This is a genomic window from Roseateles sp. (genome assembly GCF_052436255.1).
Lineage (GTDB): Bacteria > Pseudomonadota > Gammaproteobacteria > Burkholderiales > Burkholderiaceae_C > Pelomonas.
This window is the reverse complement of sequence record NZ_JBQVNP010000003.1, coordinates 1-55,470: the sequence shown is the minus strand read 5'-3', so window position 1 is coordinate 55,470 and position 55,470 is coordinate 1. Positions and strand designations below refer to the sequence as shown.

Sequence of the window (55,470 nt, the reverse complement as noted above, 5' to 3'; positions counted from 1 at the left end):
TGCAGCGCCTGCCCGGCCAGCACGCCCTGGCCGCCGACGCACTGAACGCCAACTTCCTGCGCCTGCGCTGCGGCGAGTTCTCGTTGAAGTGGGAGCGGCATGCGGAGTTCACCCGCTATGCGGTGGTGCAGCCACTGCCCGCCGACGCCGAGCCGAGCGCGCAGACCCTGGACGCACTGGCGCTGCGGGTGGCCAGCGAATGGCTGGGCCGCATCCCGGGGCGCACCTTTGCGGCCATCAAGCTCGTCATGATCGAGCGGCCGCTGACCTTTGCGCCGAGCGCCCTGGCTGAAGCGCGGGCCTGGTTCGGCGCGCATGCCGTGGTCGCGTCGACCATGGGCGGACATTCATTGGTGGTGACGGACTTCTGTCTGCGCGCCACCGGCTTCGAGCACATCGTCGTGCTGGCCGAGCCGGGGACGCCCGAGACGCGCGCAGGCCGCATCTGCCAGCGCCTGCTGGAGCTGGAAACCTATCGGCTGATGGCGCTGCGCGGCCTGCCGGCGGCCAAGTCGCTGGGCGCGACGCTCGCCGAGGTGGAGGCCACGCTGGCCAACATCACCGCGCGGCTGGAGCAGCGCGGTGCGTCGGAAGCGGAACTGCTGGACGACCTGATCTCGACGGCCGCGCGCATCGAACATGCGACCGCATCGCACCAATACCGCTTTGCCGCGACGCAGGCCTACCAGGCCATCGTCGAGCAGCGCATCGCCGAGCTGCACGAGGGCAAGGTGGCGGGCACGCAGACGCTGGGCGAGTTCATGCAGCGCCGGCTCTGGCCGGCCATCGCCACCGTCAATGCGACCGCGCAGCGCCTGGCAGGCCTGTCGCAGCGCATCTCACGCGCCAGCGCGCTGCTGCGCACGCGGGTGGATATCGCCACCGAGGCGCAGAACCAGCAGCTGTTGACGCAGCTCGGCGAAGGCCAGCGCACCCAGTTGCGCATGCAGGCGACCGTCGAGGGCCTGTCGCTGGCGGCCATCACCTACTACGTCGTCAGCCTGCTGCTCTACTTCTTCAAGGCGCTGAAGACCGAGGGCTGGCTGCCGGTGCAGCCGGAGCTGGCGGCCGGCGTGGCCATTCCCATCGTGCTGCTGGCCGTCTGGCAGACAACGCGGCGCATCCATCGCAAGATCTTCAACCACTCCTAGCGACAAGGCCTCGCGTCCAGGTCACGGGGCCTGCGTAGAATCAATCACCGGGCCCAAATTTTGTCTTCGGCCCGGCGCGTCCGCGCCTTGACTTCGCAAGCGAAGTTGGCCTGCGACGCGACGGCCTCCCTGGCCGTCGAGGGCGCCAGCCCTCGTGCCGAAGCAAGTCAAGCGCTCGCAGCCCAGGCGCGCACTGCATGAACGCGCACCGCAACTTGCGAACTTGAACCATGGAAATCTTCGACTACGACAACATCCTGCTGCTGCCGCGCCGTTGCCGCGTGGAAAGCCGCTCCGACTGCGACACCTCGGTCCAGTTCGGCCCGCACCGCTTCAAGCTGCCAGTCGTGCCGGCCAACATGAAGACCGTGGTGGACGAGCCGATCACCGAGCTGCTGGCCCGCGAGGGCTACTTCTACGTGATGCACCGCTTCGACCTCGACAGCCTGGCCTATGCCAAGGACATGCGTGACAAGGGCCTGCTCGTCTCCTTGAGCGTGGGCGTGAAGCCGGCGGACTTCGAGCTGGTCGACCGCCTCGCGGCCGAGGGTGTGGGCGCGGACTACCTGACCATCGACATCGCCCACGGCCATGCCGAGAGCGTGCAGCGCATGATCGCCCACATCAAGCAGAAACTGCCAGAGACCTTCGTCATCGCCGGCAATGTCGGCACGCCCGAGGGCGTCATCGACCTGGAGAACTGGGGCGCCGACGCCACCAAGGTCGGCGTCGGCCCGGGCAAGGTCTGCATCACGCGGCTCAAGACCGGCTTCGGCACCGGCGGTTGGCAGTTGTCGGCGCTGAAATGGTGCTCGCGCGTGGCCACCAAGCCCATCGTGGCCGACGGCGGCATCCGCCACCACGGCGACATCGCCAAGAGCGTGCGCTTCGGCGCCTCGATGGTGATGATCGGCTCGCTGTTCGCAGGGCATGAGGAGTCGCCCGGCCAGACGGTCGAGGTCGACGGCAAGCTCTACAAGGAGTACTACGGCTCGGCCTCGGACTTCAACAAGGGCGAGTACCGGCATGTCGAAGGCAAGCGCATCCTGGAGCCGGTCAAGGGTAGGTTCGGCGACACGCTGCGCGAGATGCAGGAGGACTTGCAGAGCTCGATCTCCTATGCGGGCGGCACGCAGCTGGCGGACCTGCGCAAGGTGAACTATGTGGTGCTGGGTGGCGAGAACGCGGGTGAACATTTGTTCATGTGACCCGCATGTGACCCGCTTTCGGCGCCGCGAAACGCCGGCGAGCACCTGCTCATCCCCGCCCGCGCCAGGCCTCGCTCAACGCAGGCTCAGCGAGGCCTCGAAGCCCGGCCCGGCATTGCGCAATGCCAGCCGGCTGCCGTGGGCCTCGGCCACCAGGCGGCACAGGCAAAGGCCCAGGCCGACACCGCCCTCGTGCCGGGACCGGGCCGCGTCCGGCCGGTAGAAGGGCTGGCCCAGTTGCGCCAGCGCTTCGGACGGCACGCCGGCGCCAAAGTCGCGCACGCTCAGGCGGATGCCGCTGCCGTCGCGGCAGAGCCTGAGCTGCACCGCACCCAGCGCCGCGTCGTTGTGGCGCAGCGCGTTGTGCACGAGGTTGCGCAGCAGCAGCTGCAGGCGCAGCCGGTCCAGCTTGAGCGTCGGCAGGTCGGGGTCGATGAGCAGTTCGACGCCCGACTGCGCCTGCTCGCGCACCAGCGCCACCAGATCGCAGTCGACCACTTGCAAGGCGCTATGCCCGCTCCCCAGGCGCTCGCTCTCCAGCAGCGCCGTGATGAGGTCACGCATCTGGGCCAGCTCGTCCAGCAGCGCATCGCGCGATTCGCCCTCGCCGACCAGCTCGGCATGCAGGCGCGCCCGTGTCAGCGGGCTGCGCAGCTCGTGGCTGATGGCCAGCAGCAGCGCGCGCTTGCCGTCCAGCATGGCCTGGATGTCGGCGGCCATCTGGTTGAAGCGCAGCGCCAGGTCGCCGATCTCGTCGTTGTGGATGACCGGCACGCGGTGCGAGAACTGGCCGCGGCCAAAGGCCTCGGCGCCGAGGGCCAGCGCATGCAGGGGCCCCACCATGTGGCGGATCATGCCGAAGGCCAGCCCCGTGACGGCCAGCAGCGCCGGCACGGCCCACAGCAGCCCGTAGGCGCTGCCCTCCGAACCCCACAGGATGGCGCTGCTGGTCAGGGCCAGCAGCAAGAAGACAGCGATCAGCCGCGCGCCCAGTGAGTGCTTGAACTGCGCGTGGTGGCGGTGCCAGCGCTGATGCCAGCGGTGGCGGGCGCGCCAGCGCCACTCCACGTCGCGCCGCAACCGGTGGGCACGCTTTCTCTGCTGGCGCTCGCAGCGCTCGCGCCAGCGGTGCTCGTTGGGGTGCGGCTTCACGCCCGCAGCTCCGGTAGCGCAAAGCAGTAGCCGGCGTTGCGCAGGGTCTTCAACGCCGCCAGCGGCTCCAGCTTGCGGCGCAGGCGGCTGACCAGGATGTCGACCGCACGCGTGAACAGCTCGGCCTCCTGACCGCGCAACCGGTTCAGGATGTCGTCGCGCGAGAAAACGCGGCCCGGCTCGCGGGCCAGCATCAGCAGCAGCTCGTACTCGGTGCCCGTCAGCTCGACGGCCCCGTTTGCGCCCAGCACCTGGCGGCGGGCTGTATCGATCTCGAGGCCCTCAAAGCGCAGCTTGCAGGCAGCCTGGGGCGAGGCAGCGGCCAGCCGCGTACGGCGCAGGATGGTCTGCAGCCGGGCAGCCAGCTCGCGCGGCTCGAAGGGCTTGGCGAGGTAGTCGTCGGCGCCCAGCTCCAGGCCGACGACGCGGTCAGTCAGGTCGCCGCGCGCCGTCAGCATCAACACCGGAATCTCGCGCCAGGCCTCGGCGCCACCGCGCAGCCGCTTGCAGAACTCGAAGCCGTCCATCTCGGGCAGCATGCCGTCGAGGATGAGGGCGTCAAAACGCTCGGCAGCCAGGCGCGCCAGCGCAGCACTGGGCCGTGTGACGGCTTCGAGCCGAAAGTCAAAGCGCGCCAGGTACTGCGTCAGCGGCCCCGCCAGCGCCTCGTCATCGTCAATCAGCAGCAGTTGGTGCATGTCGCGGTCCATTCTGCCCGGCGCATGACGAGGTGCGACCGGACGCACCGCGCTGCGTCATGAAGCGCATCGCCTGGCGCTGCTCGTCGTCCAGCGAGTCGAAGAACTCGGCGAAGGCCGCGATCACCTCGGACCCGGCGGCGCGCATCGCATCCAGCTTGGCGGTCAACAGCTGCTGGGCCTGTTCGCGCGCGAAACGCTCGTCGGCAACGAGGGCTGCCAACTGGGATCCGCGAGCCAGCGTCGTCAACGCGTCGCGCTGACGCTGGACCAGCTCGACCCAGGCGGCAAAGCGGCGGCGCTGCTCGTCGGCGAGATCCAGCCTGGCGCCGACTCGGGACAGGAGGAGGTGGGCAAAGCCGTCGGCATGGCGGCTGAAATGTTGGCCGTGCTCGAAGTGATGGCGAAACTCATGGTGGGCGTGCCAGCGGCGAAAGAAGTTCATGGGGCGGCTCCGTGGGCTTGTCCAGCCCGCTATTTGAGGTCGCAGTCATCATTCCCGGCGCCTGCGTGGAGAGCATCTCGACGCCGTATCGCCGGGTTTCGTTTTGTATCGACCACGAGGGCCCGCCCGTAAAATCGCCGGCCCAGACCACCGCCCGCCCAGCCGAGACACGCCCCGTGACCGAACTTGCCAAGTCCTTCGAACCCGCCGCCCTGGAAGCCCACTGGGGCCCGAAGTGGGAAGCCGCCGGCTTGTACGAGCCGACGCTGGACCCGGCCAAGCCGTCCTTCAGCATCCAGCTGCCGCCGCCCAATGTGACGGGCACGCTGCACATGGGCCATGCCTTCAACCAGACGGTGATGGATTCGCTGACGCGCTACCACCGCATGCTGGGCCACAACACCCTGTGGGTGCCGGGCACCGACCACGCGGGCATTGCCACGCAGATCGTCGTGGAGCGGCAATTGCAGGCCGCAGGCACAAGCCGCCACGACCTGGGTCGCAAGAACTTCGTCGCGCGCGTCTGGGACTGGAAGCAGGAGTCGGGCAACACCATCACCGGCCAGATGCGCCGCCTGGGCGACTCGGTGAGCTGGGGCCATGAGTACTTCACGATGGACGAGAAGCTCTCGAAGGTCGTTGTCGAGACCTTTGTGCGGCTGTACGAGGAAGGCCTGATCTACCGCGGCAAGCGCCTGGTGAGCTGGGACCCGGTGCTGCAGTCGGCGGTGTCGGACCTGGAGGTGACGAGCGAGGAGGAAGACGGCTCGCTCTGGCATATCCGCTACCCGCTTGCGGACGGCAGCGGCTCGGTGGTGGTGGCTACCACGCGGCCCGAGACCATGCTGGGCGACGTGGCCGTCATGGTCCACCCCGAGGACGAGCGCTATGCCGCGCTGATCGGCAAGCTGGTCAAGCTGCCGCTGACGGACCGCGAGATTCCCGTCATTGCCGACGACTATGTGGATCGTGAGTTCGGCACCGGCGTCGTCAAGGTCACACCCGCGCATGACACCAACGACTACGCGGTGGGCCAGCGCCACAAGCTGCCGATGATCGCGGTGCTGGACCTGCAGGCCCGCATCAACGACAACGCGCCCGAAACCTACCGCGGCCTGGACCGCTTCGTCGCCCGCAAACGCATCGTCTCGGACCTGGAGGCGCAAGGCCTACTGGTCGAGGTCAAGAAACACAAGCTGCAGGTGCCGCGCTGCGAGCGCACCGGCCAGGTCATCGAGCCGATGCTGACCGACCAGTGGTTCGTCGCCGTCACCAAGCCCAGCGCCGATGGCAAGAGCATTGCCGACAAGGCGATTGCCGCCGTCGAGACCGGCGCGGTCAAGTTCCACCCCGAGCAGTGGGTCAACACCTACAACCACTGGATGGGCAATCTGCAGGACTGGTGCATCTCGCGCCAGCTGTGGTGGGGCCACCAGATCCCGGCCTGGTATGGCACGGGCGGCGAGTTGTTCGTCGCGCGCAGCGAGGAGGAGGCCCAGGCCCGCGCCAAGGCCGCCGGCTATCTCGGCGAGCTGACCCGCGACCCCGATGTGCTGGACACCTGGTATTCATCGGCCCTGGTGCCCTTCTCTACGCTGGGCTGGCCCGAGCAGACTCTGGAGCAGGAACTCTTCCTGCCTTCGTCGGTGCTGGTGACCGGCTACGACATCATCTTCTTCTGGGTCGCCCGGATGATCATGATGACGACCCACTTCACCGGCCAGGTGCCGTTCAAGGACGTCTACATCCACGGCCTGGTGCGCGACTCTTCAGGCCAGAAGATGAGCAAGAGCGAGGGCAATGTGCTGGACCCGGTGGACCTGATCCAGGGTGTGGACCTCGACACGCTGATCCAGAAATCCACGCAGGGCCTGCGCAAGCCCGAGACAGCGCCCAAGGTGGCAGCCCGCGTGAAGAAGGAGTTCCCCGAAGGCATGCCGGCCTACGGTGCCGACGCACTGCGCTTCACGATGGCCAGCTACGCGTCCTTGGGCCGCAACATCAATTTCGACACCAAGCGCTGCGAGGGCTATCGCAACTTCTGCAACAAGCTCTGGAACGCCACGCGCTTCGTGCTGATGAACACCGAAGGCCAGGACTGCGGCCTCGCGCACGACCAGGGCGCCTGCCCGCCGGGCTACAACCAGTTCAGCCAGGCCGATCGCTGGATCACGAGCGAGCTGCAACGCGTGGAAGCCGCCGCAGCCCAGGGCTTTGCCGAGTACCGCCTCGACAACGTCGCCAACGCCGTCTACAGCTTTGTCTGGGATGAGTACTGCGACTGGTATCTGGAGATCGCCAAGGTGCAGATCCAGACCGGCGACGAGGGCCAGCAGCGCGCCACCCGCCGCACGCTGATCCGGGTGCTGGAAACGACGCTGCGCCTGCTGCACCCCATCGCGCCCTTCATCACCGAGGAGCTGTGGCAGACCGTCGCCCCGGTGGCTGGCCGCAAGGCGACCGACTACATCGGTCAGGCGCCCTACCCGGTCGCCCAGCCCGAGCGCATCGACCCGAAGGCCGACGCCTGGATGGCCCAGCTCAAGGAGGTGGTCGGCGTCACGCGCAGCCTGCGCGGCGAGATGGCCCTGAGCCCGAGCGACCGCGTGCCGCTGCTGGTCGGCGGTGACCTCTCCTTCCTGAGCGAAGCCGCGGCCGTGCTGAAGGTGCTGGCCAAGCTGAGCGCGGTCGAGCTGATTGCCGACGATGCCGAGTTCGCCAAGCAGAGCGCCACGTCACCCGTGCTGGTGCATGGCGCGGCCAAGCTGGCGCTGAAGGTCGAGATCGATGTCGAGGCCGAGCGCGCACGCCTGACCAAGGAGGCCACGCGCCTGGAAGGCGAGATCGTCAAGGCCGAAGCCAAGCTCGGCAACGAGAGCTTCGTCGCCCGCGCCCCAGCCGCCGTGGTCGAGCAGGAGCGCGCCCGCGTGGCGGGCTTCAAGGAAACGGTGGCGCGGCTGCGCGAGCAACTCGCCCGCCTGCCCGCCGCTCAGTAGACGTCGGCGGCCTTGGCAGGCGCCTTGTTGCCGGGTGGCGGCGGTGCCAACAGTTCATCCAGGCAGCGCGCCACGGCCCAGGCCGCCCGCACGCGGGACTCGCGTGTCGTACCCGCCAGGCGTGGCGTGACCTGCAGGGTTGCGATGCCGTGCAGCGCCCGGCCGGACTCCAGCCATCCGGGCTCCAGGCTGTCGAACCAGGCCGCGCGCAGCTTGCCACTGCGCAGCGCCCGTGCCAGCGCCGCCTCGTCCATCAGGGCGGAATGGCTCAAGCCCACGACGACCTGGCCCGCACGGACGCTTTCCAGCTGCCGCTCGCCGATCAGGCCGCGAAAGCGCTCGAAATAGGGCAGCAGCAGCACCAGGCCGTCGCTCTGCGCCACCAACTCGCTCAGGGAGACCGCCTCGATACCCCAGCGCGCCCAGGTCGCGTCGCTGGGATGCAGGGCGGGGTCATAGCCGATGACGCGTGAGCCGAAGGCATGCAGCAACTGCGTCATGACCTGGGCCGCCGGCGTCAGGCCCAGCAGGCCGACGGTCGAACAACCGAGTTCGCGGCCGACCTTGAGACCGTCGCTGCCCTCGATGGGCACGCGGCGCAGCAGGCTCAGCAACGCACCGATGCCGAACTCCGCCTCGGCGCTGGCCGTGGAGGCCTGCGACCGCACGACCTCCACGCGGGCCTTGCGGCAGGCGTCGAGGTCGATGTTCTCGGCGCCACCGCTCGCCCGGCCGATGGCCAGCAGGGTCGGCGCGCTGCGCAACAGCTTGACGTCGATGCGGACCTCGGGCGGCGCAATCAGCGCACGCGAGTCGCGCAGCGCATCCAGCAGGCCATCCATGTCGCCGATGAGTTCGGGCGCAAAACGGGCGTCGTGGCGCTCGGCAAGCCACTGCACCACATCGGCTTCCAGCGGTTCGAGGATCAGGACAGTCATGAGTGTGGCGTCGAGCCGACTGACGGGTGGGCGCCGGGTGTTCGTTTCAGGGATAGGGCCGGCGTCCTACGAAGACCGTCACACCCTGCGTGACAGAATTCGCGCGCCTCCCGTCAAACGAGTTTACGTTCATGGCCTCTTCGCTCAAATCGCCGATCACCAAAGCCATTTTCCCCGTCGCCGGCCTCGGCACCCGCTTCCTGCCGGCCACCAAGGCCCAGCCGAAGGAAATGCTGCCGGTCGTCGACAAGCCGCTGATCCAGTACGCGGTGGAGGAGGCCTATGCCGCCGGCGTGCGCGAGATGATTTTCGTCACCGGCCGACACAAGCGCCCCATCGAAGACCACTTCGACATGACCTTCGAACTCGAAGTGGCCCTGGAGAAATCCGGCAAGCAGGACTTGCTGGACGTCGTCCGCAGCGTCAAGCCCGACGACATGGAATGCATCTATGTGCGCCAGGCCCAGGCCCTCGGCCTCGGCCATGCGGTGCTTTGCGGCCAGCGCCTGGTCGGCAACGAACCCTTTGCCGTACTGCTGGCCGATGACCTGATGGTGGGTGAGACGCCGATCCTCAAGCAGATGGTCGACCAGTTCGCCGACTGGCGTGCCTCCATCCTCGCCGTGCAGGAAGTGCCGGCCGAGCACACGCGCCGTTACGGCATCGTCGCCGGCACCCAGGTCAACGACCAGCTGATGGACGTCAACCGCATCGTCGAAAAGCCCGCGCCCGAGGACGCTCCGTCGCGCCTGGGCGTGGCCGGCCGCTACATCCTGACGCCGGGTGTCTTTCACGAGATCGCCAACCAGCCGCGCGGCGTGGGCGGCGAGATCCAGCTGACCGACGGCATCGCCGGCCTGCTGCGCCGCGAGAAGGTGTTTGCCTATCGCTACGAAGGCAAGCGCTACGACTGCGGCAGCAAGGAGGGCTTCCTGCAGGCCAACGTCGAGCTGGCGCTGGCCCATCCGCAGCTCGGCCCCGGCTTCAAGGAGTTCCTGCAGGGCCTGGGCTTGTGATCAGCGCCGCCTGAGCACGTGGACGAATTCGTCGGCCGACGAGTTCTGTTCTACGAGTTCATTGCCCGTCTGGCGCGCAAAGGCCTGGAAGTCGCGCATCGAGCCCGGGTCTGTCGACACGACCCGCAGCAGCTCGCCGCTGAGCATCTCGGCGAGGGCCTTCTTGGCCTTGAGGATGGGCAAGGGGCAGTTCAAGCCCCGGGTGTCGATCTCGCGTTGGACGTCCATAGGTTCATTCTTTCTTGAGGTCCAGCCACTGCGGCTGGATGCCTTTTGAGCGCAGCCAAGTCGCGAGCGCCTGACCCGTGCCCTGCGGCCAGCAGCGCACGGCCTCGGGCGCGATCAGCTTGTATTCGGCCAGTTCGGGCGACAGCCGGATCTCGCCGCGCGCGGCTGCGTGATAGGCAATGATGATCTGGTTCATGCGCTGGAAGTCCCAGACGCCGAGCAGGTTCAAGGCATCGACCTCCAGCGAAGTCTCCTCGGCGATCTCGCGCCGTATGCCTTCCTCGGGCGTCTCGCCGGCCTCCATGAACCCCGTGACCAGACCGAAGAACCTGCCGGGCCACGCCGCATTGCGCGCCAGCAAGACCTGGCCCCCGCGGTCGGTGCATTCGATGACGGCGGCCAGCACCGGCGTCGGGTTGTTCCAGTGCGTGAAGCCGCAGGCGGGGCAGCGCAGGCGAGCCTTGTCGCCGCCGTCTTCGGCCAGCGTGATCAGCGCCAGCTCGCCGGCACACGCAGGGCAGAACTTGAACACTGTCATTGGTGCCCCCTGAGGCCTGCGGCCTTTCCCGCCGAGAGAGAGCGAGCTAGCTTGAGGCGGCCCGGCGCTGCGCTCATGCCGGGAAGACGCCCGTCGACAGATAGCGGTCACCGCGGTCGCAGACGATGAAGGCAATGGTCGCGTTCTCGACGCGGCGTGCGATCTGCAGCGCCACCCAGCACGCGCCCGCGGCCGAAATACCGGCAAACAGGCCCTCCTCACGTGCCAGGCGGCGCGCCATGTCCTCGGCATCACTCTGGCTCACCGGCACCAATTCGTCCACGCCGCTGGGGTCGTAGATCCTGGGCAGGTAGGCCTCGGGCCACTTGCGGATGCCCGGGATGCGCGAGCCCTCGGCGGGCTGTGCGCCGACGATGCGCACAGCCGAGTTCTTTTCCTTCAGATAGCGCGACACGCCGGTAATGGTGCCGGTCGTACCCATAGCGCTGACGAAATGGGTGATGCGCCCGCCGGTGTCCGTCCACAGCTCGGGGCCGGTGGTCTCGTAATGCACGCGCGGGTTGTCGGCATTGGCGAACTGGTCCAGCACGCGTCCCTTGCCCTCGCCGGCCATCTGCTCCGCCAGGTCCCGGGCGTATTCCATGCCGCCGGTCTTGGGCGTCAGGATGAGCTCGGCACCGAAGGCCTTCATCGTCTGCGCACGCTCGATGGACAGGTCCTCCGGCATGATCAGCACCATGCGATAGCCGCGGATCGCGGCGGCCATCGCCAGCGCGATGCCGGTGTTGCCCGAAGTCGCCTCGATCAACGTGTCGCCCGGTTTGATTTCGCCGCGCTCCTCGGCGCGCTTGATCATGCTGATGGCGGGGCGGTCCTTGACCGAGCCGGCGGGGTTGTTGCCTTCGAGCTTGGCCAGGATCACATTGCCGCGCGCATCGTCACCGGGCAGCCGCTGCAAGCGCACGAGCGGCGTCGCGCCGATGACGTCTTCGAGGGTCGGATAGTTCATGGCGCTGATTGTGGCAGCGCAAGCGAAACCCGAGCCTTGGCGAGTGCATAATCCACCCCCTCGCTGCCTCAAGCGAGAAGCTGTTTCCGACGGGCCCGGGTGGCGAAATCGGTAGACGCAGGGGACTCAAAATCCCCCGCCGCAAGGTGTGCCGGTTCGAGTCCGGCCCCGGGCACCAGGCGAGACAGCAGGCCGGCATGTGCTGGCATACTCAAAACGGTAAGCACCGGCTCCTCCGGTGCATGCGCCCCCTGCGGGCGCGCCGTCCCACCCTCATGCCTCCGCTGCCCACGGTCACCAAAGCCTTCCTGCTGGCTTGCGTCGGTGTCTTCTGCTTCTTCGTACTCTTTCCCAGCCTCGCTTTCTGGTTCGAGTTGTGGCCGCTGGCTTCGGGCGCCTTCATGCCCTGGCAGCTGCTGAGCTACGCCTTCCTGCATGGCGACTTCACGCACCTGCTGTTCAACATGCTGGGCCTGTGGATGTTCGGTGGCGAGCTGGAGCGGGTCTGGGGACCCAAGCGCTACACGCAGATCCTGGTGGCCAGCACGCTGACTGCCGCCCTCGTGCAGTTGCTTTTCACCTGGTTCATCGGCTCGCGTTCGCCGACGGTGGGCGCGTCGGGCGCCATCTTCGGCCTGTTGCTGTCCTTCGGCATGCTGTTCCCCAACCGCATCATCGTGCCGCTGATCCCGCCCATCCCGATGAAGGCCAAGTACTTCGTCGCGATCTTCGGCGGGCTGGAACTCATCCTCGGCTTCAATCGCAGCAGCGGCGTGGCCCACTTCGCCCACCTCGGCGGCATGCTGGGCGCCTGGCTGCTGATCCGCCACTGGCGCTCGCCGCGCCGCCGCGGCTAGAGGCCCTCGCGCGGTGTCGGGTAGCGCAGCTGCAGGCGCAGTTCGCGCTTGAGACGCGCGTTGCGCAGCCGGCGTGATTCGCCCCAGAAGCTCAGCTGTATCGCGCCCATGCGCTCAGCGGCTTGCGCGCGTGAAATGCGCTCGGGCCGTGGCAGCCCGGCGAGGTCGGCGGCGAGGTCGAAGTAGTCGCCCATCAGCAGCTCGCTGTCGTCGCAGACATTGATCGTTCGCTGCGGCAGGCCGCGCAGCAGTGCGAGCACGCAGGCCCGCGCCAGGTCGTCGGCGTGGATGTGATTGGTGAATACATCGTCCTCGCGCCTGAGCACCGGGGTGCCGCGGGCCAGACGCTCGCGGGGATGGCCGCCTTCGCGGTCGCGCGCATAGATGCCGGGGACGCGCAGCAGGCAGACGCGCGTGCCATGGCGGCGGCCGAAGGCGCGCAGCTGGGCCTCGGCGTCGACGCGGCGTTGCGCGCGGTCGGTACCCGGGTCGAGCGCGCGGGTCTCGTCGATCAGCGCACCGCCGCAATCGCCATAGACGCCGGTGGTGCTCGCATAAACCAGTGTCGCCGGGGGCTTGCGGCCGAGCGCCTGCAGCAGGTGGCGGGTGCGCTGATCAGCGGCACCCCCACGCGCGGGCGGCGCGAGATGCAGCACCAGATCAGCCAGGCCGCCCAATCGCGCCAGGGTTGCCGGCTCGTCCAGGTTGCCGACCAGGGGTGTGGCGCCCGCCGCACGCAGCTCGGCCGCGCGGGCGGGGCTGGACGTCAGCGCCACGACGCGCCAGCGACCGGCCAGCATCCGCAGCACGCGCAGGCCGACGTCGCCGCAGCCGATGATCAGGAGTCGTGGGGTCAAGCGGGCCTCGGGCAAAATGCGGCGCAGTCTACGGCCCCGGGCATTCATGCGGGGCCGCTGCTTTTCAGGAAGCCATGTCCCACCAGATCACGATCCAGCCCGCCGGCCGCGTCTACCAGACCGAGGGCGACGACACCCTGCTTGCCGCGGCCATCCGCAATGGCGTCGGCCTGCCCTATGGCTGCAAAGACGGCGCCTGCGGCTCCTGCAAGAGCAGGCTGCTCGAAGGCGCCGTCATCCACGGCAACCACCAGCCCAAGGCGCTCTCAAGCGAGGAGGAGGCAGCAGGCTTCGTCCTGACCTGCTGCGCCCGGCCGCAAACCGATTGCACCATCGAGGCCCGCACGGTGCCCGGCGCTGGCGAGTTCCCGGTGCTCAAGCTGCCCACGCGCGTCGTCGCGATGATGAAGCCCGCGGCGGATGTGGCCGTACTCACCATGCAGCTCGCGGCCAACCAGAACTTCCAGTTCCGCGCCGGTCAGTACGTCGAGTTCATCCTGCGCGACGGCGCGCGCCGCAGCTATTCGATGGCCAATGCGCCGCACACGCTGCCGGGTCAGATTGAACTGCACGTCCGCCACATGCCCGGCGGCAAGTTCACCGACCATGTCTTCGGCGCGCTCAAAGAGAAGGACATCCTGCGCATGGAAGGCCCCTTCGGCAGCTTCTTCCTGCGCGAGAACAGCGACAAGCCCATCGTGCTGCTGGCCAGCGGTACCGGCTTTGCGCCCATCAAGGCCATCATCGAGCGCGCCCGCCACATCGAGTCCAAGCGCCCCATGATGCTGTACTGGGGCGCGCGCAGGCAGGCCGACCTCTACCTGAACGACTGGGTGGCGCAGATAGCCGCCGAGTGGCCACAGCTGCGCTACGTGCCGGTACTGTCCGAGCCCGACGAGGGCTGGGCTGGCCGCACAGGCTTCGTCCACCGCGCCGTCATGGAAGACCTGCCGGATCTGTCGGGCCACCAGGTCTATGCCTGCGGCGCGCCCATCATGGTCGACTCCGCGCACAAGGATTTCGTTGCGCAATGCCAGTTGCCTGACGCCGAGTTCTACGCGGACGCCTTCACGTCCGAAGCGGACAAGCACTGATGTTCGAGCCGCCATGGACGCCACCCGCTGAACTGGTTGAGGCGCTCAGGCGCGATGGCGAGGCCGTCCTCGCGCCGCCTTCGCTGCATGTGCTGGGCGCCTGCGCTGCCGACCTCGACGCGCTCAAGCCCTGCTGGGACGACCTGCCGCCCGACGGCTATTTGCGCGACGGCGGCCGCTACCGCTTCCGCCGCCATGGCTGCTTCATCGCAGACGGCGGCACGCTGACGCCGGCACCCCACCGCGCGCATTGGCAACCGCTGGACTACAACGCGCTGCACGGCGGCATTCAGCGCTGGTTCGTGCCGCTGGCACAGGAGATGGTCAATTCACCTGCCTGGACCGCCCTGCTGCTAGGCCTGGCCAGGACGGCCTCCGCGCTCAAGGGCGAGCAGCCCTGGTTCATTGAGGCCCACCCTTTTCGCATCGACACCAGTGACGGCATCGGCCGGCCCACGCCTGAGGGCGCCCATCGAGATGGCGTCGACCTGGTGGCCGTGCTCTTCGTCGGCCGCCAGGGCGTCAAGGGCGGCGAGTCGCGCGTCTTTGATGCCCACGGCCCGGCCGGCCAGCGCTTCACGATGACCCAACCCTGGACCACGCTGCTGCTGGACGACGCCCGCGTCATCCACGAAACCACGCCCATCCAGCCCGTCAACATCGGCGAACGGGGCTGGCGCGACACGCTGGTCATCACGCTCAGAAGCGGCGGTTTCCAAGGCCCCTGACCCCGCTGCGCCGATAAACTGTCGACGGCCGCGCCAAAAGCGTGGCCGTTCTTCTTTCACTGCCGCGCCAAAAGCGCCGACGTCATGAACCCCACCTCCCTCTTCGGCCTGCCCGAGCAAGCCGCCCACGAGCGCGTGCTGCTCGCCACCGACCCTGCCACCGGCCTCAAGGCCATACTCGCCGTGCACAGCACGGCCCGCGGTCCCGCCTTCGGTGGCTGCCGCCTGTGGCATTACGAATCCGAAGCCGCCGCGCTCAACGACGCGCTGCGCCTTTCCCAAGGCATGAGCCTGAAGAACGCGCTGGCCGACCTGCCCTTCGGCGGCGGCAAGGCCGTCATCCTCAAGCCAGAAGGCGGCTTCGACCACCCTGCCCTGTTCGCCGCCTTCGGCCGCGCCGTGCAGTCGCTGAACGGCGCCTACATCACCGCCGAGGACGTCGGCACGACCACCGCCGACATGCGCGGCATGCAGGCCGTAACGCCCTATGTCAGCGGCATCCCGCGCGAAGGCGCCTTCGGCGGCGACCCCAGCCCCAAGACGGCCTGGGGCGTGTTCGTGTCCATCCAGGCCGGTGCCCGCCTGGTGCTGGGCCGGGCCTCGCTGGACGGCGTGCGCGTCGCGCTGCAAGGCCTGGGCGCCGTCGGCTGGCATCTGGCGGAGTTCCTGCACCAGGCTGGCGCCAGGCTGGTCGTCGCTGACGTCGATGCCGCCAAGGTGGAACGCGCGGTGGCGCAGTTCGGCGCAACGGCCGCAAGCGTGGCCGACATCCTCGCCGCCGATGTGGACGTGCTGGCGCCTTGCGCCCTGGGCGCTTCCCTCAACGAGCAGACCGTGCCGACGTTGCGCGCCAGGCTCATTGCCGGCGCGGCCAACAACCAGCTCGCCACGGCCACCGATGGCGACGCGCTGCAACGCCGCGGCATCTGCTACCTGCCCGACTATCTGGTGAATGCCGGCGGCATCATCAGCGTGGCCCGCGAGTACCGCAACGAGGGCGAGGAGGCGGCCGTGATGGCCGAGGTCAGCAAGATCGCCGAGCGTGTCGAAGAGCTGCTGCAACGCGTGCAGAAAGCCGACTCGACGCCGGCGCGCGTGGCCGACGACTGGGCGCGCTCCAAGCTCGTGCCGGTGGTCTGAGTTCGACAGAAGCCGCATGCCTGGCCGGCTATCGGCCGGCTTCTACCGACCAGCGTCGCAGCGCTCATTCGTGCAATATGCACACTGCGAATTAGGGGGTCAGGGGCCAGACTGTGGGCGCTACTTGGAGTCTGGCATGACCATAACAAGGCAAGTTCCCTCTTCGCTTCGCCGCAGGTCGCGGCACAACGGCTTCACACTGGTCGAGTTGATGGTGGCAGTTGCCGTGATCGCGGTGCTCGCTGCCATTGCCATCCCGAATTACACGAGCTACACGCTCCGGTCGCGTCGGGCCGACGCCATGCAATCGCTGGCACTCTTGCAGCAAGCCCAGGAACGTTGGCGCGCAGCGAACCCTGCCTATGCAACCAATCTGACGGCGGCCTGGCCTGGCGGCCTGGGGCAGACGTCGGTTTCCTCTGGCGGCTACTACAACATCGCCATCAGCAGCTCCGGCGCATCGGCCCCCACCGGCAGCGCCTACTGGGCCACGGCTACCGCGGTTTCGGGCAAGAGCCAGGCCCGCGACACCGACTGCGCCACGATGACGATCAGCGTCAACAACGGCGCGGCGAGCAATCGGCCGGCGGCCTGCTGGAGCAAGTGATGCGACGGGGTCATCAAGCCGGATTCACGCTCACCGAGTTGTTGATCGTCGTTGCGGTGCTCGGCGTCATAGCGGCCGTTGCCCTGCCGTCGTATATCCAACTGATCGAGCGCAAGCGCTTGGAGGGCGCGGCCAACGAACTCAGCGCAGACCTTCAATACGCCCGATCCCAGGCCGTATCGGACAACGACATCGTCACATTGGCGTCCCTCAGCGCGACGGCTTACAGGATCTCGCGCGAAAGCCAGACCTACAAGACGATCATCTTAGGCAGCGGGCTGAGCGTGACAAGCGACGCCAGCATCCCCTTCCTGGCCTTGCGCGGTTGTACCAACGCCACCTGTTCGGCGGCCGACCTGAGTATCACCGTGTCCAACCGCAGTGGTTCTCTGCGTGCGATGGTCAACCGCCTCGGGCGGGTGTCCCTTTGCGCTCCTGACGGACCTTCTATTGGCGGGTACCCACCATGCTGAAGCTCATGCGGGTGTGTGGTCACAGGCAAGCGGGCCTGTCGCTGGTGGAGCTGATGATCGGAATGACGATCGGCCTGGTGGTCGTGGCGGGCGCCACCAGCCTGTTCATTGGCAACCTCGGCAGCAGCCGCCGCCTGCTGATCGAGGCGCGCGTCAATCAGGACCTTCGCGCCGCTGCAGATGTCATCGCGCGGGATTTGCGGCGTGCAGGTTATTGGGAGAACTCGATCGCGGGCACGGTCACAACGGCAGCCGGCATGCTCGCCACGCCCAACCCCAACGCCGCCGCCAGCGCGACCGGCACCACCGTGATCTACAGCGTCGCCAGAGACAGGGCCATCTCGCCGGCCCGCTGCGCGGCAACAGGACCTTGCACCGACAACGACCGGCAGGCCGATGAGCAGTTTGGTTTCATGCTCGACGCCGGCGCCATCAAGATGCGGTTGGGCGTCGACGCCTCGGGCGACGGCATCTGGCAACCCATGACCGACCCGGGAATCGTCACGATCAACCGGTTCGTGATCACGCCAACGGAAACACCGCTGAACGTGGCCAACGCCTGCGCCAAGCTGTGCACCGGCGCGTCTTGCCCTCAACTGTTCGTGCGCAGCTATGGGCTGCTGCTTCAGGGAACCGCCGTCGGAGACGGCGGCGTCACCCGCGTACTCCAAGAGACCGTGCGCATCCGCAACGACCACACAACGGGCAGTTGCCCCAGCTGATGAAAGGCAAGCCATGGTGACCCCACCCCATGCTGCACATTCCCAGAGAGGTGCGGCGGCCATGGTGACATCAGTTTTGCTGATGCTCATCGCGTCGCTGGTGCTGTTCTATCTCAACCGAAGCTTGATCTTCGAGCAGAAAACGTCGGCCAACCAGGTGCGTTCCACGGTGGCCCATGAGATCGCGGAAGCCGGGCTCGAATGGGTGACCGGGATGATGAACGCGCCCTTCGACATCAACACCAACTGCAACCCGCTCAGCACGACCAACCTCTCGTTCCGCAAGAAGTACCTGCAGACCTACTGGAACCGCGCCCGTCCAGACCCGGCCAACGCCTCGGAGAGCGGCTTTTACGATTTCTACGACAGCACCACGGCCATCGTGCCGGTGCGCAAAACGTATCCCGGTTGCAAGATCAACGGCACTGCACTGACCTGCAGTTGCCCGGACCTCAATGCTTCCACCACGCCCCTGAACTACACCACCGGTGAGACTCAAGAGTCCGCGGCGGTGTATCCCGCAGTCGGCACGGTGGCATTGCCGGCATTTTCAGTCGCCTTCGCGCCAGTTCGTGCCGCCTTTCCGCCTGCTGATCACCCCAACCAACATGATCCGGAGGCCGTACTGGTCACCGTCACCGGATGCACCGCGACAACCGGAGATTGCCGGCCCGGTACCGCCACTGGGGCCGGAGGGCCCGATGGCGTTGCCACCGTCTCGGCAATCATCAAGCTGCGGCCGCTGCTGCGTGCCGGGCCGGCCGCCGCCTTGACCTGTGGCGGCAGCTGCGCCCCCGGCGGGTCCTACAACATCTACAACACCGATCTGAGCACCAACGGCGTCACCATCAACGCTGGCGGCACCGTCACCCTGGGCTCTGGGGTCACCACGGCGAGCATCCCGGGCCTGCCGCCGGCCAATGCGCTAGTGACTGGCGATAGTTCACTCGCCAGCTTGGCCAGCTCTGACCCGACTTGTGGCAACTCCGCCATGTTCAAGGCATATTTCGGCTCGACCATTGAAGAATATTCGGAATCCACGAACGTCAAGTCGATACCGAATTGCACCAATGCCAGCAGCTGCGGGGCCAGCGTGGTTGCCGCGTACAACGATGGTTGGCGAAATTTCTATTTTCCGGACGGTGTCTCGCTCAACAACAGCTCCGGCCTCCCCGGCGGCGCGCTGGGGGAAGCGGACAGACCCGTAACCTTGGTGACACCGGCTGCGTTCAATATCAATGGGAACATCAGCGTGTATGGCGTCGTGTTTTCAAACGATGCCAACGTGAACGATCTTGGCACTGGAACAGCCAATATCTATGGCGGTATCGTCGCCTGCCGAAATCAGCAAAGCAATGGCAACGGCACCATTGCATATGACGCCAAGGTCATGCGCGGCATCCGGCGTGATTCAGCCGGTGCGGTGCGCGTACCCGGAAGCTGGACGGACTCATGCAAATTGAATGGCGCCCATCCCCCTGCGCGCACTTGCAGTTAAGGAGACCGGAAATGAACACCCGTCGCGCCCGGCCCCAGGCCGGATTTACCATCGTCGAAGCATTGGTGGCCCTGGTCATTGTCGGGTCCGGACTGCTCGCGCTTGGGGGCATGCAGCTGGCCCTGTCGCGCAATGCCGATGTGTCAAAGCAGCGGACCGAAGCCATGCGCCTGGCGCAGGACAAAATGGAGAGCTTGCGTTCTTTCACCCACCTGGGTTCAGCCACCGGCGGCTGGGCCGCGCTGGCAGGAGGCAGTGACACCATCAGTGGCTATGACGTGGGTAACGATGTCACGGTCAACACCAACGCGAGTTTTGCGCGCACTTGGAGCCTTGGGGGTGTTGAGGCCGATTCGCAGCGATCCGTCAGCGTGAGCGTTGCGTGGACCGACCGCGCTGGCGCCGTTCAGAATGTCACGCTCTCTTCCGTCATCGCGCGCGTGGACCCCAAGGCCGCCGGGTTTCTCGCTTTTCCCTTGCCCAATAACACCAATTTGAAGCGACCCAAGAATCGCAATTTGAATATTCCCATTCAGGCGCGCGATCTCGGAGATGGCAAGAGCGCCTATCAACTTCCGGCAGGTTTCGCAATCGTGTTCAGCGACGTGACGGGTTACGTTGTCGAAAAATGCGCGACTGACGACATCACCGCGGCGAACTACCGATCCGGTAGCGCTGGCTGCAGCACCTACAACGCCTATTTGCTTGCCGGCTACATTTCCGGCGCGGTGAGCAACAGCTCAGGCGGGGCGGCGACAATGCCCACGGGCATCAACACCCACAACTTGACGGGCTGGGATAATTCCGGCGGAAAAACAATCAGCTGTTCCGTGGCACAGGCTAGAGATCAGAATACCGCAGCCCTCATCCCCAACTACCAGTACTATATTTGCGTCATTCCGGTGGCACCGAATGGGGCCTGGTCAGGCCGCGTGAAGCTGGGTGGCGTGAGCACCAGCGGCAACTTGAAGGTCTGCCGCTTTCAGTATGCAGCGACCGATTTCGTCAACGACAATGAGCGCAACGTCCAGGATTACTCCGGCGTGAATGAATCTCTCGACAACCAGAACTACCATATCGAGAATTCAGCAAATGCCAGCTGCCCTACTCTGGGCGCCAGCATTTCAGGCGTGACGGGTGGAAGCGTGACGACGGTATTGCATCAAGATTGCCGCGTCAGCACATTGCCGACGGTAACCATCGGCGGTACTTGTCCCGTAACGGCATTCAACGCCGCCTTACAGTAATACCCGTAGGCGGCGCTTCGCAGTTACTCGCCCAGATATGCAGCACGCACCTTGGGGTCGTTCAGCAGGGCCTTGCCCTCGCCTTCCATCGTCACCTCGCCCGACTCCATGACGTAGCCGCGGTTGGCCAGCTGCAGAGCACGGCTGGCGTTCTGCTCGACGAGCAACACCGTCACGCCCTGCTGGTGGATGTCGTTCACGACCTCGAAGATCTTGTCCACCATGATGGGCGACAGGCCCATGGACGGTTCGTCCAGCAGCAGCACCTTCGGTCTTGCCATCAGAGCGCGGCCCATGGCCAGCATCTGCTGCTCGCCGCCGGACATGGTGCCGGCCAACTGCTTGGCGCGCTCTTTCAGGCGCGGGAACAGGCCGAAGACCTTGTCCATGTCGGCCTGGATCTCGCCGTCCTTGCGGTTGTAGGCGCCCATCAGCAGGTTCTCGATGATGGTCATGCGCGTGAAGGTGCCGCGACCCTCGGGCACCATGACCAGGCCCTGCTTGGCCAGGTCCCAGGCGCCCTGGCCCTTGATGGCCTTGCCGAGGTAGTCGATGCTGCCCGCAGCCGCCGGCTGCAGGCCAGTGATGGCCTTGAGCGTCGTGGTCTTGCCGGCGCCGTTGGCGCCGATCAGCGAGACCAGTTCGCCCTCGTTCACCTCGAAACTGACGCCTTTGACAGCCTGGATGCCGCCATAGGCGACCTTCAAGCCGCTGACCTTGAGAAGGGTTTGTGCCATGTTGTTCGTCCCCTTCAATGGTTCTTGTGGCTGGCGCCGAGGTAGGCCTCGATCACCTTCTCGTTGCGCTGCACGTCATAGGGTGTGCCTTCGGCGATCTGCTTGCCGTAGTCGAGCACCGTGACGCGGTCGCACAGGCCCATCACCAGCTTCACGTCGTGCTCGATGAGCAGGATGGTGCGGCCGTCGTTGCGGATGCGGTCGATCAGTTCGCGCAGCACGACCTTCTCGGTCGCGTTCATGCCGGCGGCGGGCTCGTCCAGCGCGATGAGCTGCGGGTCGGTCGCCAGCGCGCGGGCGATCTCCAGGCGGCGCTGGTCGCCGTAGCTCAGCGTGCGGGCCTTGTAGTCCGCGAACTTGCCGATGCCCACGTACTCCAGCAGTTCCTCGGCGCGTGCCTTGATGGCGGCTTCCTCGGCCTTGAACTTCGGCGTGCGGAAAACCGCGCCGATCAGGCCCGACTTGGTGCGTACATGACGGCCGACCATGACGTTCTCCAGCGCCGTCATGTCGGGGAACAGGCGGATGTTCTGGAAGGTGCGTGCGATACCGGCCTTGGCGACCTGGTGCACGGCCTGCGGCGTATAGGGCGTGCCGCCCAGCACGAAGCTGCCGCCATCCGGCGTGTACAGGCCGGTGATGACATTGAAGAAGGTCGTCTTGCCGGCGCCGTTGGGGCCGATCAGGCCGTAGACCTGGCCGCGCTGGATCTGGATGCCGACGTCGGACAAGGCCTGCACGCCGCCAAAGCGCTTGGACGCGCCGCTGACGTTGAGAACGATGTTGTCGTGGGTGGTCATGATGTTGCTCTCTGCCTCACTTGACGACGGGCGTCGGCGCGGCCTTGCCATGCTCGGGCGCCGGCCACAGGCCGCGCGGGCGCACCAGCATGATGGTGATCATGGCCAGGGCGACCAGCAGCTGGCGCAGGATGGAGGCATCGATGCGCCCCCCCGTCATGTTCTGGATGTCCCCCGCGACATAGCGCAGCACCTCGGGCAGCGCGGCCAGCATCAGCGCGCCGAGGATGACGCCCGGGATATGGCCGATGCCGCCGAGCACGACCATCGCCACGATCATGATGGACTCCTGCAGGCTGAAGGACTCGGGCGACACGAAGCCCTGGAAGCTGGCGAACATCGAGCCGGCGACGCCGCCAAACGTCGCGCCCATGCCGAAGGCCAGCAGCTTGAGGTTGCGGGTGTTGATGCCCATGGCCTTGGCGGCGATCTCATCCTCGCGGATGGCCATCCAGGCGCGGCCGATGCGCGACCGCTCCAGCCGATAGCAGATGACGACGCTGATGACCACCAGGGCCAGGAACAGGTAGTAGTACAGCGTCACCGACGGCAGCGTAAAGCCGCCGATCTCCCAGGACTTGCCGAGGTTGACGCCGAAGAAGTGGAAGGAGTCGATCTGGCCGATGCCGCGCGGGCCGTTGGTGACGTTGACCGGGTGCTCCAGGTTGTTCAGGAACACGCGGATGATTTCGCCGAAGCCCAGCGTGACGATGGCCAGGTAATCGCCGCGCAGCTTCAGCGTCGGCGCGCCCAGCATCACGCCGAACAGCGCCGCGACGCCGGCCGCCATCGGGATGACCAACCAGATCGGCGAATGCAGGCCATCGGGGAAGGCAGCGCGGATGGCCTCGAAGTTCTCGCTCAGGTGCGGGCTGGCCATCAGCGCGAACATGTACGAACCGACTGCGTAGAAGGCCACGTAGCCCAGGTCCAGCAGGCCGGCGTAGCCGACGACGATGTTCAGCCCCAGGGCCAGCAGCACGTAGAGAAGGGCCAGGTCGATGATGCGCACGGGACCGTTGCCGAACTGCTGCGCGAACAGCGGCACGACAAGCAGGCCGACTGCGGCGAGCATGAAGGTGATCAGTTTCTTGGCTTGCATGACGAGACTCCGTTCAGGCGCGGTCCGCGACGCGTTCGCCCAGCAGGCCCGAGGGCCTCAGCGTCAGCACGAGGATGAGAGCGACGAAGGCGAAGATGTCGGCGTAGTGACTGCCCAGCACGCCGCCGGTCAGGTCACCGAGGTAGCCCGCGCCGATGGCCTCGATGAGGCCCAGCAGCACGCCGCCCACCACCGCGCCGGCCAGGTTGCCGATGCCGCCCAGCACCGCGGCCGTGAACGCCTTCAGGCCGGGCATGAAGCCCATGGTGTGCTGCACCGTGCCGTAATTGGCGGCCCACATCAGGCCGGCCACGGCGGCGAGTGCGGCGCCGATGACGAAGGTGGTCGAGATGATGAAGTCAGGCTTGACGCCCATCAGGCCGGCCACGCGCGGGTTCTCGGCGGTGGCGCGCATCGCGCGGCCCAGCTTCGTGAAGTTCACGAGGTACATCAGGCCGGCCAGGATGCAGACCGTCAGGCCCAGGATCAGGCACTGCGTGACGGTGATGACAGGGCCACCGAGGTCGAAGGGGGTGGTCGGCAGCAGCAGCGGGAAGGGCTTGGGATTGGGCTTCCAGATGATCATCGCCAGCACCTGCAGCAGCAGCGACATGCCCATCGCCGTGATCAGGGGCGCCAGACGAGGTGCGTTGCGCAGCGGCCGGTAGGCGATCTTCTCGACCGCGAAGTTCAATATCGAACAGACGACCACCGCACAGGCCAGGCCGATCAGCATCAGGCTCCAGCCCGGCAGGCCGCTGTCGGCCAGCGCGCTGACGACGGTCCAGCTGACCAGGGCCCCCACCATCAGGATCTCGCCGTGGGCGAAATTGATGAGGTTGATGATGCCGTAGACCATCGTGTAGCCCAGCGCGACGAGGGCATACATGCTCCCCAGCACGAGGCCGTTGATGATCTGTTGAATCAGAGTCTCCATAAGGGCTCCAGTAAATTTTGTTGGGCGCAGCATGCGCCACGCGACCTGGGATAAATCGCAACCCTCGTGCCAAAACCCGCTGCTGAGCAGTGTTTCAAGGGTATTCACCGACGGCCTGAAACAGCCGACCGTTTGATCCGGCCCACGGGGGCGCCGCCGGTCGGATTTCACGAGTGTCGAGCAGCCCCAGCTGGGCGGAAATCCGCACAAACCGCACGGCCGGCAGGCGGTTCTCCGCCAGCCCCTAAAAAACCCTCGCAGGCCATGTCCATGCCAGCCTGGCGTGGGCAAACTACACGGCCCTCTGCCATGGCCGTGTCCGACTCCTTCCGCCCCCGCGCGCTGCGCCTGCTCCGGCTGCTGAGCCGGCCCGGCTTCCATCTTTTCCTGACCGGCCTGTTGATGGTGCTGGGCTTCGTGCTCGCGCATCGCCTGAGCGAACGAAGCGGCCGCGAACAGCTCTCGGCCCTGAGCACCGAGCGGCTGGAGCTCTACGCCTCCAACCTCGCCGCCGAGCTGGGGCGACATGCGTCGCTGCCCAGCCTGCTGGCCATCGCACCGACGCTGCAGGCCTTGATGCAGGCCCCCGACAGCGCCGGAGCGCGCCGCGCGGCGAGCCAGATGCTGGCCCGCGTCAACGTGCGCGCAGGCACCCACCAGATCCTCGTTGCCGACACCCGGGGTCAGGTCTTGTCCGCCAGCGAGGCGCTGATGCCGCCGGCCCGCCTCGTCGAAGCACTGGCGCAGGGCCGCAGCCACTTCTTCGCCGCCGACCCCAACACTGGCAGCACCGACTTCTACCTGCTGCATCCCCTGCGTCAGGCCGGCGAGCCGGCCGGCGTCATCGTCGTGCGCTTCAACCTCGCGCCGCTGGAGGCGACCTGGGTCGACCTCGGCCTGCGGTCGCAAGGCGAGCGCATCCTCGTGGCCGACGACCAGGATGTCGTCATCATGAGTTCGGTGCAGGCCTGGAAGTACGCCGTGCTCGACCATGCCGACCCGTCACGCCGCCAGGCCCTGCAGGCCAGCGCGCGCTATCCGCAGCCCATCGGCCCCGACCTGGATCTGCCGGCCTCGCTGGAGGTGCACCAGGGCCAGCAGGTGAAGCTGCCGCTGCCCGGATCGTCGGGTGCCAAGCCCATGCTGGCCCAGCAACGCCAGATCGTGCCGCTCGGCCTGCGGCTGGTCGCGCTGTCGGACCTCACCGAGGTGCGTCAGCGCGCCCAGCTCGCCGCCTGGGGAGGCGCGGCCTTCGGCGCCAGCATCGGCCTGCTCGCCCTCTATTTGTCTTCGCGCCGGCGCGCGCTGCGGCAACTAACGCAGGCCCAGGCCGACCTGCGCCAGACCCACGCGCAGCTGGAGCAACTGGTGGACAGCCGCACCGCCGAGCTGCGGCAGACCAACGACGCGCTGAAGACCCAGATCGCCCAGCGCCTGCAGACCGAGGGCGAGCTGCTGCAGGCCAGCAAGCTGGCGGTGCTGGGCCAGATGTCAGCCGGCCTGTCGCACGAGGTCAACCAGCCGCTGACCGCCCTGCGCGCGCTGGCGCGCAATTCCATCCGCCTGCTGGAGACCGGCCGCCAGGACGCCGTCGCCACCAACCTGCAGTTGATGGACGACATGGTCGAGCGCATGAGCCAGATCACCCGGCAGTTGAAAAGCTTTGCACGCAAGGCCGACGAGCGGGTCGAAGGATCGGCCGCGCTGCTGGACTGCGTCCGCAATGCGCTGCTGCTTCTGGAGCATCGCAGCCGCGCGCTGGACGTGAGGACGGAAATCGACGTGCCGGCAGGGCTGCGCGTGCGGGCCGAGGCAAATCGCCTGGAGCAGGTACTGGTCAACCTGTTCGGCAATGCCATCGACGCAATGCAGAACGAGACCGAACGCCGCTTGCGCGTGCTGGTCATCAAGCAGGACGGCGGACGTCGTGCGCTGGTGCGCGTGCAGGACAGCGGCACCGGCGTCGGCGAGGCCGACCTGCAGCGGCTGTTCGAGCCCTTTTTCACCACCAAGCCGGCCGGCGAAGGCCTGGGCCTGGGCCTGGTCATTTCGGCCAAGATCGTGCAGGAGTTCGGCGGCACGCTGCACGCCGAGCGCCTGGCGCACGGCATGAGTTTCGAGTTCGACCTGAGTGTCGACACCTGGGAGCACCAAAATGTTTGAGGGCTACAAGGTCGTGTTCGTCGAGGACGACCTGCCGGTGCGGGTCAGCCTGACGCAGACGCTGGAGCTGGAGGGCTTCACCGTGCAACCCTGCCGCACGGCCGAGGAGGCCCTGCCTCATATCCAGCCCGGCGCGCCCATCGTCGTCATCACCGACGTGCGCTTGCCCGGCATGGACGGCCGCAGCCTGTTGGCCCATGTACAGGCCACGGACGCCAGCATTCCAACCATCCTGATCACCGCTCACGGCGATGTGACGATGGCCGTGCAGGCCATGCGCGCCGGGGCTTACGACTTCATCGAGAAACCATTCGCGCCGGAGCGCCTGGTCGACGTGGCCCGGCGCGCGCTGGACCTGCGCACGCTGCGCCACTCGGCCGACGAGCTGCGCACGCAGCTGCAGCGCGCCAGCGGCATCGAGGCCGCGCTGCTGGGCCAGTCGCCCGCCATGCAGCAGTTGCGTCGCCAGGTACTCAACCTCGCCGGCACGTCGGCCGATGTGCTCATCGTCGGCGAGACCGGCACCGGCAAGGAGCTGGTGGCGCGCTGCCTGCACGACCAGAGCGCGCGCCGCGACCGCCACTTCGTCGCCATCAACTGCGGCGGCCTGCCCGAGGCGCTGTTCGAGAGCGAGCTGTTCGGCCACGAGGCCGGCTCATTCACGTCAGCGGCCAAGCGCCGCATCGGCAAGATCGAGCATGCCAACGGCGGCACGCTGCTGCTGGACGAGATCGAGACCATGCCCATCGCACTGCAGATCAAGCTGCTGCGCGTGCTGCAGGAACGGCGCATCGAGCGGCTGGGCTCCAACGAGGAGCTGCCGGTCAATGTACGCTTCATCGCGGCCAGCAAGTCTGACCTGCGCGAGCAGGCGGCAAGGAACGAATTCCGCAGCGACCTTTACTACCGCCTCAACATTGCGACCTTGACGCTGCCGCCGCTGCGCGAGCGTCGCGAGGACATCCCGCTGCTGTTTGAGCATTTCGTCGCTCAGGCCTGCACGCGCTACGAGCGCGCCGCGCCCGAGCTGACGCCTGAAAAGCTGCGCGAGCTGATGGCCCACGACTGGCCTGGCAATGTGCGCGAGATCCGCAACGCCGCCGACCGTTTCGTGCTGGCGCTGGACGACCTCGACCCACAGGCCGCCCTGCAGGCCCTGCCCTCGCTGAACCTGGCACGACAGATGGACCTGATCGAGAAGACGCTGATCGAGCAGGCGCTGCGCCGCTGCCAGGGCAAGGTACCCGCGGCGATGGAGCTGCTGGGCACGCCGCGCAAGACGCTGTATGACAAGCTGAACCGGCACGGCATCGTGCTGGACAACTTCCGCTAGCGGTACTGCTCCGGGTCCGATGAATCGGTCGGCTTGGCGATGACGCGGCGGAAAGCCGCACTCATCGGCAGCTTGAGGTTGAGTCCTGAAGCCGGTAGCGGCGACTCGAACCAGCGGCGGTAGATGGCGTGGATCTCGCCGCTGCGATACAGGCCCGCCAGCACCTCGTCCACCAGCGCCTTGAAATGCGGGTCGCCCTTGCGCAGGCCGATGGCATAGGGCTCCACAGTCAACGCGGTGTCGGAGATGCGGTAGTCGTCCGCGCCGGGTCCCTGCTGGGCGAGCAGGCTGCGCAGCAGCACATCGTCCATCAGGAAGGCCGAAGCTCGGCCGCTGCGCAGCATCTGGAAGCCTTCGGGGTCGTCCAGGCCGCCGAGGATGCGGATGCCCAGGGTCTGCTGCTCGTTGACCTTGGCCAGATGCTGGATGCTGGTGGTGCCGATGGTCGATGCCACCGTCTGGCCGCTCAGACTGGCCAGGCCTTCCACACGCTCCCTGGAACGCGTCATCAACCGCGTCTCGGCGATGAAGATGGTGAGCGAGAACGCTTGGTGCCGCGCCCTTTCGGCGGTGTGCGTCGTGATGCCGCATTCCAGGTCCAGCGTCCCATTGATGACCAGCGGCAGGCGCGTGGCCGACGCGACCTCGACGCGGCGCACTTCCAGGTCGGGCAGTTGCAGCTTCTGGCGCACGGCCGCGACGATGCGGTCGCAAAGTTCGACCGTATAGCCGGTGGGGCGCAGCTGGGCGTCGAGATAGGAGAACGGCAGCGAGGCCGGCCGGTAGCCGATGACGATGACGCCGGTGTCGCGCACGCGCGCCAGCGTCGGGCCGTCGGCGGCCTGTGCCACCAATGTGCACAGCGCAAGCAGCGCAGCGCTAAGACGCTTCATCGTCCAACCGCCGCAGTTCAGCCAGCTTGTCGGCGATGCGCTGCTCCAGGCCGCGCGACACGGGCTCGTACCAACGTTGGCCTTCCAATCCGTCGGGCAGGTACTGCTCGCCGGCCGCATAGCCACCTGGTTCGTCATGGGCGTAGCGGTAGGCCTTGCCGAAGCCCAGGTCCTTCATCAGCCGCGTCGGTGCGTTGCGCAGGTGCACGGGCACCGGGCGCGTCTGGTCCTGCTTGACGAAGGCCTTGACGGCGTTGAAGGCCTTGTAGACGGCGTTGGACTTGGGTGCCACGGCCAGGTAGATGACGGCCTCGGCCAGCGCCAGCTCGCCCTCGGGCGAGCCCAGGCGCTCGTAGGTGTCGGCCGCGTCCAGCGTGATGCGCAACGCGCGCGGGTCGGCCAGGCCGATGTCCTCGCTGGCCATGCGGACGAGGCGGCGCGCGATGTAGCGCGCATCGACGCCGCCGTCCACCATGCGCACGAACCAGTACAAGGATGCGTCGGGGTTGCTGCCGCGCACGGACTTGTGCAGCGCCGAGATGACGTCGTAGAACTGGTCGCCGCCCTTGTCATAACGGCGCAACTGCTCGCCCAGCGTGCGTTCCAGCAGCGCCTCGTCGATGAGCTGGCCATTGGCGAGGGACGCAGCCGATTCGAGTGCGTTGAGCAGACGGCGGGCGTCGCCGTCGGCGTACCCGATGAGGCGGTCGGCCGCTTGCTGGGTTGGCGGCGCAGTGCCAAGCTCGGCCGCACCGCGAACGATCAGCTCGCCGAGTTCCTCGGCGTCCAGGCTCTTGAGCACCTGGACCTGCGCGCGCGACAACAGGGCCGAGTTGACTTCGAAGCTGGGGTTCTCGGTCGTCGCGCCGATGAAGGTGAACAGGCCCGATTCGACATGCGGCAGGAAGGCGTCCTGCTGGGCCTTGTTGAAGCGGTGAACCTCGTCGACGAAGACCACCGTGCGGCGGCCTTGCTGTGCGGCGATCTGGGCGCGGTCGACAGCCTCGCGGATGTCTTTGACGCCCCCGAGCACGGCGGAGATGGCGATGAACTGCGCGTCGAAGGCACCGGCCACGAGGCGCGCCAGCGTCGTCTTGCCGACGCCGGGCGGGCCCCAAAGGATCATGCTCTGCAGCCGCCCGGCCTCGAAGGCCGCGCGCAGCGGCATGCCGGGGCCGAGCAGGTGGCGCTGGCCGATGACCTCGTCCAGCGTCTTCGGCCGCAGTCGCTCGGCCAGCGGGGGCGCGGGCGGCTCGGCGTCGAAGAGGGACGCTGTGCTCACTGTTCGATGAGGTCGGCTCCCGCCGGCAGCTTGAACTGGAAGCGCTCGGCAGACACCGGCACATTGGCCTGCACGGCACTGAAGTCCAGCCGCGAGCGCTGGCCAAAGCCGTCGACGATCTCCATCGCCGCCAGTTCCTTGGCGCGAAAGCCGAGCTTGAGTGACTGGATGGTCGAATCGGCCTGCTTGGGCGTCGCCTGCACCCAGTCGATGCCGCCCTCGCTGGGCTGTGCCTTCAGCGCAAAGTCACGCTCGATGTTCGTGCCGGCGAGCAAAGCGGCCGGCGTGGCGCCCAGCGCTTCGGCCAGCTTGCGCGAGCTGGCCTGGTTCAGGTCGGCGTCGTAGATCCAGACCTTGGTGCCATCCGCCACGATGACCTGCTCAAACGGCTTGGCATAGGCGAAGCGGAACTGGTTGGGGCGCTGGAATTCGAAGCTGCCTGATGAAACCTTTTTGCGCTTGCCATCCGGCGACGTGACAGTCTGCGTGAAACTGGCCTTGCCACTCTTCACGTCGCGGCCGAAATCGCGCAACGCGTCAACGGCGTCCGCATGCGCGGCGCCCGCAATGAGCAGCATCAGTGAGCACAGGAGTTTTTTCATTCGTCTCAATCACTCGTCACGCTTGGGAACGATCAGTTCGCGGCTGCCGTTGGAAGCCAACGCGCCGACGAGGCCGGAGTTCTCCATCTGCTCCAGCAGCCGCGCGGCGCGGTTGTAGCCTATGCGCAGATGGCGCTGCACCAGCGAGATCGACGCCTTGCGATGTTGTAGGACGATGGCCACGGCTTGGTCGTACATGGGGTCGGCTTCACCCGCAGCTTCACCGGGTGCGGGCGCTTCGCCGTCGATGCCGTCGAGCACGCCGCCTTCGAGAATGCCTTCGATGTAGTTCGGTTCACCCTGGGACTTGATGTACTCCACAACGCGGTGGACCTCGTCGTCGCTGACAAAGGCGCCGTGTACGCGGATCGGCAAGCCGGTGCCCGAGGGCATGTAGAGCATGTCGCCCATGCCCAGCAGGGCCTCGGCACCCATCTGGTCGAGGATGGTGCGGCTGTCGATCTTGGAGCTGACCTGGAAGGACAGGCGCGTGGGGATGTTGGCCTTGATGAGGCCGGTGATGACGTCCACCGATGGTCGCTGCGTGGCCAGGATCAGGTGGATGCCAGCCGCGCGCGCTTTCTGCGCCAGCCGGGCGATCAGTTCCTCGATCTTCTTGCCGACGACCATCATCAGGTCGGCTAGCTCGTCGATGACGACGACGATGAAAGGCAGGCGCTCCAGCGGCTCCGGCTCCTCGTTGTTCAGCGCGAATGGGTTGGGGATGCTGACGCCGTTGGCCTTGGCCTCGTCGATCTTCTTGTTGTAGCCGGCCAGGTTGCGCACGCCCATCTTGGACATGAGCTTGTAGCGCCGCTCCATCTCGCCGACACACCAGTTTAGCGCGTTGCTGGCTTGCTTCATGTCCGTCACGACCGGCGCCAGCAGATGCGGAATGCCCTCGTAGACGCTCATCTCCAGCATCTTGGGGTCGATGAGGATGAGGCGCACATCGCGGGCCTCGGCCTTGTAGAGCAGGCTGAGGATCATCGCGTTGATGCCCACCGACTTGCCCGAACCGGTCGTGCCAGCCACGAGACAGTGCGGCATCTTGGCGAGGTCGGCCACGATGGGCAGGCCGACGATGTCCTTGCCCAGGCCCATGGTCCGTTGGGATGCGGCGTCAGCATAGACCTGCGAGCCGAGGATCTCGGACAGGCGGATGGTCTGGCGGCGGGCGTTTGGCAGCTCCAGCGCCATGTAGTTCTTGCCCGGAATGGTTTCGACGACGCGGATGGACACGAGGCTCAAGGAGCGCGCCAGGTCCTTGGCCAGGCCAACGATCTGCGAGCCCTTGACGCCGGTAGCCGGCTCGATCTCGTAGCGCGTGATGACCGGCCCGGGCGACGCGGCGACGACATGCACCTCGACGCCGAAGTCGCGCAGCTTCTTCTCGATCAGCCGGCTGGTCATCTCCAGTGACTCTGGCGTCACCGTCTCCTGGCGGCCCGGCGCGGCGTCCAGCAGGTCGACCTGCGGCAGCTTGGCGTCGCCGGCATCGATGAACAGGGTCTGCTGCCGTTCCTTGGCGACGCGCGTGGACTGCGGCACTTCGACGACCGGCACCTCGATAACCAGCGGCGCATGTTCGGCTTCGACCTGTCGCTCGATCCGGCGCTCGACCTCGACCTCCTGCTCGCGCTCCTTCACCGCCTGCTCGCCGAACTTCTGGTCGGCCTTGAGTTCGCGTTTCTCGAGGTACTGCTCGCGGAAATGCTCGATGCGCTCACCGATGGATTCAGCCAGCTGCCCCCAGGAGAAGCGCAGCGCCCAGGCCATGCCGGTCAGCAGCAGCACGATCCAGACGACGCCCGAGCCGGCGAAACCAAGGCTCTTCATGCCCAGCGGCCCCAGTGTGTAGCCGACGATGCCGCCCGCATGTCCAGGCAGGCGCGGTTCGACGGCATAGAGGCGGCTCCATTCCAGCGCGCAGCTCGCGGCAATCAGCAGCAGCACGCCGGCCCACCAGCGCAAGCGACGGCTCCAGCGCACCGGCTCCAGGGCGTCATGCCGCAACAGCCCGGCCAGGCCGCGCAACCAGGCGCGCAGAGCCAGCAGCGGCAGCCACCAGGCCGAGAAGCCGAACAGGAACAGCAGGCTGTCGGACACCCAGGCTCCGAACGAGCCAACCCGGTTGCCGACGAGGTCGCGCTGGCCGCTGGTGCTGAAGGCGGCATCGCGCACATCATGCGTGGCCAGCGCCAGCACCAGCAGGGCGAGCAGCATGGCCGTCAGCGCCAGCCAAAGTGGCGTGCGCAGCAGCCTCGACGCCACCGAAGGCGGCGCTACGGCGGGCCTGGGCGCCTGGCGGCGCGTGGGTTTGGCAGGGCTGGCGGCTTCGCTGGCGGCCCCGGCGGCATCCTGGCCGCCCAGCAGTGAACCGAGGGGAAAACTCATCCCCGCATTGTCACTGTCAATCGTGGGTCAGCCGTTCCTTGATGACGACCGAACCGTTCTCAAGCGTTTCGATAACGCCGCGCTCTTCCAGGTCCTTCATGACACGGCTGACCATCTCGCGCGACGCGCCGACCACCTTGGCCATGTCCTGGCGCGAGACCTTGCCGCGGATCAGCTTGATCCCCTTCTCGTCCTCCGACATGTCCAGCAACGTGCGGGCCACGCGACCATAGACATCGAGCAGCGCCAGCGATTCGATCTGGCGGTCGGCGTTGCGCAGGCGCGCCACCAGGCCACGCAGGATGCCGTAGGACAGGCTGCTGCTCTCGGGCAGGCAGCGCGCAAACTCCAGCCGGCCCAGCACCAGCATGTCGGTCTGTACCTCGGCGCGCACCGTGGCTGAGTGAGGCTCGTTGTCGATCAGGCTCATCTCACCGACGTAATCGCCCGACTGCAGCACGGCCAGGATGACCTCGCGGCCCCGGTGGTCGGCCGTCAGCACGCGGGCACGGCCGTTCAAAAGGATGAAAAGGGCGTTGGACTTGGTGCCTTGCTCGACGATCAACTCACCCCGCTTGAAGCGGCGTTTGACGACGCTGTCGGCGATGGACTGAGCCTGGTCGGTGGTCAGCATCGAGAACAGCGGAACACGCCGGATCAGGTCCAGATTGGAAATCATCGCCATATGCATTCTCCAGGTTTGGCCCCTAGGCTAACGGCAGAAGAGCCGCTTGCCTAAAATGGCGTGCATTGTGCACACGTGGCAGGCATCGCTGCACCGGGTTAGGCCTGGGTTTTCACCCCTAGGACGCCCTTGCGAGACGCCCATGCCGCCCTCACCTCTCCGCTATGACTCCAACCACCCAACATCACGGCCTGCTCATTCTCGGCTCGGGCCCCGCCGGCTATACGGCCGCCATTTACGCAGCTCGCGCCAATCTCAAGCCCACGTTGATCACCGGCATGGCCCAAGGGGGTCAACTCATGACAACGACCGAGGTCGACAACTGGCCTGCCGATGTGATGGGCGTACAGGGCCCCGAGCTGATGCAGCGCTTCCTGCAGCACGCTGAGCGCTTCCAGACACAGATCGTTTTTGACCACATCAACGCCGTCGACTTTTCCAAGCGCCCCTTCACACTCACGGGGGACAGCGGCACTTACACCTGCGATGCCCTCATCATCGCAACCGGAGCATCGGCGAAGTACCTCGGACTGGGGTCCGAACAGGCCTTCATGGGTCGCGGGGTCAGTGGTTGCGCGACCTGCGACGGCTTCTTCTATCGCGGCCAGGAAGTCTGCGTGGTGGGTGGAGGCAATACCGCCGTTGAAGAAGCGCTCTACCTGTCCAACATCGCCAGCACCGTCCACCTCATCCACCGCCGCGACAAGTTCCGCGCTGAGCCCATCCTGGTGGACAAGCTGATGGAGAAGGCAGCCGCCGGCAAGATCAAGCTGCATCTCTTCCAGCAACTCGACGAAGTGCTGGGTGACGCCTCCGGCGTGACCGGCGTACGCACGCTCAACGTACAGGACGGCAGCAAGGCCGAGATCACGGTGCACGGCTGCTTCATTGCCATCGGCCACCAGCCCAACACCGATATCTTTCAGGGTCAATTGGAGATGAAAGACGGCTACATCCTCACCAAGAGCGGACTGAATGGCTTCGCGACGATGACCAGCGTGCCCGGCGTTTTTGCGGCCGGCGACGTGCAGGACCATGTCTACCGGCAGGCCATCACCAGCGCCGGCACAGGTTGCATGGCGGCCCTGGATGCCCAGCGCTTCCTGGATCAGGAAAACGGCTGATCTGCGGGCAGCAGCCACCATCCAAGACGCGCGTGCTGCGGGTTTGCGGCTATACTCGCGGGCTTGCCTGCCGGATGGACCGCGCCTTTTCCCCGCCGAAATTTTGACGGGGCGGGTTTAGCAGGCATTTGCGGTCAAAGGGCTGTTCGCAAGAACGGCTGGTCAACGAAGTCAAACCGGAGAAGCGTCAATGGCACGCGTCTGTCAAGTTACGGGCAAGAAGCCCATGGTCGGGAACAACGTTTCCCACGCCAACAACAAAACCAAGCGTCGGTTCCTGCCGAACCTGCAATACCGCCGTTTCTTTGTGGAATCGGAAAACCGCTGGATTCGCCTGCGCATCAGCAACGCCGCTCTGCGTTTGATCGACAAGGTCGGCATCGACCAAGTCGTCGCCGATCTGCGCGCCAAGGGTGAGCTGTAAAGCAAGCCTGATCGACGTTCACTGACCTACTGAAGGAATACGACCATGGCATCCAAAGGCGGACGCGAAAAGATCAAGCTGGAGTCCACCGCGGGCACCGGCCACTTCTACACGACGAACAAGAACAAGAAGACCACGCCCGAAAAGCTCGAATTCATGAAGTTCGATCCCAAGGTGCGTAAGCATGTCCTGTACAAGGAAATCAAGCTGAAGTGATCGGTAGGGCGTAAGCCGACCGGACGAGCACTCAGAAGAAAACCCGCCAAGCGGCAACGCTGGCGGGTTTTGTCTTTTGTCGAAGCAGGAACTCAGCGCGCCACAGCCACCTTGGGACTGAACTCTTCCTTGAACCAGCGGTCAATCATGCGCTTTTCGGCGCGGAGCGCGTCACCGCCCGCATAGCCATAGAAGCCGTCCTGATAGTTCATGTCACGCAGCCTGGCCTCGCCCTGTTGGACCACCTTGTCGCCTTCCCGAATCTCGTAATTGAAGACGATGGTGGGCAAGGTGACAGTGCGCATCACGCGCAACCACTGCATGTGGCGACCGAAAGGCTCGACCTCACCGGCCAGGTCCACATCCGTCACATTGATGCGCACATCGCGTCCGGGTAGGCGCTTCTCAGCCTGCTGGACCAAGTGGGCTTCGATGTCCTGCAGCAACTCCAGTCGCTTGAAGCCGTGGTTGTCCTTGATGTCCGAGAACTTCTCGGGTTGCACAAAATTCACCTGCACGTCGGCACTTGCAGTGGCCGCGACGGCCATCAAGCTCAAAGCGATCCAGCGGTATTTCATGGCATGCCTCCTGATTCAGCGACTGCATCGCTCCAAGTCTAGGCCAGACAAAGAAAAAGGGCGCCATCAAGGGCGCCCTTTACATCAGAGAAATGTCGGTCAGACGTGCGCGGCGCGCAGGCGCATCGAGAAAGCTTGCAGTTCGGCAATGCCGCTTTCCTCGGCGCGGCGGCACCAAGCCTGCAGGTCCGCGACCAGCTGATCGGCCGACACATTGGTGCGTGTCCAGAGCTGGCGCAGCTCTTCGCGCATCGTCACCAGTTTGTCGATGACTGGGCTGGCGGCACGAACATGGGCCAGATCGCCGTGCACCTCGGCCGGGATGCGGTCTTCGTCGCGGTGCAACCAGCGCTTGGCCAGCTTGAACTGCGTGAAACGCTCGCTGTGCCTGCCACCGTCGGCCTTGACCTTGGCCAACTCAGCGGCGCACGCTGCCTTGAGGCTGCGCGCATAGCTGGCCATGACCTCGTAGCGATTGGCGATCAGCGCTTCCAAGGTGCGCGCATCGGCGGCCGGCTTGATCTCGCCCAAACTGAGCTTGGGGGCCGTCTTTCGCACCTTCGCCCAGCCAATCATCTCCATCGCACGGATATAGCCCCAGCCGATGTCGAACTCGAACTTCTTGACCGAGAACTTGGCGGAGGTCGGGTAGGTGTGATGGTTGTTGTGCAGTTCCTCACCGCCAATCAGGATGCCCCAGGGCACCACATTGGTCGACGCATCGGGCGCCTCAAAGTTGCGATAGCCCCAGTAGTGGCCGATACCGTTGATGACGCCGGTCGCCCAAACGGGAATCCACGCCATCTGGATGGCCCACACCGTCGCACCGATGGCACCGAACATCAACAGGTCGAGGATGAGCATCAGCGCCACACCCTGCCACGAGAAGCGGGTGTAGAGGTTGCGCTCGATCCAGTCATCCGGCGTGCCCAGACCGTACTTGCGCATGGTCTCTTGATTGCGCGACTCGGCGCGATAAAGCTCGACGCCGGTCAGCAGCAGCGCCTTCAGGCCACGTGTCTGCGGGCTGTGCGGGTCTTCCTCGGTCTCGCACTTGGCGTGATGTTTGCGGTGGATGGCGACGAATTCCTTGGTCACCATGCCGGTCGTCAGCCAAAGCCAGAAACGGAAGAAATGGGACGGGATGGGACCAAGTTCCAGCGCGCGGTGTGACTGGGCACGATGCAGGAAGATCGTTACCGCAGAGATCGTGATGTGCGTCACAACCAGGGTGAAAGCCAACACTTGCCAGCCGCTGGCACCGAGCAGGCCATCGCTAAGCCAGTTGACCAGCCCGTTCAAAATTTCGTTCATGCGTCCAAGACCTCACCCACCGAGGGTATGCAAAGGAGTGCCGATTGTAGAGGCGCGGCCCCAGAAATCAGGGTCGGGGGACACCGCAATCAAGCGTAGGCGTGCGATGCGGCGCGCATCGTGATGGAGATCAAACAGCCCGTTCCCACGCCACGGCGAAAAAGCCGTCCGTGGCGTGACGGTGGGGCCACAAGCGAAGTGCGCCGTTTTCCACAAGTTCGTCGGCGCGCTCGACCTGAGCCTTGATCAGTGCCTCGTCCGCCGCCAGCGGCTTGAATCCGGGATGCGCGGCGGCGAAGTCCGCCGCAATGACCTCATTTTCAGCATCCAGCAGGCTGCAGGTCGCATAGACGAGGCGGCCGCCCGGTTTGACCAGGCGGGCGGCGCTGGCCAGGATGGCTCGCTGCTTGGCCTGCAGTTCAGTCACCGCCTGGGGGGACTGGCGCCATTTCTGGTCCGGGTTCCGGCGCAGCGTGCCCAGGCCGGAGCACGGCGCGTCGACCAGCACTCGGTCGATCTTGCCGGCCAGGCGCTTGATGCGCTCATCGCGCTCATGGGCGATCTGAGCGGGATAAACGTTGGACAAGCCGCTGCGCGACAGGCGGGGCTTGAATGCATTCAAACGGTGTCCGGAGACATCGAAGGCGTACAGCCGGCCGGTATTGCGCATGGCCGCGCCCAGGGCCAGGGTCTTGCCGCCTGCGCCCGCGCAGAAGTCCACCACCATCTCGCCGCGCTTGGGCGCCAGCAGCAGGGCCAGCAACTGGCTGCCCTCGTCCTGCACCTCGACGCCGCCGCTGGTGAACAGCTCCAGCTTGTGCAGCGCCGGTTTGCCGTCGATGCGCAGGCCCAGGGGTGAATAAGGCGTTGGAACCGCCTCGATGCCGGCGGCCTTGAGCTGGGCCTGGGCTTCATCGCGCTTGAGCTTGAGCGCATTGACACGCAGATCCAGCGGCGCCGTCTCGTTCAAGGCGGTAGCCAGCTTCCAGAATTCCTCGTCTCCGAGCCGCGCCAGCAGCGGCTCGGCCAGCCATTCCGGCATGTTGTGGCGCATCTTGGACGCCAGGCTCATCGGGTCGATGGCCTGCACCTGCTCCAACCAATGCTGCTCCGCCGGGCTCAGGGCTGCGCGCAGGAAGGCCGCATTGCCGCGCCAGGCCAGCATGGCCAGGCGGCGGTGCATGGAGCCACTGCCGCTCTGCGCCAGGTTCTGGAACTTGATTCGCTCGCGCAATAGCGCGTAGACGGTCTCGGCAAGGCAGGCGCGCTCGCGCTGGCCGAGGTTCTTGTGTTGTCGGAAGAAGGCGGAGACGGTGGAGTCGGCCGGGGCGTCGAGCTGGTTGACGTCGGCGATCAGCTCGGCGCATAGCTCCAGGAGGGCATTCGGATGCATCGCAGCATTATCCCGACGCGCCGTTCATAGCAGCAGCAGTTGCTGGGCTGCGCCGTCGCGGTGGGTGACGCGCTCGCCGTCCCAGACCAGCGCGCCATCGACAAACCAGCGCACCGACTGCGGATAGATGCGATGTTCGACGGTCAGCACCCGCGCGGACAGCGTCTTGGCGTCGTCACCCGGCGCCACCGGCACCACGCCCTGCATGACGATGGCGCCATGGTCCAGCTCAGCGGTGACGAAGTGGACCGTCGCACCCGCAATCTTGCAACCCATCTCCAGCGCCCGCTCATGCGTGTGCAGCCCGGTGAAAGACGGCAGCAGCGACGGGTGGATATTGAGCATGCGGCGCGCATAGCGGGCCGTGAAACCGGACGTCAGGATGCGCATGAAACCGGCCAGCACGACCAGATCGGGCGCGAAGCCGTCGATGACGCGAGCCAGCTCGGCGTCGAAATCTTCTCGGCTGGCGTAGGCCTTGTGGTCGACGACCGCCGATGCGATGCCGCGCTCAGCGGCGAACTGCAGGCCGCCGGCAGCGGGCCGGTTGCTGATGACGGCGACGACCTCGGCCGGCCAGCCTTCGGCGGCACAGGCCTTGACGATGGCCTCCATGTTGGAGCCGCGCCCCGAAATCAGAATCACCAGCCTTTTCATCGCCGGGCCGCCCCAAGAAGAAAAGCGCGCCCTCGGGGGGCAGTGTCCACATGAAGCGGGGGCACGTGGGGGTCATGTTTCATGGGCGGGCAGTGTAGGGGTGTCGCCCATGCGGACCAGCAGGCCGACGGCCTTGGACGACAATCCGCGCCCCATGTCGAACCCCATCCTCACCCGCCCACGCGTGCTTTCCGGCATGCGCCCGACCGGCGCCCTGCACCTTGGTCACTATCACGGCGCCATCAAGAACTGGCTGCGGCTGCAGGACAGCCACGAGGGCTTCTTCTTCGTCGCCGACTGGCATGCACTGACCACGCAGCGCCCGAGTGGCGAGGCCCTGACGCGCCACGTCTACGAGATGGTCACCGACTGGCTGGCCGCCGGCATAGACCCCGAGCGCTGCACCCTCTTCCTGCAAAGCCGCATGCCCGAACACGCCGAGCTGTTCACGCTGCTGGCCATGTGCACACCGTCTGCCTGGCTGGCGCGCATGCCCAGCTACAAGGACCAGGTCGCCGCCGACCCCGAACTGGCCACCTACGGCTTCCTCGGTTACCCGCTGCTGCAGGCAGCGGACATCCTGCTCTACAAGCCGGCCGGCGTGCCGGTGGGCGAGGACCAGGCCGCGCATGTCGAGGTGACTCGTGAAGTCGCGCGGCGCTTCAATCGGCTCTATGCCGGGACGGCGCCCGTCTTCGTCGAACCCCAGGCGCTGTTGACGGAGACAGCGCGGGTGCCGGGTCTTGACGGGCAGAAGATGAGCAAGAGCCTGGGCAACGCCATCGCCATGCGCGATGAGCCCGAGGTCGTTGCCGCCAAGGTCCGCACCATGCCGACCGACCCGCAGCGCGTGCGCCGCACCGACCCGGGCGAGCCGGCGCGCTGCCCCGTCTGGCCGCTGCACCAGATCTACAGCGACGATGTGACGCGCGCCGCCTGCGAAACCGGCTGCCGCACCGCCGGCATCGGCTGCCTGGACTGCAAGCAGCCGCTGATCGAGGCCATCCAGCGCGAGCAGGCGCCGTGGCGCGAGCGCGCCGCAGCGCTGGACCCGCAGCAGGTGCAGTGGACGCTGGAAGTCGGCACCGAGCGCGCCCGCGCCGTGGCACGCAAAACCCTGCGCGAGGTGCGCGCGGTGATGGGGCTGGCGGCTTGAGTTCCACCGCCATTCACGTCACGGACATTGAGGCGGCCATCAACTGGTGGCGCGAGCGCGCGCCGTCGCCCGACGGCATCAGTGCCGCACCCGAGGTGCAGGCGTTGGCCGAAGCCTATGCCTTGCTGGCGCTGAGCCGCGCCACCGAAGTTGAGGCCGACACCCTCAAGCCCCAGGCGCTGGACGCCTGGATGACCTGGTACGCCACCACGCCCGACTCGCCCTGCATCGCCATCTGCTCCACCGCCCAGGGTGACGCCGTCTGCAAGGGCTGCGGCCGCAGCTTCGACGAGGTGCAGCACTGGCCGGCGCTCGACCCCTTCGAGAAACGCGTCGTCTGGCATCGCATCCTTCAGGAAGGCACAGCCTGGCGCTTCAATCGCTACGCGGAACGCGTCACCCGATGACTCGCATCCGCTTCATTGACAGCGTTCGCCGCCTCGTGCCGCTGGCCTGGCCCGTTCTCGTCGGGCAGATCGCGGTCATGATGTTCAGCACCATTGACACCCTGATGATGGGCCGCGTCGGCCCCGAGGACCTGGCTGCGCTGGCCGTCGGCTCGGCGGCGTATGTGACCATCTTCGTCGGCCTGATGGGCGTCGTGCTGGCCGTCGGTCCTATCGCGGGGCGGCAGTTCGGCGCCGACGACCTGGCCGGCGCGGGGGAAACCTTCGTCCAGGCGCAGTGGTTGGCCGTGCTGCTGTGCGTGCCAGGCTGCCTGATGCTGTGGTTCCCCGATCCCTTCGTCTGGCTCGCCCAGCTCGACGCATCGCAGGCCGCCAAGGTCCAGGCCTACACCCGGCCCGAGGCCTTCGCGCTCCCGGCGGCCTTGCTGTTCACCGCCTTTCGTGGCTTCTCGACGGCCGTGAGCCGGCCCAAGGCCGTCATGGCCATGCAGCTCACGGGCCTGGCGGCCAAGGTGCCGTTGAATGCCGTGCTCGTGTTCGGCTGGGGACCGATCCCCGCGATGGGCGTGGCCGGCTGCGGCTGGGCCACCGCCATCGCGATGATGGGCCAGGCGCTCGTCGCGCTGGTGCTGCTGCGCCGCGACGCCTTCTACCTGCCGTTCCGCATCCAGCACCTGTGGCAGACCCGCCCCGACTGGCAGCAACTGGCGGGCCTGGTACGCCTGGGCCTGCCCATGGGCGGCTCCATCCTCGTCGAGGTGACGGGCTTCACCTTCATGGCCTTCTTCATCGCCCGCTTGGGCGCCACGCCGGTGGCCGGCCACCAGATCGCCGTCAACCTCGTCGCGATGATGTTCATGATTTCACTCGCGCTGGCCATGGCCGCCCTCACGCTGGTGGCCCAGCACCTGGGCGCCGGTCAAAAGCGAGAGGCGCGAATCGTCGGCCGGCATGCAATGGTGCTGGCCGCCCTCGTGGCGGCCACCGTGGGCGCCGTCGTGGCGCTGGCGCGCGAGCCCATCGTGGCGCTGTACACGTCCAATCCCGAGGCCGCCGCTGCGGCGCTGCCGCTGCTGGTTTGGGTGTGGTTCTTCCACCTCGGGGACGCGCTGCAAACGGTGGCGGCCCATGTGCTGCGCGCCTATCACATAGCCACCCTGCCAATGATCATCTACGTCGTGGCGCTGTGGGGCCTCGGCATAGGCGGCGGGTACTTCCTCGCCTTCGGCTCAGGAGGCAATGGCGCGGTGGGCTTCTGGCAGGCCGCAACGGGCGGCCTGCTCGCGGCAGCACTACTGCTCAGTCTGCTGCTGCGCAAGGTGTTCGACGAAAACCGCTGATCAGGCCCTGGCCGCAGGCAGGAAGATGACGAAGCGGCTGCCGCCTCCATCGCGCGCCTGGCAGCGCACGCTGCCGCCGTGTCGCTCGGCAATCTGCTTGACCAGGCTCAACCCGAGCCCGACGCCGCCGGCCATTTCGGCATGGCCGGGCAGGCGATAGAAGGGCTCGAAGATGCGCTCGCGCAGGTTTTCAGGCACACCCGGGCCGCGGTCGGCGACAACGAATTCGTAACCGCCATTCACCGGCTGCAGCGCCAACTGCACATCCGGCCCGCCATAGCGGCGCGCGTTGTCGAGCAGGTTCCTCAAGGCGCGGCGCAGCAGGCGCTCCTCGCCATCGACGCGGGCGGAGTCGGTCTCCGGTTCAAAGGCGGCCTCGGCGCGGGCGGCCTCTTCGGCGCCGAGTGCCAGCAACTCCACCACCTGGGTCTCACCGACGGCGCTGCCCGCTTCCAGACGGCTGGCCAGCAGCACTTCCTCGACCAGGGCGTCCAGCTCGGCGATGTTGACGTCGATCTCGCGCCCCAGGCGTTCGCGCTGGGCCGGTGCGGCGTCGTCCAGCATCGCGAAGGCCATCTTCAACCGCGCCAACGGCGAGCGCAGTTCGTGGCTCGCATTGGCCAGCAGGGCCTGGTGGGAGCGCAACAGCGTCTGGATGCGGTCGGCTGCCTGGTTGAAGCTGGCGGCCAGCGCCGCCACCTCGTCGCGGCCGCTGTCATCCACGCGGTGGGCGAGCTGGCCGGCGCCGAACTGCTCGACGCCCCGCTTGAGCGCCTCCAGGCGGCGCGTCAGCCGGCGCACGACCGGGTAAGCGCCCACGGCCACGCCGACGAAGAGCAGCAGCAGCACGACGGCCAGCGTCGACACGGCCGGCGCACCAGGCGACACCGGGCGGTGCAGCCAGGGGCCGGTCCAGGGGCCTTCATCCACCTTGGGCGGCCCCGCTCCCGGGCCGCCCTGCCCTGAAGCACCACTGGCCACGCCGGGCGGGCGCATGCTGCGCACCATCTCCAGGCTGCGCCCGTCGCCCAATTCAGCGCTGACGATGATGGCTCCAGGGTCGTTGGCGCGGCGCAGGAACATGCGTGTCGCCGCGACCCGCTTGCCGTCGGCATCCTCCAGCGCCAGCGGCATGCGCAGGCGCTGCCCCCATTCGACGAAGGCGGCCGCCTGTTCCTGGCGTGGCGCTGTCACCGGGGGCAACGCCAGCTTGAGCAGCCCGGCCATCGCATTCAACCGCTCGCCCGCCGCGATCTCGACATTGCCGCGCTCCTGTTCGATGTGGCGCTGGAACAGCCATGCCGAGCCGAAGCCGAACGCCAGCAGCAGCGCGACCAGCGTCAGATAGATGCGGACGTAGAGGCTTTTCAAGTCAAGGCCGTGAGTCGAGATGGGCTTGGCGGGCCGAGCGCTGGGCCGCTCCCGAGCCGGCCCGCGCCGGCGATGTGCTTGCAGCTTGATGCTGCAGGCATCGCCGTCCCCTCCGGGGACCGGCCAATGTACTCATTGGACCAGGGGCTCCGTTCAAGCGGGTTCCGAGTCGGCGTCCTGCTTGCGTGCGAAGACATAGCCCGCGCCACGCACGGTGAGCACGCGGCGCGGGTTCTTGGGATCGTCCTCAATGACCGCTCGGATGCGCGAGATGTGCACGTCGATGGAGCGGTCGAAGGCTTCCAGCGGATGGCCCTTGAGCGCATCCATGATCTGGTCGCGGCTCAGCACGCGGCCCGGGCTTTGCGCCAGCACGACGAGCAGGTCGAACTGGTGGCTGGTCAGGTCGCAGATCTTGCCGTCCAGGCGCGCCACGCGCGCGGCCAGGTCGATCTCCAGGCGGCCGAAGCGCAGCACCTCGTCGCCGTCGAGCTTGGGCTCCAGCCGGCGCAGCAAGGCCTTGATACGTGCCTGCAGCTCGCGCGGCTCGAAGGGCTTGGCCAGGTAGTCGTCGGCGCCCAGCTCCAGGCCGAGGATGCGGTCCATGGGCTCGCCACGCGCCGACAGCATCAGCACGGGCTGGTGGCGCCAGCGCGGGTCGCCCCGCAAGGCGCGGCAGAAGTCCAGGCCGTCGCCATCGGGCAGCATCAGGTCCAGCCCGAGCAACGCGACGCGGCCGTGGGCCAGGGCCTGGCGGGCCTGGGCCAGGGTGCCAGCCGTGCTGACGTCGAAGCCGGCGGCACGCAGGTAGTCGCCCACCATGCCGGTCAGGCGGGCATCGTCGTCGATCAACAGCAGTCGGGCACTCATCACCAGGGCATGCGGGAGGGAGGGAAGCCGGCGCGGTTCGGCGCCGACCGGTCGGGGCTGAAGCATCGCAGAACTCCTTGTTGTGGACCCATCAACCGGCGTGGCGGCCCGCGTGGCGAGCCATGCGCTTCTTCATGACTTCAGCGATCTTGCTGCGCTGCTCGGGCGTCAGTACGCGGGCGGCCTCGATGCTGGCCTGGCTCATGCGCTTGGCCGCAGCCTCGCGCTGGGCGCTCATCTGGGCACGCACCGATTCGATGGCCACGGCGTCGATGTTGGGCGCGGTGTAGAGCGAGGCCAGTTGCAGGTGCAGCTTCTTGCCGGCATCGCGCTGGCCGGCAAGGTCCTGGCGCGCGGCCTTGAAGATGGCCTCGATCTGGCTGCGCTGCGCGTCCGTCGCATTGACGAGGTCGAGCATGTGGTCCATGCGCGCGCCGAACATGCCGCCTTCGGCCATCGCGGCATGGCCGCCCTTGTGGTGTCCGCCATGGCCCCCGGCGTGGGCCGCAACGCCACCCAAGGCCAAGGCGACGGCCACGGTGCCGACGCGCAACAGGTTCTGGATCTGGAAGGCTTTCATCAGAGGTCTCCTGGAAGAAGATGGGGTGAAGTCATCTTCCAGGGCCCCTGTATGGGTTGTTTGCGGCGGGGGTAAAGAACTGTGTCCCTGTGTCCGCCGCGAGCCATCACTTGATGGGCTTGAAGCGCATGCGCTTGGGGCGCGCGCCTTCCTCGCCCAGGCGCTTCTTCTTGTCGGCCTCGTACTCGTGGAAGTTGCCGTCGAAGAAGAACCACTGCGAGTTGCCTTCGCAGGCCAGGATGTGGGTGCAGATGCGGTCCAGGAACCAGCGGTCATGGCTGATGACCATGGCCGAGCCGGCGAACTCCAGCAGCGCTTCTTCCAGCGCCCGCAGGGTTTCCACGTCCAGGTCGTTGGACGGTTCGTCCAGCATCAGCACATTGCCGCCCTGAGCCAGGGTCTTGGCCAGGTGCAGGCGGCCGCGCTCACCGCCGGACAGCGCGCCGACCAGCTTCTGCTGGTCGTTGCCCTTGAAGTTGAAGCGGCCGAGATAGGCGCGGCTGGGCATGACGAACTTGCCGACGATGATGTTGTCCAGGCCGCCCGAGACGTCCTGCCAGACGGTCTTGTCGGCCTCCATGGCCTCGCGGCTCTGGTCGACGAAGGCCATCTTGGCCGTCTTGCCGATCTTGACCGTGCCGGAGTCCGGCTGCTCCACGCCCTGCAGCATGCGGAACAGCGTCGACTTGCCGGCGCCGTTGGGGCCGATGATGCCGACGATGGCGCCGGCCGGCACGCGGAAGCTGAGGTTGTCGATCAGCACCCGGTCCCCGAAGCTCTTGCTGACGTTCTCGAACTCGATGACCTCATTGCCCAGGCGCTCGGCCACGGGGATGAAGATTTCGTTCGTCACATTGCGCTGCTGGTATTCGACGTCCGACAGTTCCTCGAAGCGGGCCAGTCGCGCCTTGCTCTTGGCCTGGCGACCCTTGGCGTTGGAGCGAACCCACTTGAGCTCCTCCTTCATCGCCTTCATGCGGGCGTCTTCCGACTTCTGCTCGCCCTCCAGGCGCTTTTCCTTCTGGTCCAGCCAGTCGGAGTAGTTGCCCTTCCAGGGGATGCCGTGGCCGCGGTCGAGTTCGAGGATCCACTCGGCCGCGTTGTCGAGGAAATAGCGATCGTGGGTGATGGCCACCACGGTGCCGGGGAAGCGCTGCAGGAACTGCTCCAGCCACTCGACGCTCTCGGCGTCCAGGTGGTTGGTGGGCTCGTCCAGCAGCAGCATGTCGGGCTTGGACAGCAGCAGGCGGCACAGGGCCACACGGCGCTTCTCGCCGCCGGACAGCACGCCGATGACGGCGTCCCAGGGCGGCAGGTTCAGCGCGTCGGCGGCCAGTTCCAGTTGCAGGTCGGTGTTCTCCGAACCGGCGGCGGCAATGATGGATTCCAGCTCGCCCTGCTCGGCGGCCAGCGCATCGAAGTCGGCGTTCTCGTCAGCGTAGGCCGCATAGACCTCGTCCAGCCGCTTCTTGGCGGCCAGCACGCCGCCGATGCCCTCTTCCACCGCCTCACGCACGGTCTGGTCAGGGTTCAGGCGCGGCTCCTGCTCCAGGTAGCCGATCTTGATGCCGGGCATCGGTGTCGCTTCGCCCTCGTACTCCTTGTCCACGCCGGCCATGATCTTCAGGATGGTCGACTTGCCCGAGCCGTTCACGCCCAGCACGCCGATCTTGGCGCCCGGGAAGAAGGACAGCGAGATGTCCTTGAGGATGTGGCGCTTGGGGGGAACCGTCTTGTTGACGCGGTTCATGGAAAAGACGTACTGGGCCATGGGCAAATCCTGTGAGGCTGAAATGGCGGCAGGCCCCGGGAGAGGCCTGCAATGCCTGATATTGTCGCCGAGCCAGGTTTCAAGGAAGTCAGATGCCCCGTCTCGTTGCTGCCCTGCTGTTTTTCGCCGCCAGCCTCGCCCAGGCCCAGGCCCTGCGCTGGGCCGCCCAGGGCGACCTACAGACGCTGGACCCGCACTCGCAGAACGAGCTGCTGACCACGGCGCTGAACAACCAGGTCTACGAGTTCCTGCTGCGGCGCGCCAGGGACCAGAGCCTGGTGCCGTCGCTGGCCACCGAGTGGACGCAGGTGAACCCGCTGCTGTGGCGCCTCAAGCTGCGCGCCGGCGTCAAGTTCCACGACGGCAGCCCCTTCAGTGCGGAGGACGTGATTTTCTCGATGCAGCGCCTGCGTGACCCGAACTCGCCCTTCCGCGTCTACGCCAACGCCGTCGGGATCCCCAGGGCCGTGGACCCGCTGACGGTCGAGTTCGTCTTGTCCAAGCCCAACCCCATTTTCGGCGAGCACCTGATGAACCTGCTGATCATGAGCAAGCGATGGTGCGAGCAGCACGGCGTCACGCGGCCGCTGAACTTCAAGGAGAAGGAGACCAGCCACGCCAACCTGAACGCCAATGGGACCGGGCCCTACATGCTCGTCAGCCGGCAGCCCGGCGTGAAGACCACCTATAAGCGCAACCCAGACTGGTGGGGCCGCAGCGCGCCCGATCAGGGCAATGTCCAGGAGTTCAGCTTCACGCCCATCTCCAACGACGCCACCCGAACGGCCGCGCTCATCACGGGCGAGCTCGACCTGGTGCTGGACCCGCCCTCGCGCGACATCGAGCGGCTGAGCCGCACGGCCGGGCTCAAGGTCGTCGACGGCCCGGAGAACCGCCTCATCTTCCTCGGCCTGGACCAGACGCGCGACACCCTGCTGCATGGCAAGGCGCCCGGCGGCAGGAACCCGTTCAAGGACGTGCGCGTGCGCCGGGCGCTCTACCAGGCCATCGACATCGAGACCATCAAGACCAAGCTGATGGCCGGTTACTCGTCACCGACCGGCGCGCTGACGCCCTCGCCACTGGGCAGCTACAACGACCCCGCCCTGGAGACGCGGTTGCCCTATGACCTCGCCGCTGCACGCAAGCTGATGGCCGAGGCCGGCTATGCCAACGGCTTCGAGGTGACGATGGACTGCCCCAACAACCGCTACATCAACGACGAGAAGCTCTGCGTGGCGGTGGCCAGCATGTGGGCGCAGTTGAAGGTCAAGGTGCGCGTCAACGCCATGCCGCGCACCCTTTTCTTCCCCAAGGTCGAGAAGCAGGACACCAGCCTGTACCTCGCCGGCTGGGGCGGCGGCACCGTGGACGCCGAGGTCATGCTGACGCCCGTGCTGCGCAACCGCGGCGAACAGGGTGTCGGCGTGGGCAACTACAGCGGCATCATCAATGACAAGGCCGACGCGCTGGCCGCCGCGTCCAGCATCGAGGCGGACGAAGCCAAGCGCCAGGCCCTCGTCAAGGCCGCGCTGCAGGCCTATCGCGAGCAGGTCAACCTGATCCCGCTGCACCGCCAGGTCATCCCCTGGGCGATGAAGGCCAACGTGAGCGTGCCGCATTCGCCGGCCAATTGGCTCAGCGTCGACTGGGTGAAGGTCGCGCCAAAGTAGAATGCGGTCATTCGCCGCGCTTCTCAGTCTTGCGCGGCGTTCTCTTTTCAGCCCCTGCACGCCGCCCGCCCTGCCCGAAGACTGGCGCCGCTCCCCGCGGCGCGGCATGGCGTCGCGACCAGGCGTGCTCACTCCCCTACCCGAATGAGTTTCGATTCCCTCGGCCTGGCAGCGCCGCTGCTCAAGGCCATTGCTGACGCTGGCTACACCACCCCCACCCCCATCCAGGCCCAGGCCATTCCCGCCGTCTTGAACGGTGGCGACCTGCTGGCCGGCGCCCAGACGGGCACCGGCAAGACGGCCGGCTTCACGCTGCCCCTGCTGCACCGCCTGTCCACGGGCGAGAAGCTGCTCAACAAGCGCGGCAAGATCGCCATCCGCGCCCTCGTGCTGACGCCCACCCGCGAACTCGCCGCCCAGGTTGAGGAAAGCGTGCAGACCTACGGCAAATACCTGCCGCTCAAGAGCATGGTCATGTTCGGCGGCGTCGGCATGCAGCCGCAGATCAACAAGCTGCGCGACGGCGTCGACATCCTTGTCGCCACGCCCGGTCGCCTGCTCGACCACGCGCAGCAGGGCACGCTGGACCTGTCGCAAGTGCAGATCCTGGTGCTCGACGAAGCCGACCGCATGCTGGACATGGGCTTCGTGCACGACATCAAGAAGGTGCTGGCGCTGCTGCCGGCCAAGACGCAGTCGCTGCTGTTCAGCGCGACCTTCAGCGACGAGATCAAGAACCTCGCCGACCGCCTGCTCAACGCCCCGGCGCTGATCGAGGTGGCCCGCCGCAACCAGACCAACGACGCCATTGCGCAGAAGGTCCATCCGGTCGGCCGCGAGCGCAAGAAGGAACTGCTGGCCCATCTGATCAAGGGCGGCCAGGACGGCGAGCCCTGGCACCAGGTGCTGATCTTCACGCGCATGAAGCACGGCGCCAACCGCCTGACCGACTACCTGAACGACCAGGGCATCAGCGCCATGGCCATCCACGGCAACAAGAGCCAGGGTGCGCGCACCAAGGCGCTGGCCGACTTCAAGGCCGGTGACCTGACCTGCCTGGTGGCCACCGACATCGCCGCCCGCGGCATCGACATCGACCAACTGCCCCACGTCGTCAACTTCGAGCTGCCCAATGTGGCCGAAGACTACGTGCACCGCATCGGCCGCACCGGCCGCGCGGGCGCCCAGGGCGAGGCCGTCAGCCTGGTCTGCGTCGACGAGAACGGTTTCCTGAAGGAGATCGAGCGCCTCATCAAGCGCGAGATTCCGCGTGAGATCGTGCCCGGCTTCGCGCCCGATCCCAACGAGCGGGCCGAGCCCATCGTGCTGGGCCGCACCGTGCTCAACCCCAACGGCAGCCGGGGCCGCAACCCCAACCCGCCGGCCGGTGCCAATGGCCGTGGCGGCGGCGGAGGCCGTGGTGGCCGCCCCGGTGGCGGTGGTGGTGGTGGTGGCCGTGGCGGCGAGAGCCGTGGCGGTTCGCGCGACGGTGGCCGCGACGGCCAGGGCCGCTCGGCGGGCAAGCCCGCCGGCCACACCGGCGTGGGCGGTGCCAAGACCGCGCCCAAGCCGCACGCCGAGCATGCGCCTCGTGCTGCCGGCGCTCAGCCCGCTCGTGGCAACAACGGCGGTGCGCCGCGTCACAACAATGGCCCGCGTCTGACGCAACCCAAGCGTTAAACAACGCGCCCCGCATCGCGGCCCGCCCTCTTCGGAGGCGGGCCGTTTTCGCTTTTGCGCTGATCTAATCCCGCCCCATGGCACGCCCCCCACTCGACCACACGCTCAAGTTCCAGCTGCCCGACGGCAGCGTCGTCACCGCCGAAGAGATGCTGCGCAGAGGCCGCGCGGCCGCAGCCGCCCAGCGGACACAGCAACTCGCCGCCCCTGGCGCCCTGCCCGAGGCCGACCCGCAGACCCTGCTCGATGCCCTGCTGCTGCTGGGCGGCAACGCCAGCATCAATGCCGTCCTGCAATGGCTGGCCATGACCGGCCGCGAGCGCGCCAATGGCGAGGCCTTCGACCACTACGCCGTGCGCGACGGCCTGCAGGCGCTGGTCGCCCAGGGCCGGGCCCAGGGGCAGTACGGCAAGGGCACGCGCGTCGTGCTGGGCGATCACGTTGATCGCCTGCAGACCCTGCTCGCCGCCCCCGGCCACGAGCGCTACTGGCGCCAGCGGCTGTGGCTGCTGGGCGCGGGCCGGGGCCGCTGGCAGGACCCCATCGGCTGGGTCAACTTTCGCAGCCCCGAGGACATGCGCACGGTGCTGCGGCTGATGATCTATTCGGGCATGCCGACGGGCGAGTTCCGTGAGGTGATCGACACGCGCCTGCAGGAGCTGTCCAGCCCGATGCTGGCCGTGCAGGCCTTGATCGACCCCTGGTGCCCTCGCCTGCTGGGCCAGATCGACGCCGAGCTGCGTGACGGCCTGCTCGGCCAGTTGCTGGACGTCCTTCCGGCCGGTCACGCGATACGCGCCGAGCTGCGCGCCTGGCTGCAGGCCAGCGACAAGCCGCTCAGCATCCCGATGCGCGCCCGCCTGGCCGAGGCCGACATGCTGGCCCTGGAGCTGGACCGCGCCGACCATCATCTGCGTGGCCTTGAAGGCCCCGGCGTGACGCTGCTGGCTGCCACACGCGCCCTCGTCGCCGGCCGCTGGGCCGAGGCCAGCGCAAGCTTCGAGGCCGCCATCAAGACCATCCACGCCGCCAGCCGCAGCCGCCGCAATGCGCTGTCGCTGGACACCGCCCGCTTCTACCTGCTCAGCCTGCTGGCCCAGGACGATCCCAAGGCCTGGGCGCAGGCGCGCAAGTACGCGATTGCCGAATCCGGCAGCCGCAACCCAACCGCCTATGAGGCCTGGGGCCTGTGGGCACATGGCATCGGCGTGAAGCTGGGCGAGGACAGCTGGCTCGAAGCCGCCTTCCATCCCCGCGCGCCGGGCGACGCCGCGCCGGTGGACCGCCTGCTGCTCGCCGCCTGGCTGGGCAAGCCCGCGCCGGGCTGGACGCCCCAGCTTGCGCAGGACCTGCTCGCCGGCCTCGGCGCGGATCAAGCGCTGTTGGCCGACTGTCTGAGCGCAGCCCTGCAGCGCCTGGAGCTGGGCGGCAGCGGGCCGACTCGCATCGCCAACTTCCTCGGCCAGCCGCGCCAGGCCTGGCAGGACGCCCTCGCGGCAATAGCCGCCCTCAGCGACGACGGCAAGCCCGCCGGTGCAGCGACCAAGCCCGAGCTGGCCTGGCAGCTCAAGCTCGACAGCGCCGGCCGCGTCCACACGCTGGAACCGCTGGAGATCAGCACCAGCGCGCGCGGCGTCACCAAGTTCAAGGCCGTGACGCTGGCCAAGCTGAAGAAGCAGGGCGCCCAGCGCAGCCGCGACAACCTGGTGCTGCGCCACATCGAGCGCGACGCCTGGGCCGGCGTGCACGACCTGCGCCTGGACGTGAGCCAGGCCATCGTCGCGCTGATCGGCCACCCGCACCTGATGTTTGCCGACGCGCCGGGCCAGTGGGTGGAGCTGAGCGAAGGCCTGCCGGAGCTGGAGATCAGGCGGGTCGGCACCGATGCTGCCGCCGCCTTCGAGTTCCACCTGCACCCGCCGCTGGTCTCGGCCGAGCCGCCTCACGCCGGCCTGCTGCACGGCGCCCAGGCCGACGCCGAGCGCGAGCGCCGCAACTCCCAGCGCGTGCTGCGCGAAGGCGCGGGCCGCGCGCGGCTGATCCGCATCACGCCCACCCAGCGCCGCGTGGCCGAGCTGGTGGCCCAGGGCTGGAAGGTGCCGGCGAATGCCAGCGCCGAGCTGGGCGCGGCGCTGCAGGTGCTGACCGGTCATTTCCAGCTGCATTCCGACGCCGACGCCGGCCAGCGCGTGGCCGGCGACAGCCGGCTGCATGCCCGACTCACGCCTCAGGGCGAGGGCCTGAGCCTGCTGCTGGTGGCCCAGCCCTTTGGCGACTTCGGTCCCGCCGTCACGCCTGGCCTGGGCCGGGCGCGGCTGATGTGCCTGCACGAGGGCCTGAGCCTGGCCACCGAGCGCAACCTCGAAGCCGAGGCCGGCCACCGCGCCTCCGTCCTCGACGCCCTGCCCTTTCTCGACCCCGAGCAGCCGCCCGACCAGCCCTGGCTGCTGGCCGATGCCGAGGAGGCGCTGGCCGCCGTCGAGCGCCTGCCCGGCCTGCCCGGCATCGCCGCGCTGGCCTGGCCCAAGGGCAAGCCGGTGCGCGTGCTGCCGGTGGACGGCAGCGCGGTGCAGATCGAGGTCAGCAGCGGGCGCGACTGGCTGGGCGTGACGGGCGAGGCGCAGGTCGAGGAAGGCCGCGTCGTCGGCCTGCAGGAACTGCTGGCCCTGAACCGCGCCAGCAAGAGCCGCTTCGTGCGCCTCGCCGAGGGCCACTACCTGGCGCTGTCCGAACAGTTGCGCCAGCAGCTGCGCGACCTGGACTCACTGGCCCAGACCAAGAAGGGCGAGCTGCAACTGCCCCATGCCGGCGCCGCCTGGCTCGACCAGGGCCTGGCGGGCGTGCAGTTGGCGGGCGACAAGGCCTGGCGGGCGCGCGTGGACCAGCTCGCGGCCGCCGCCGCGCTGCAGCCGCAGGCGCCCAGGTCGCTGCGCGCCGAGTTGCGCAGCTACCAGGCCGAAGGCTTTGCCTGGATGAGCCGCCTGGCCGCCGCCGGCTTTGGCGCCTGCCTGGCCGACGACATGGGCCTGGGCAAGACGGTGCAGACGCTGGCCCTGCTGATCGAGCGCAGCACGCGGGGCCCGGCACTCGTGCTGGCGCCGACGTCGGTCTGCGGCAACTGGGCGGCCGAGTGCGCCGCGTTTTCGCCGGGCCTGAACGTGCAGGTCTATGCCGAGGCGGCCGATCGCAACGCGCTGCTGCAAGCCGCCGGCCCGGGCGATGTTGTCGTCGCCAGCTATGCGCTGGCGCAGATCGACGCCGACGCCTTTGCCGCGCGCCGCTGGGCCACGCTGGTGCTGGACGAAGCCCAGGCGCTGAAGAACGCGGCCACCAAGCGGGCCAAGTCGGTGGCCGAGTTCGATGCCGACTTCCGCCTCGCCCTGTCCGGCACGCCGGTCGAGAACCGGCTGGCGGACCTGTGGTCCATCATGAACCTCATCAACCCCGGCCTGCTCGGCACGCCGCAGCAGTTCAACGAGCGCTTTGCCGGCCCCATCGAGCGCCAGCAGGACGCGCCGGCCCGCGCGCGGCTGCGGCGTATCGTGGCGCCCTTCCTGCTGCGCCGCACCAAGGCCCAGGTGCTGCAAGACCTGCCCCCACGCACCGAGATCGTCCACCGCGTCGAGCCGACCGAGCAGGAACGCCACTTCCTGGAAGCGCTGCGCCGCGACGCCCGCGCCAGCGTGGCCGCAGCAGCGGCAGACCCCGGGCGCGGTGCGCCGATGCAGGTGCTGGCCGAGCTGATGCGGCTGCGCCGTGCGGCCTGCGACCCGCGCCTGGTCTCGCCCGAGCTGGGCCTGGTGGGCAGCAAGATGGCAGAGTTCGAGCACATCGTGCGCGAGCTGGTGGACGGCGGTCACAAGGCGCTGGTGTTCAGCCAGTTCACCGACTATCTGGACCTGCTGGGTGAGCGCCTCACGCAGATGGCCCTGCCCTTCCAGCGCCTGGACGGCAGCACGCCGCAGGCCGAGCGCACCAAGCGCGTGGCTGCCTTTCAACGGGGCGAGGGCGAGGTCTTCCTGATCAGCCTGAAGGCCGGCGGCTTCGGCCTGAACCTGACGATGGCCGACTACGTGCTCATCGTCGACCCCTGGTGGAACCCCGCCGCCGAAGACCAAGCCGCCGGCCGCGCCCACCGCATGGGCCAGGCAAGACCTGTCACCGTCTACCGGCTGGTGACGGCCGGTTCCGTGGAGGAGCGCATCATCGAGCTGCACCGCGACAAGCGCGGCCTGGCCGAGGGCATGCTGGAGGGCGATGGGCAGGCAACGCCGTTGGACGCACAGGCGCTGGCCGCCCTGCTGGAGGACTGACGCCTTGAACCGTGATCTCGTGGCCCCCGAGGCAGCCGCGCGACGCGTGGCCCTGTTGGACTGGGCCGAGAGCAACCCGGTGGGCGCGCTGTGGTCGACCGACGACGCCCGCTGGGCCACGCAGCAGGCGCGCGCCGAGGGCCCGGCGGTCGACTTCCGGCTGGCACGGGCGCGCCACGCGGCACAGCGCCTGGGCGAGCGCGATGACCGACTGACGGACCTGTTGGCGCGGCCGCTGTGGTCGGCCAACTGGGCACTCGCCGCCGCAACGCTTGGCGTCGTGCTGGGGCTGGGCATGGACAGGCTCGGTGGCCAGCAACTGAACCTGCTGGCGCTGCCGCTGTGGGGCGTGCTCGTGCTGCAGTTGCTGGGCTATGGCCTGCTGCTGGCGCTGGCGTTCACGGCGCACCGCCGGCAGGCCACCGACGGTCTCGCCTTGCGCCTGTGGAAGCGCCTGCTGGCACGAGGCGCCCGCGGGCGTAGCGGTCAGGCGCTGGCGCACTGGTGGCGGCTCAGCGCACCCCTGCAGTCGGCGCGCTGCGCGCTGCTCTGGCACCTCGGCCTGCTGGGGCTCAACCTCGGGCTGATCGGCGGCCTCTATCTGCGCGCACTCGGGCTGGAGATCCTGATCGGCTGGGAAAGCACCTACCTCGACACGGCCCAGGTGCAGCGCCTGGCGGACGTGCTGCTGGCACCCGCAAGCTGGCTGACCGGCCTCGCGGTGCCCGACGTCGCGCCGCTGCGCCACGGCGCACTGCAGGGGCCTCAGGCCTTGGCGGCGGACTGGCTGCATCTGCTGGCGGCGACCGTGGCACTGGTGGCCCTGCCGCGCCTGCTGCTGGCGCTGTGGCCCGGCCTGCGCAGTTGGCGACTGGCGCACGCCCTGCCAATGAAGGTCGGCAGCGGTCCCGCCGACCTGCGGTTGCTGTTGATCGACCCGCAGCGCAGCCTGGCGGGCAGCCTGCTGGGCGAGGCCGGCGAGCGGCTGAGCAGCCCGGAGGGCGACCGCCTGGTGTTGACGCTGGCCGAGACTGCGCCGACGACCTTGCCCGTCCCATGGAGCGCCCGCGCGCTGGCCTTGCTGGGTGCAGCCCCGGCACCGGTCACCG

50 protein-coding genes and 1 tRNA gene (1 of these 51 only partly in view) are annotated in these 55,470 nt (G+C 67.4%); 26 read left to right on the top strand and 25 right to left on the bottom strand.

Annotated features, from left to right (window positions below):
* Together ACT6S0_RS01405 and ACT6S0_RS01400 are read left to right on the top strand one after the other, a co-directional pair.
* Positions 1-1,151: the 3' portion of a DUF3422 family protein gene (locus ACT6S0_RS01405; protein WP_444762129.1), read on the top strand. 160 nt of this gene lie to the left of the window's left edge; 1,151 of the gene's 1,311 nt are visible here — the last part of the coding sequence; the start codon falls outside the window, past its left edge; it ends in the stop codon at positions 1,149-1,151.
* Between the two features lie 230 nt (positions 1,152-1,381).
* Positions 1,382-2,359 carry a GMP reductase gene (locus ACT6S0_RS01400; RefSeq protein WP_444762128.1) on the top strand — a complete coding sequence of 326 codons (978 nt, stop codon included), beginning with the start codon at positions 1,382-1,384 and terminating at the stop codon, positions 2,357-2,359.
* A gap of 75 nt (positions 2,360-2,434) precedes the next feature.
* On the opposite strand, the gene ACT6S0_RS01395 is transcribed toward ACT6S0_RS01400, so the two are convergent.
* From ACT6S0_RS01395 to ACT6S0_RS01385, 3 genes are read right to left on the bottom strand one after another with little or no spacing between them, the layout of a single operon-like run.
* Positions 2,435-3,511 carry an ATP-binding protein gene (locus ACT6S0_RS01395; protein WP_444762127.1) on the bottom strand — a complete coding sequence of 359 codons (1,077 nt, stop codon included), beginning with the start codon at positions 3,509-3,511 and terminating at the stop codon, positions 2,435-2,437.
* Positions 3,508-4,209 (bottom strand): response regulator transcription factor, encoded by a 702-nt coding sequence (locus ACT6S0_RS01390; protein ID WP_444762126.1) that lies wholly within the window; start codon positions 4,207-4,209, stop codon positions 3,508-3,510. Before ACT6S0_RS01390 ends, ACT6S0_RS01395 begins: the two co-directional genes overlap by 4 nt.
* Positions 4,187-4,654: a Spy/CpxP family protein refolding chaperone gene (locus ACT6S0_RS01385; RefSeq protein WP_444762125.1), complete on the bottom strand. Its 468-nt coding sequence runs from the start codon at positions 4,652-4,654 to the stop codon at positions 4,187-4,189. Before ACT6S0_RS01385 ends, ACT6S0_RS01390 begins: the two co-directional genes overlap by 23 nt.
* A 176-nt stretch (positions 4,655-4,830) precedes the next feature.
* Between ACT6S0_RS01385 and ACT6S0_RS01380 the strand changes: the two genes are divergently transcribed.
* Positions 4,831-7,650, top strand: a complete 2,820-nt coding sequence (locus ACT6S0_RS01380; protein WP_444762124.1) for a valine--tRNA ligase — start codon at positions 4,831-4,833, stop codon at positions 7,648-7,650.
* On the opposite strand, the gene ACT6S0_RS01375 is transcribed toward ACT6S0_RS01380, so the two are convergent.
* Entirely contained in the window at positions 7,644-8,588 is a 945-nt protein-coding gene (locus ACT6S0_RS01375; protein ID WP_444762123.1) for an NAD(P)-dependent oxidoreductase, read from the bottom strand. The two genes, ACT6S0_RS01380 and ACT6S0_RS01375, sit on opposite strands and share 7 nt — an antisense overlap.
* Before the next feature lie 131 nt (positions 8,589-8,719).
* Between ACT6S0_RS01375 and galU the strand changes: the two genes are divergently transcribed.
* A complete protein-coding gene (galU, locus tag ACT6S0_RS01370) occupies positions 8,720-9,604 on the top strand; it encodes a UTP--glucose-1-phosphate uridylyltransferase GalU (RefSeq protein ID WP_444762122.1) in 885 nt (294 codons plus the stop codon).
* Here galU and ACT6S0_RS01365 read toward each other — a convergent pair whose 3' ends face one another.
* The 3 genes from ACT6S0_RS01365 to cysM all read right to left on the bottom strand — a co-directional run bounded on the left by ACT6S0_RS01365 (position 9,605) and on the right by cysM (position 11,340).
* Positions 9,605-9,832 carry a sulfurtransferase TusA family protein gene (locus ACT6S0_RS01365; protein ID WP_444762121.1) on the bottom strand — a complete coding sequence of 76 codons (228 nt, stop codon included), beginning with the start codon at positions 9,830-9,832 and terminating at the stop codon, positions 9,605-9,607.
* Positions 9,833-9,836: 4 nt separating this feature from the next.
* Positions 9,837-10,370 carry an NUDIX domain-containing protein gene (locus tag ACT6S0_RS01360; protein ID WP_444762120.1) on the bottom strand — a complete coding sequence of 178 codons (534 nt, stop codon included), beginning with the start codon at positions 10,368-10,370 and terminating at the stop codon, positions 9,837-9,839.
* 73 nt (positions 10,371-10,443) lie between these two features.
* Positions 10,444-11,340: a cysteine synthase CysM gene (gene cysM, locus ACT6S0_RS01355; RefSeq protein ID WP_444762119.1), complete on the bottom strand. Its 897-nt coding sequence runs from the start codon at positions 11,338-11,340 to the stop codon at positions 10,444-10,446.
* A 93-nt stretch (positions 11,341-11,433) separates the two neighbouring features.
* On the opposite strand from cysM, the gene ACT6S0_RS01350 reads away from it, so the two are divergent.
* Both ACT6S0_RS01350 and ACT6S0_RS01345 read left to right on the top strand, forming a co-directional pair.
* Positions 11,434-11,518: transfer RNA gene (locus ACT6S0_RS01350), tRNA-Leu, on the top strand.
* A gap of 97 nt (positions 11,519-11,615) precedes the next feature.
* Entirely contained in the window at positions 11,616-12,197 is a 582-nt protein-coding gene (locus ACT6S0_RS01345; protein WP_444762118.1) for a rhomboid family intramembrane serine protease, read from the top strand.
* On the opposite strand, the gene ACT6S0_RS01340 is transcribed toward ACT6S0_RS01345, so the two are convergent.
* Positions 12,194-13,102 (bottom strand): SDR family oxidoreductase, encoded by a 909-nt coding sequence (locus ACT6S0_RS01340; protein WP_444762117.1) that lies wholly within the window; start codon positions 13,100-13,102, stop codon positions 12,194-12,196. The two genes, ACT6S0_RS01345 and ACT6S0_RS01340, sit on opposite strands and share 4 nt — an antisense overlap.
* Positions 13,103-13,128: 26 nt before the next feature.
* Here ACT6S0_RS01340 and ACT6S0_RS01335 point away from each other — a divergent pair, with 26 nt between their 5' ends.
* The 8 genes from ACT6S0_RS01335 (at position 13,129) to ACT6S0_RS01300 (ending at position 20,563) form a co-directional block, all read left to right on the top strand.
* On the top strand, positions 13,129-14,148 hold the full coding sequence (locus ACT6S0_RS01335) for a CDP-6-deoxy-delta-3,4-glucoseen reductase (RefSeq protein ID WP_444762116.1): 1,020 nt from the start codon (positions 13,129-13,131) through the stop codon (positions 14,146-14,148).
* Positions 14,148-14,876 carry a 2OG-Fe dioxygenase family protein gene (locus ACT6S0_RS01330; RefSeq protein ID WP_444762115.1) on the top strand — a complete coding sequence of 243 codons (729 nt, stop codon included), beginning with the start codon at positions 14,148-14,150 and terminating at the stop codon, positions 14,874-14,876. Before ACT6S0_RS01335 ends, ACT6S0_RS01330 begins: the two co-directional genes overlap by 1 nt.
* Before the next feature lie 84 nt (positions 14,877-14,960).
* The gene (locus tag ACT6S0_RS01325) at positions 14,961-16,016 is read left to right on the top strand and encodes a Leu/Phe/Val dehydrogenase (protein WP_444762114.1); all 1,056 of its coding nucleotides are present in this window, start codon (positions 14,961-14,963) and stop codon (positions 16,014-16,016) included.
* Positions 16,017-16,032: 16 nt separating this feature from the next.
* Complete coding sequence (locus ACT6S0_RS01320; protein ID WP_444762113.1) at positions 16,033-16,623, top strand: type IV pilin protein; 591 nt, start codon at positions 16,033-16,035, stop codon at positions 16,621-16,623.
* Complete coding sequence (locus ACT6S0_RS01315) at positions 16,623-17,096, top strand: pilus assembly FimT family protein (RefSeq protein WP_444762112.1); 474 nt, start codon at positions 16,623-16,625, stop codon at positions 17,094-17,096. Before ACT6S0_RS01320 ends, ACT6S0_RS01315 begins: the two co-directional genes overlap by 1 nt.
* Entirely contained in the window at positions 17,090-17,818 is a 729-nt protein-coding gene (locus ACT6S0_RS01310) for a PilW family protein (protein WP_444762111.1), read from the top strand. Before ACT6S0_RS01315 ends, ACT6S0_RS01310 begins: the two co-directional genes overlap by 7 nt.
* A 13-nt stretch (positions 17,819-17,831) precedes the next feature.
* Positions 17,832-19,316 carry a pilus assembly PilX family protein gene (locus ACT6S0_RS01305; protein ID WP_444762110.1) on the top strand — a complete coding sequence of 495 codons (1,485 nt, stop codon included), beginning with the start codon at positions 17,832-17,834 and terminating at the stop codon, positions 19,314-19,316.
* Positions 19,317-19,327: 11 nt separating this feature from the next.
* On the top strand, positions 19,328-20,563 hold the full coding sequence (locus tag ACT6S0_RS01300) for a type IV pilus modification PilV family protein (protein WP_444762109.1): 1,236 nt from the start codon (positions 19,328-19,330) through the stop codon (positions 20,561-20,563).
* Between the two features lie 23 nt (positions 20,564-20,586).
* On the opposite strand, the gene ACT6S0_RS01295 is transcribed toward ACT6S0_RS01300, so the two are convergent.
* The 4 genes from ACT6S0_RS01295 to ACT6S0_RS01280 are packed head-to-tail and all read right to left on the bottom strand — an operon-like array spanning position 20,587 to position 24,139.
* Positions 20,587-21,300: an ABC transporter ATP-binding protein gene (locus tag ACT6S0_RS01295; RefSeq protein WP_444762108.1), complete on the bottom strand. Its 714-nt coding sequence runs from the start codon at positions 21,298-21,300 to the stop codon at positions 20,587-20,589.
* A 14-nt stretch (positions 21,301-21,314) separates the two neighbouring features.
* Positions 21,315-22,100, bottom strand: coding sequence for an ABC transporter ATP-binding protein (locus ACT6S0_RS01290; RefSeq protein ID WP_444762107.1), 786 nt, complete (start codon positions 22,098-22,100; stop codon positions 21,315-21,317).
* 16 nt (positions 22,101-22,116) lie between these two features.
* Positions 22,117-23,202: a branched-chain amino acid ABC transporter permease gene (locus ACT6S0_RS01285; RefSeq protein ID WP_444762106.1), complete on the bottom strand. Its 1,086-nt coding sequence runs from the start codon at positions 23,200-23,202 to the stop codon at positions 22,117-22,119.
* Positions 23,203-23,215: 13 nt separating this feature from the next.
* On the bottom strand, positions 23,216-24,139 hold the full coding sequence (locus ACT6S0_RS01280) for a branched-chain amino acid ABC transporter permease (RefSeq protein WP_444762105.1): 924 nt from the start codon (positions 24,137-24,139) through the stop codon (positions 23,216-23,218).
* 309 nt (positions 24,140-24,448) lie between these two features.
* Here ACT6S0_RS01280 and ACT6S0_RS01275 point away from each other — a divergent pair, with 309 nt between their 5' ends.
* Positions 24,449-26,302 (top strand): sensor histidine kinase, encoded by a 1,854-nt coding sequence (locus ACT6S0_RS01275; protein ID WP_444762104.1) that lies wholly within the window; start codon positions 24,449-24,451, stop codon positions 26,300-26,302.
* On the top strand, positions 26,295-27,635 hold the full coding sequence (locus ACT6S0_RS01270; protein WP_444762103.1) for a sigma-54-dependent transcriptional regulator: 1,341 nt from the start codon (positions 26,295-26,297) through the stop codon (positions 27,633-27,635). Before ACT6S0_RS01275 ends, ACT6S0_RS01270 begins: the two co-directional genes overlap by 8 nt.
* Here ACT6S0_RS01270 and ACT6S0_RS01265 read toward each other — a convergent pair.
* Genes ACT6S0_RS01265 through ACT6S0_RS01245 form a run of 5 tightly spaced genes read right to left on the bottom strand, consistent with a single transcriptional unit; the run spans position 27,632 to position 33,494 of the window.
* Complete coding sequence (locus tag ACT6S0_RS01265) at positions 27,632-28,528, bottom strand: amino acid ABC transporter substrate-binding protein (RefSeq protein ID WP_444762102.1); 897 nt, start codon at positions 28,526-28,528, stop codon at positions 27,632-27,634. The genes ACT6S0_RS01270 and ACT6S0_RS01265 overlap by 4 nt on opposite strands.
* On the bottom strand, positions 28,515-29,810 hold the full coding sequence (locus tag ACT6S0_RS01260) for a replication-associated recombination protein A (protein ID WP_444762101.1): 1,296 nt from the start codon (positions 29,808-29,810) through the stop codon (positions 28,515-28,517). The genes ACT6S0_RS01265 and ACT6S0_RS01260 overlap by 14 nt, the downstream gene beginning before the upstream one ends.
* Entirely contained in the window at positions 29,807-30,412 is a 606-nt protein-coding gene (gene lolA / locus ACT6S0_RS01255; RefSeq protein WP_444762100.1) for an outer membrane lipoprotein chaperone LolA, read from the bottom strand. The genes ACT6S0_RS01260 and lolA overlap by 4 nt, the downstream gene beginning before the upstream one ends.
* 9 nt (positions 30,413-30,421) lie before the next feature.
* On the bottom strand, positions 30,422-32,809 hold the full coding sequence (locus ACT6S0_RS01250) for a DNA translocase FtsK (protein ID WP_444762099.1): 2,388 nt from the start codon (positions 32,807-32,809) through the stop codon (positions 30,422-30,424).
* A 16-nt stretch (positions 32,810-32,825) separates the two neighbouring features.
* Positions 32,826-33,494 carry a Crp/Fnr family transcriptional regulator gene (locus ACT6S0_RS01245; RefSeq protein ID WP_056196243.1) on the bottom strand — a complete coding sequence of 223 codons (669 nt, stop codon included), beginning with the start codon at positions 33,492-33,494 and terminating at the stop codon, positions 32,826-32,828.
* 164 nt (positions 33,495-33,658) lie between these two features.
* Here ACT6S0_RS01245 and trxB point away from each other — a divergent pair, with 164 nt between their 5' ends.
* The 3 genes from trxB (at position 33,659) to rpmG (ending at position 35,258) form a co-directional block, all read left to right on the top strand.
* Entirely contained in the window at positions 33,659-34,618 is a 960-nt protein-coding gene (gene trxB / locus ACT6S0_RS01240; protein ID WP_444762098.1) for a thioredoxin-disulfide reductase, read from the top strand.
* A gap of 190 nt (positions 34,619-34,808) precedes the next feature.
* Positions 34,809-35,042: a 50S ribosomal protein L28 gene (rpmB, locus tag ACT6S0_RS01235; protein WP_056274269.1), complete on the top strand. Its 234-nt coding sequence runs from the start codon at positions 34,809-34,811 to the stop codon at positions 35,040-35,042.
* Positions 35,043-35,087: 45 nt separating this feature from the next.
* Complete coding sequence (gene rpmG / locus ACT6S0_RS01230; protein ID WP_056274272.1) at positions 35,088-35,258, top strand: 50S ribosomal protein L33; 171 nt, start codon at positions 35,088-35,090, stop codon at positions 35,256-35,258.
* Positions 35,259-35,350: 92 nt separating this feature from the next.
* Here the strand turns inward: rpmG and ACT6S0_RS01225 are convergent, their stop codons facing one another.
* From ACT6S0_RS01225 to purN, 4 genes are all read right to left on the bottom strand, one after another.
* On the bottom strand, positions 35,351-35,836 hold the full coding sequence (locus ACT6S0_RS01225) for a DUF3016 domain-containing protein (protein WP_444762097.1): 486 nt from the start codon (positions 35,834-35,836) through the stop codon (positions 35,351-35,353).
* A gap of 99 nt (positions 35,837-35,935) precedes the next feature.
* Positions 35,936-37,150, bottom strand: coding sequence for a DesA family fatty acid desaturase (locus ACT6S0_RS01220; protein ID WP_444762096.1), 1,215 nt, complete (start codon positions 37,148-37,150; stop codon positions 35,936-35,938).
* Between the two features lie 130 nt (positions 37,151-37,280).
* The gene (locus tag ACT6S0_RS01215; protein ID WP_444762095.1) at positions 37,281-38,543 is read right to left on the bottom strand and encodes an RsmB/NOP family class I SAM-dependent RNA methyltransferase; all 1,263 of its coding nucleotides are present in this window, start codon (positions 38,541-38,543) and stop codon (positions 37,281-37,283) included.
* 24 nt (positions 38,544-38,567) lie between these two features.
* The gene (purN, locus tag ACT6S0_RS01210) at positions 38,568-39,200 is read right to left on the bottom strand and encodes a phosphoribosylglycinamide formyltransferase (RefSeq protein ID WP_444762094.1); all 633 of its coding nucleotides are present in this window, start codon (positions 39,198-39,200) and stop codon (positions 38,568-38,570) included.
* Between the two features lie 154 nt (positions 39,201-39,354).
* Between purN and trpS the strand changes: the two genes are divergently transcribed.
* The 3 genes from trpS to ACT6S0_RS01195 are packed head-to-tail and all read left to right on the top strand — an operon-like array spanning position 39,355 to position 42,103.
* Positions 39,355-40,356, top strand: a complete 1,002-nt coding sequence (trpS, locus tag ACT6S0_RS01205) for a tryptophan--tRNA ligase (RefSeq protein WP_444762093.1) — start codon at positions 39,355-39,357, stop codon at positions 40,354-40,356.
* Positions 40,353-40,763, top strand: coding sequence for a DUF3717 domain-containing protein (locus tag ACT6S0_RS01200; RefSeq protein ID WP_444762092.1), 411 nt, complete (start codon positions 40,353-40,355; stop codon positions 40,761-40,763). The genes trpS and ACT6S0_RS01200 overlap by 4 nt, the downstream gene beginning before the upstream one ends.
* Positions 40,760-42,103 carry an MATE family efflux transporter gene (locus tag ACT6S0_RS01195; RefSeq protein ID WP_444762091.1) on the top strand — a complete coding sequence of 448 codons (1,344 nt, stop codon included), beginning with the start codon at positions 40,760-40,762 and terminating at the stop codon, positions 42,101-42,103. Before ACT6S0_RS01200 ends, ACT6S0_RS01195 begins: the two co-directional genes overlap by 4 nt.
* On the opposite strand, the gene ACT6S0_RS01190 is transcribed toward ACT6S0_RS01195, so the two are convergent.
* The 4 genes from ACT6S0_RS01190 to ettA form a co-directional block, all read right to left on the bottom strand.
* Entirely contained in the window at positions 42,104-43,474 is a 1,371-nt protein-coding gene (locus tag ACT6S0_RS01190) for a HAMP domain-containing sensor histidine kinase (RefSeq protein ID WP_444762090.1), read from the bottom strand.
* A 153-nt stretch (positions 43,475-43,627) separates the two neighbouring features.
* On the bottom strand, positions 43,628-44,344 hold the full coding sequence (locus tag ACT6S0_RS01185) for a winged helix-turn-helix domain-containing protein (protein ID WP_444762089.1): 717 nt from the start codon (positions 44,342-44,344) through the stop codon (positions 43,628-43,630).
* A gap of 91 nt (positions 44,345-44,435) precedes the next feature.
* Complete coding sequence (locus tag ACT6S0_RS01180) at positions 44,436-44,924, bottom strand: Spy/CpxP family protein refolding chaperone (protein ID WP_444762088.1); 489 nt, start codon at positions 44,922-44,924, stop codon at positions 44,436-44,438.
* 106 nt (positions 44,925-45,030) lie between these two features.
* Positions 45,031-46,695 (bottom strand): energy-dependent translational throttle protein EttA, encoded by a 1,665-nt coding sequence (gene ettA, locus ACT6S0_RS01175; RefSeq protein WP_444762087.1) that lies wholly within the window; start codon positions 46,693-46,695, stop codon positions 45,031-45,033.
* 92 nt (positions 46,696-46,787) lie between these two features.
* Here ettA and ACT6S0_RS01170 point away from each other — a divergent pair, with 92 nt between their 5' ends.
* The 4 genes from ACT6S0_RS01170 to ACT6S0_RS01155 form a co-directional block, all read left to right on the top strand.
* Positions 46,788-48,368, top strand: a complete 1,581-nt coding sequence (locus ACT6S0_RS01170) for an ABC transporter substrate-binding protein (protein WP_444762086.1) — start codon at positions 46,788-46,790, stop codon at positions 48,366-48,368.
* Between the two features lie 144 nt (positions 48,369-48,512).
* Positions 48,513-50,048: a DEAD/DEAH box helicase gene (locus ACT6S0_RS01165; RefSeq protein ID WP_444762085.1), complete on the top strand. Its 1,536-nt coding sequence runs from the start codon at positions 48,513-48,515 to the stop codon at positions 50,046-50,048.
* A gap of 77 nt (positions 50,049-50,125) precedes the next feature.
* Positions 50,126-54,361: an SNF2-related protein gene (locus ACT6S0_RS01160; protein ID WP_444762084.1), complete on the top strand. Its 4,236-nt coding sequence runs from the start codon at positions 50,126-50,128 to the stop codon at positions 54,359-54,361.
* Between the two features lie 4 nt (positions 54,362-54,365).
* On the top strand, positions 54,366-55,470 hold a 1,105-nt coding region (locus ACT6S0_RS01155), incomplete at its 3' end, for a DUF2868 domain-containing protein (protein ID WP_444762083.1).

Excerpts from the sequence above, each read along its gene's own strand:
- ACT6S0_RS01400 (WP_444762128.1), top strand. The coding sequence starts at position 1,382 with ATGGAAATCTTCGACTACGACAACATCCTGCTGCTGCCGCGCCGTTGC.
- ACT6S0_RS01390 (WP_444762126.1), bottom strand. The coding sequence starts at position 4,209 with ATGCACCAACTGCTGCTGATTGACGATGACGAGGCGCTGGCGGGGCCG.
- ACT6S0_RS01385 (WP_444762125.1), bottom strand. The coding sequence starts at position 4,654 with ATGAACTTCTTTCGCCGCTGGCACGCCCACCATGAGTTTCGCCATCAC.
- ACT6S0_RS01375 (WP_444762123.1), bottom strand. The coding sequence starts at position 8,588 with ATGACTGTCCTGATCCTCGAACCGCTGGAAGCCGATGTGGTGCAGTGG.
- galU (WP_444762122.1), top strand. The coding sequence starts at position 8,720 with ATGGCCTCTTCGCTCAAATCGCCGATCACCAAAGCCATTTTCCCCGTC.
- ACT6S0_RS01365 (WP_444762121.1), bottom strand. The coding sequence starts at position 9,832 with ATGGACGTCCAACGCGAGATCGACACCCGGGGCTTGAACTGCCCCTTG.
- ACT6S0_RS01360 (WP_444762120.1), bottom strand. The coding sequence starts at position 10,370 with ATGACAGTGTTCAAGTTCTGCCCTGCGTGTGCCGGCGAGCTGGCGCTG.
- cysM (WP_444762119.1), bottom strand. The coding sequence starts at position 11,340 with ATGAACTATCCGACCCTCGAAGACGTCATCGGCGCGACGCCGCTCGTG.
- ACT6S0_RS01345 (WP_444762118.1), top strand. The coding sequence starts at position 11,616 with ATGCCTCCGCTGCCCACGGTCACCAAAGCCTTCCTGCTGGCTTGCGTC.
- ACT6S0_RS01340 (WP_444762117.1), bottom strand. The coding sequence starts at position 13,102 with ATGAATGCCCGGGGCCGTAGACTGCGCCGCATTTTGCCCGAGGCCCGC.
- ACT6S0_RS01335 (WP_444762116.1), top strand. The coding sequence starts at position 13,129 with ATGTCCCACCAGATCACGATCCAGCCCGCCGGCCGCGTCTACCAGACC.
- ACT6S0_RS01330 (WP_444762115.1), top strand. The coding sequence starts at position 14,148 with ATGTTCGAGCCGCCATGGACGCCACCCGCTGAACTGGTTGAGGCGCTC.
- ACT6S0_RS01325 (WP_444762114.1), top strand. The coding sequence starts at position 14,961 with ATGAACCCCACCTCCCTCTTCGGCCTGCCCGAGCAAGCCGCCCACGAG.
- ACT6S0_RS01320 (WP_444762113.1), top strand. The coding sequence starts at position 16,033 with ATGCCTGGCCGGCTATCGGCCGGCTTCTACCGACCAGCGTCGCAGCGC.
- ACT6S0_RS01315 (WP_444762112.1), top strand. The coding sequence starts at position 16,623 with ATGCGACGGGGTCATCAAGCCGGATTCACGCTCACCGAGTTGTTGATC.
- ACT6S0_RS01310 (WP_444762111.1), top strand. The coding sequence starts at position 17,090 with ATGCTGAAGCTCATGCGGGTGTGTGGTCACAGGCAAGCGGGCCTGTCG.
- ACT6S0_RS01305 (WP_444762110.1), top strand. The coding sequence starts at position 17,832 with ATGGTGACCCCACCCCATGCTGCACATTCCCAGAGAGGTGCGGCGGCC.
- ACT6S0_RS01300 (WP_444762109.1), top strand. The coding sequence starts at position 19,328 with ATGAACACCCGTCGCGCCCGGCCCCAGGCCGGATTTACCATCGTCGAA.
- ACT6S0_RS01295 (WP_444762108.1), bottom strand. The coding sequence starts at position 21,300 with ATGGCACAAACCCTTCTCAAGGTCAGCGGCTTGAAGGTCGCCTATGGC.
- ACT6S0_RS01290 (WP_444762107.1), bottom strand. The coding sequence starts at position 22,100 with ATGACCACCCACGACAACATCGTTCTCAACGTCAGCGGCGCGTCCAAG.
- ACT6S0_RS01285 (WP_444762106.1), bottom strand. The coding sequence starts at position 23,202 with ATGCAAGCCAAGAAACTGATCACCTTCATGCTCGCCGCAGTCGGCCTG.
- ACT6S0_RS01280 (WP_444762105.1), bottom strand. The coding sequence starts at position 24,139 with ATGGAGACTCTGATTCAACAGATCATCAACGGCCTCGTGCTGGGGAGC.
- ACT6S0_RS01275 (WP_444762104.1), top strand. The coding sequence starts at position 24,449 with ATGGCCGTGTCCGACTCCTTCCGCCCCCGCGCGCTGCGCCTGCTCCGG.
- ACT6S0_RS01270 (WP_444762103.1), top strand. The coding sequence starts at position 26,295 with ATGTTTGAGGGCTACAAGGTCGTGTTCGTCGAGGACGACCTGCCGGTG.
- ACT6S0_RS01265 (WP_444762102.1), bottom strand. The coding sequence starts at position 28,528 with ATGAAGCGTCTTAGCGCTGCGCTGCTTGCGCTGTGCACATTGGTGGCA.
- lolA (WP_444762100.1), bottom strand. The coding sequence starts at position 30,412 with ATGAAAAAACTCCTGTGCTCACTGATGCTGCTCATTGCGGGCGCCGCG.
- ACT6S0_RS01250 (WP_444762099.1), bottom strand. The coding sequence starts at position 32,809 with ATGAGTTTTCCCCTCGGTTCACTGCTGGGCGGCCAGGATGCCGCCGGG.
- ACT6S0_RS01245 (WP_056196243.1), bottom strand. The coding sequence starts at position 33,494 with ATGGCGATGATTTCCAATCTGGACCTGATCCGGCGTGTTCCGCTGTTC.
- trxB (WP_444762098.1), top strand. The coding sequence starts at position 33,659 with ATGACTCCAACCACCCAACATCACGGCCTGCTCATTCTCGGCTCGGGC.
- rpmB (WP_056274269.1), top strand. The coding sequence starts at position 34,809 with ATGGCACGCGTCTGTCAAGTTACGGGCAAGAAGCCCATGGTCGGGAAC.
- rpmG (WP_056274272.1), top strand. The coding sequence starts at position 35,088 with ATGGCATCCAAAGGCGGACGCGAAAAGATCAAGCTGGAGTCCACCGCG.
- ACT6S0_RS01225 (WP_444762097.1), bottom strand. The coding sequence starts at position 35,836 with ATGAAATACCGCTGGATCGCTTTGAGCTTGATGGCCGTCGCGGCCACT.
- ACT6S0_RS01220 (WP_444762096.1), bottom strand. The coding sequence starts at position 37,150 with ATGAACGAAATTTTGAACGGGCTGGTCAACTGGCTTAGCGATGGCCTG.
- ACT6S0_RS01215 (WP_444762095.1), bottom strand. The coding sequence starts at position 38,543 with ATGCATCCGAATGCCCTCCTGGAGCTATGCGCCGAGCTGATCGCCGAC.
- purN (WP_444762094.1), bottom strand. The coding sequence starts at position 39,200 with ATGAAAAGGCTGGTGATTCTGATTTCGGGGCGCGGCTCCAACATGGAG.
- trpS (WP_444762093.1), top strand. The coding sequence starts at position 39,355 with ATGTCGAACCCCATCCTCACCCGCCCACGCGTGCTTTCCGGCATGCGC.
- ACT6S0_RS01195 (WP_444762091.1), top strand. The coding sequence starts at position 40,760 with ATGACTCGCATCCGCTTCATTGACAGCGTTCGCCGCCTCGTGCCGCTG.
- ACT6S0_RS01185 (WP_444762089.1), bottom strand. The coding sequence starts at position 44,344 with ATGAGTGCCCGACTGCTGTTGATCGACGACGATGCCCGCCTGACCGGC.
- ACT6S0_RS01180 (WP_444762088.1), bottom strand. The coding sequence starts at position 44,924 with ATGAAAGCCTTCCAGATCCAGAACCTGTTGCGCGTCGGCACCGTGGCC.
- ettA (WP_444762087.1), bottom strand. The coding sequence starts at position 46,695 with ATGGCCCAGTACGTCTTTTCCATGAACCGCGTCAACAAGACGGTTCCC.
- ACT6S0_RS01170 (WP_444762086.1), top strand. The coding sequence starts at position 46,788 with ATGCCCCGTCTCGTTGCTGCCCTGCTGTTTTTCGCCGCCAGCCTCGCC.
- ACT6S0_RS01165 (WP_444762085.1), top strand. The coding sequence starts at position 48,513 with ATGAGTTTCGATTCCCTCGGCCTGGCAGCGCCGCTGCTCAAGGCCATT.
- ACT6S0_RS01160 (WP_444762084.1), top strand. The coding sequence starts at position 50,126 with ATGGCACGCCCCCCACTCGACCACACGCTCAAGTTCCAGCTGCCCGAC.